Origin of the sequence: Oleiharenicola lentus (assembly GCF_004118375.1) — a bacterium.
GTDB classification, from domain to species: Bacteria; Verrucomicrobiota; Verrucomicrobiia; order Opitutales; family Opitutaceae; genus Lacunisphaera; species Lacunisphaera lenta.
In genome coordinates, this window is the sequence record NZ_SDHX01000002.1 from 57063 (window position 1) to 114379 (window position 57317).

Genomic DNA, 57317 nt, shown 5'->3' on the forward strand with positions numbered 1-57317 from the left:
ATGTCGCGGTCGTGAAAAGCCGCGTGCAACACATGCTCGGCAGTCTGATCAGCGCGGAACGACTGACACCCGGCATTTATCTTACGTTCTTCATCCTCGGTCTGCTTGCGATCCGGCACCGTATTTTCACCGAAGCAGTTAAACACCGCCGTCTCATCCTAGGCTTCATGTTGGCAGGAGCGACCGCTTGGGCGGCTGCATGGTGGCTGCTTCCCCTCCTGCCCGAGCAGGTGATCACGCCGCGGATCGGTTACCGGTTGCACACGGGTCTGGGTTTTATCGACGAGCAGTTCCTGGCCTTTACGTGGATCGGGGGCATTACCTTGCTGCTCGCCACGAGACCGGCCGGAGCCGCGATTTTGGCGCCTCTCGGCTGGGTCGGGCGCATGGCACTGACCAATTACATCCTGCACGCCGTGGTGATCGACTTTGCCTGCGCAACCTACGGGTTGAACCTGCGCCTGAATCCGCCTCTGCTGCTGCTGTTCTCCGCGGCGCTGTTCCTGACTCTGGCAATCGGAAGCAAGGCTTGGTTGACTCATTTCCGCTACGGCCCGGTTGAGTGGATCTGGCGATGCCTGACCTATTGGCATTGGCAGCCGATCAAAAAAGGCTGACGCCACAGTTTCCCGGTGCTGCGTGCCGCGAACCTGGCGCGCAGTTCACGAACATAAAAATGGCACTCCGAGCGGGAGTGCCGATACGATCAAACCGTCTCCGTGCGGGAGACAGACGATGAAAAATTATTTGGTGAGCTTGCGGCGCAGAGCGATGACGGCGAGAAGACCGAGAGCAAGAAACCCGATGGTGCCGCCGGAATCAGGCACCGAAGGCGGCCATTGCACCGCATGGAGCTGATTAACTGCGAGGGATGCCAAGACGAGGACGGCGATAAGACGGTGTTTCATGCACCACGCGTTAGCATACAAAATGCCAGCGTTAGCATTTGTTTTATATTACTGCTGTGCAGGGCAATATACATTTAGCGCGCAAACACCTAACTGACGACTACGCGCATATTGTCAGAATATCCGACAACCATGGCAATGTGCTACAGGAAGCGCAAAAGAATCAAATGCGCCGAAAGCAATCAGGCCACCGTCTTCCTGGCTACCAACTGCTGGGCCAGGGTCCGTTGCACCAAAATGAAAACAAGGAGCAGCACCCCCACCGAAATCCGCACCCACCAGGAACTCAACCGGCCGTCGAACAGGATGGCGGCCTGGATGGTGCCGAAGATAAGGATGCCCAGCAACGTGCCGGCGATGTGCCCGCGACCGCCGGTGAGGAGCGTGCCGCCGATGACCACAATGGCGATCGCATCAAGTTCCAGGCCAATGCCCAGACTGGGGTTACCCGAGCCGGTGTAGAGCGTCGCCACGATGCCGGCCAGCGAGGCACAGAAGCCGTTGAAGGCATACACGGAAATTTTGGTCGCACCGACCGGCAGGCCCATGAGCAGAGCCGACTGCTCGTTGCCGCCGACGGCGAGTAGGTTGCGCCCGAACCGTGTGTGATGGCCGATAAAGTAGCCCAACAACAGCATGCCGAGCAACATCAGGGCACTGGCGCTCAGTCCGGTTTCACTCAAAGGCAGTTCATAGGCGGTGATCCGGTTGTAGAGCTCGTGGTTGATGCCAACGGACTCGGTAGTGATCCAGAACGCCGCGCCGCGCGCGAGAAACATGCCCGCCAGCGTGATGAGAAACGGTGGCAGCCGGAAAAAATGAATCAGGCTACCCATGAACGCGCCAAGTCCGGAACCGGCGAAAAGGCCGAGCGCCCACGCCAGAGGCGGTGCCATGTGTTTCTGCTCGATCAGCGTGGCCGTGAAGATGGCCGTGAAACCGATGACCGCACCCACCGACAGGTCAATGCCGCCGGCGAAGATGACCAGCGTCATGCCGACCGCGGCGATGCCCACAAAGGCGTTGTCGGTCAGCAGACTCGTGATGGTGCGGGCACTGAAAAAGCCCTCATAGGAAAAGGCGGCGACACCAAACAAGGCGGCGAAGATGAAAGCCGTGGTGAGCAGCGGCAACTGACGCTGGAATCGGGTGGCGAGCGAACTCATGCCGCCTCCTTCTTCGGCCAGAGGCCGCGCAACCACCGGCCAACCCGATCCGACTGCAGCAAGGACACCCCGATGATGAGCAGGGCCTTGGGCACCGGAGCCACCGCGGGAGGCACGCCAAGGTTATACATGGTGGTCGTCAGGGTTTGGATCAACAGCGCACCGATCGCCGTGCCGAGGATCAGGAAACGTCCGCCGCTCAGGGCCGTGCCGCCCACCACCACGGCGAAAATGGCGTCCAGCTCCATGTTTTCACCAGCGCGATAGGCATCGGCCGCCCGTATGTTCGACGCGGTCAGGATACCGGCGAGGCCCGCGCAACCGCCGCAGAAAACGTAGGCCAGTGCCTTGATCCGCGCGGCGGCCAGACCGGCGAAGCGGCTGGCCTTCTCATTGTCGCCCACGGCCTCGATGAACAGGCCGACCGCGGTCTGGCGCAAAGCCAGATGTGTCAGGACAAACATTGCACCCACCAGCAGCGGGGAAACCGGCAGCGAGAGGAAAAATCCGTTGGAGAAGTATTCGAAGGTCGGGTTGGCAATAATCACCACTTGGCCGTCCACGATCAGCTGGGCCACACCGCGACCCGCGACCATAAGGATCAGAGTCGCCACGATGGGCTGCAGGCCGAGCCGGGCGATGAGCAATCCGTTGATGCCACCCGCCAGCAATCCCGCGGCCAGCGCCGCGGCCAGCGTGACCGCGAGTCCGTGCCCCCCCACCAGCAGAGTGCCACAAACCGCTCCCGAAATCGCCACCACCGAGCCGACCGACAGATCAATGCCGCCCGTGGCGATGACGAGCGTCATGCCGAGCGCGACCAGCATCGTGCGCGAACCTTGCACCAGGATGTCGATGGGTGTGCCATAAAGATTCCCGTCCAGTACCGTGATCTTTAGGAAAGCCGGATTGAACACGGCGTTGAGCAGCACGAGCGCAGCCAGACCGATGAGGGGCCAACGCACGGGATTGGCGGTGCGGATTGAGTCAGGTTTGCTGCTCATGGGTGCCGGCCATCATGGCCATTAAGTGCCCGGTCGTGATGCCGTCGCCGGTGACTTCGCCGGTGAACCGTCGCTCGCGCATGACCATGACGCGCGAGCAGGTGCGCACCACCTCCTCGATCTCTGAGGATATGAACAGGACGGCCAAGCCGTCAGCCCGCAACTTGGCGATGAGATTTTCAATCTCCTCCTTGGCCCCGATATCGATGCCGCGCGTGGGCTCGTCGAGGATGATCACGGCGGGCTGGGTGGCGAGCCAGCGCGCCAACAGGACCTTCTGCTGGTTGCCCCCCGAGAGATTCTTGATCGGCACCTCGGCATCGGCGGTCTTGATCCGCAGCGCCTTGATGTAGTGTTCGCACAATTTTTCCTGTTCCTCACGCGAGAGGCGGCGGAGCGCGCCGCGTTTGCCCTGCAGCGCCACGATGAGATTCTCGCGCACCGAGAGATTCGGCAGAATGCCTTCGGCCTTTCGGTCCTCCGAACAGAAGGCCAGCCCCAGCCGCACGGCGTCCCGCGGGGAGTCGATCCGGCAAGCGGCCCCCTTGATCGCGATTTCGCCGGAGTCAGCCGCGTCGATGCCAAAGACGAGCCGGACCGTCTCCGTGCGACCGGAGCCGAGCAGACCCGCCAAGCCGATGACTTCGCCGGGATGCAGGGTCAGGTCCAGAGGCGCAACGGAACCTCGCCGGCCCAAATTGCGGGCCGCCAGAACCGGCGCCTGCGCCTGGGTTGCCGCGACCGATGCCATTGCCGGAGCGGTCGCACTGATTTCACGTCCGAGCATCTTGCCCACCAGGGCGAGCCGAGGCAGTTCCGCCGTCGCATATTCGCCCACCAGGGCGCCGTTGCGCAGGACGGTGATGCGGTCGGTCACCGCATAGACCTGATCGAGAAAATGGGTAACGAAGATGATGCCCATGCCCTCATCGCGAAGTTTGCGCATCACCTTGAACAGCTCGGCCACCTCACGCTCGTCGAGACTGGCGGTTGGTTCGTCGAGGATCAGCAGCTTCGCCTGGGTGTCGAGGGCGCGCGCAATGGCGACCATCTGCTGGTGTGCCACCGACAGGGAGCCTAGTTCGGCATCGACGTCACAGGTCATCTCCAGCCGCGCCAGCGCCGTTTCGGCCCGGCGGCGGATGGCCCGCCAGTTCAGTAAACCGGCGCGGCCCGGCTGGCGACCGAGTGTGATGTTCTCAGCCACGGAAAGCGACGAGACCAGGTTGACCTCCTGGTAAACGGTGCTGATGCCAACCTCCTCGGCTTCGCGCGGGGTGTGCGGGGCAATGGACCGGCCTTCGAGGCGGAACTCGCCTGCGTCGGCCGGATGCACCCCGGTGAGAACCTTGATCAGCGTGGATTTGCCGGCGCCGTTCTCGCCGAGCAGGGCGTGGATTTCGCCCCGGCGCACGGTGAAGTCCACCCCGGAGAGGGCCACCACGCCGGGAAAGCGCTTGCCCACGCCACGAAGCTCAAGAAGGGCCGACACCATGAACCGGGCTCAATACTCGCGGGAGGCGATCACCGCCGAGGCGTTGGTGGAGTCGAACAGCTCGTCTTTGTTGAAGGACTTGCGCTCAACCTTTTCGCCGGCGCGCATGCGCGCAATGGTGTCGAAAACCTTGGGACCGAAGAGCGGGTTGCACTCGACGGTGCAGTTGATTTTGCCGTCGATGACGGCCTGGATGGCCTCCTTGATCGCGTCGATAGAGACGATGATGATGTCCTGGCCGGGCTTGAGACCGGCCTGCTCGATCGCCTGGATCGCACCCAGCGCCATGTCGTCGTTGTGGGCATAGACGATGTTGATCGCCTTGCCGTGCTTTTTGAGGAAGGCCTCCATGACCTCCTTGCCGCCGGCGCGACGGAAGTCTCCGCTCTGCGAGTCGATGATCTTCAGGCCGGGGTATTTCGCAATGGCATCGCCGAAGGCACGGCGACGTTCGTTGGCCGGCGCGGAGCCCGGAGTGCCTTGCAGTTCGACTATGCTGCCGGTCCCGTTGACTTTCTTGGCCAGCCAGTCGGCGGCCATGCGGCCTTCTTCGTAGAAGTCCGATCCGATGAAGCAGGCGTAAAGCGACTCATCGGCCGTCTGGATGGTGCGGTCGATCAGCACGACCGGTATGCCCGCACGCTTGGCCTCGCGGAGCACCGGGTCCCAGCCCGTCTCGACGATCGGCGCGAGCACGATGGCGTCAACGCGCTGCGCAATGAAGGAGCGGATGGCGCGGATCTGGTTCTCCTGTTTGCCTTGGCCGTCGGCAAACTTGAAGTCGATGCCTCGTTTGGCCGCCTCGTTCTTCATCGAGTTGGAGTTGGCCGTGCGCCAGGCGCTTTCGGCACCCGTCTGGGCAAAGCCCACTTTCAGGGGCTTGTCGGCGGCGGACAGAACCGAGGCCGTGAGCAGGGCGAACGCGCAGCTGACTGCGCGAAGGAACAAGGAGTGTAGTTTCATGGGGTAAAAGGGCGGTTGAGCTAAGTCTCCGGGACCGAGCCTCGACTGTCAGGCCACAAAACACCCCGAATTTTCGAGGTCAATGCTCCCAGCCGGCTGGTTTCCATGACGGTCAAGGACGCCCACGCGCACCCGGATGTTCCGTCCATCGCGCCGTCCCCAAAGAAAAACCCGAACGGGATGCCGTTCGGGTTTTTAAACTGGCGGGATGGACGGGACTCGAACCCGCGGCCTTCTGCGTGACAGGCAGACGCTCTAACCAACTGAGCTACCACCCCAAAACTTGGGAAAGAGGCCGAACCGTAGGTTTGCGGTATACCCTGTCAAGCGTCGTTTGGAAATTAACTCCCCGCTGATTTGGCGAAGAAGTCCAAGGCCGACCGACGGTCCTTTTCAATCTGCTTGCGAAGCTCGTCCAAGCTGCCGAACTTGCTCTCGGGCCGGAGGAAATGCAGCCAGTTGACGGTCACTTTGTCGCCATAAGCAAGCGGCGAGGCCTCCAACAAATGCACTTCCAGCAACGGCCTGGATGTCTGCGCCACGGTCGGCCTGAGCCCGTAGTTGGCGACCGCCTTAACCGGGCGATTTTGACCGGCCAAAACCTCGACCGCATAGACCCCGAAGCGCGGCGGCAATTCGGGCTCCCACGCCACATTCAGGGTCGGGAAGCCGATCGTCCGTCCGAGCTGGCGGCCGCGCTCCACCACCCCGTCGGTGAAATAGGTATAGCCGAGCATGGCATTCACGGCGGTAATTTCACCCTTGGTGAGCAGTTCGCGGATGCGCGAGCTGCTGATGGCGGCACCATTGTGATTGAGCCTCGGGGCGCTGAAAACCGACAGACCAACTTTTTGCGCCTCCGCCACGAGCAGGGCGACATCACCCGTGCGACCGCGTCCGAAGCGCCAATTTTCGCCGACGTAGATGGCCGCCAAATTCGGCAAATGATTCCGCAGATGCGGCACAAACTCATCCGCGGATACGGCTGAGTAGGCCGGGGTGAAGGGGTGCTCAATGAGCACATCCACGCCCAGCCGAGCCAGCACGGTCCGCTTCATCGCCGGCGGCATGAGCAGGCGCGTGGGGCTTTCGGGCCGCAGCAACACACTGGGATGCGGCGAGAACGTCAGCACGCCGGCCAGTCCGCCGCACCGCCGCGCCGAATGGATCGCCGCTTCAATCACAGATTGATGGCCGAGGTGGAGCCCGTCAAAAATACCGATGGCCAGATGCAGGGGCTTGGCCGGCAGGTGCGCCGCCTCCAAGCCGTCACACTGGAGCAAGCCGCTCACTGGGCCACGCGCGGCGCCGCTTCGTAAACGGGAATCAGCCGCTTTTCTATCTCCGGCAAAGGCAAAGCCTCGATCTCGTCGAGCGTCAGGCACTGGGCGATGCCGAACTTGCCGCTCGCCGTGCGCCGCAGCGCCGAGAGGTGCGCGCCGCAACCGAGCTTCTGGCCGAGATCGTGGGCGACGGTGCGCACGTAGGTGCCCTTGGTGCAGAGCAGGCGGAAGGTCAGTTTGGGCGGGGTGAATGTGAGCAGCTCGAACGCCATCACGCGGATGAAGCGCGGCTCGCGTTCGATCTCCTCGCCCTTGCGCGCCATTTTGTAGAGCGGCACGCCGTCGACCTTGATGGCCGAATGCATGGGCGGAATCTGGTATTGGTCGCCGAGAAATCCCTTCATGACCTCGCGGACCTGCGCCTCGGTGAGCGGCGGCACGGGCACCGTGGTCAGGACCTCGCCCTCGGCGTCCTGCGAATCAGTGACCACCCCGAACGTGGCCTCGCCCTCGTAAGCCTTGTCCACGCTCATCAGGTATTGCGAGATGCGCGTGGCCTTGCCGATGAGCATGATCAGCACGCCGGTCGCCATGGGATCAAGCGTGCCGGCATGCCCGATTTTCTTCATCGAGAGCTTGCGCCGCAGCCGATAAACGACGTCGTGCGAGGTCAGCCCCTGCGGCTTGTCCACGAGGAGAACGCCCTCCATTTCCTTGACGGGAGCGAAGCTCATTGCAGGGCGGCGTCCACCTCGTTGAGGCGCTGGGTGAGGGCGGCGATGAGGCGCGGATAAAATTCGGCGAGCGAGCCGGGCCAGTTGAGTCCGGCGGCGTTGGCGTGACCGCCCCCGCCGAACTGGGCTGCAATGGTGTCCATGCGATAAACGCTCTGCATGCCGCGGAGGCTGGCCTTGATCGTGCCCGTGCGCTCCTCGATAAGCACGCCGATCTCCACGCCCTCGATGCTGCGGGCGTAGTCTACCAAACCTTCGGTGTCCTCCACGCTGGCGCCAATGCTGTCGAAAATGCCCTGCGGCAGCACCCCGATGCAGACCCGGCCGCCACACTCCATCTTCAACGAGCCGAGGAAATGCTGCAGCAGCTTGAGTTTGCCGAAGGATTCGCGTTCATAGAGCTCGGCCCCGGCCAGCGCCGGGTCGGCTCCCCGGGCGACGAGCTCGGCGCAAAGCCGGAAAACCCGCTCGGAGGTCGAGGCAAACCTGAATTGGCCGGTGTCGGTCATGATGCCGGTGTAGAGCGCCTGGGCGGTTACCCGGTCGATCTCCAGATCGGCATCGAGAAAAAGTCCCGTGAGCACCTCAGCGGTGGCGGAGGAAGCGGTGTCCACAAAATCAAAGCGGGCAAATCCTTGGTTTGAAATGTGGTGGTCAAAGCAGGCGATCGGCGCGGGGTACATCTCGCGGACTTTATCCCCCGCCCGGCCATGGTCGGCGCAGTCGGTAAAAACCGCCAAGCGACCCTGCGGAGCGATTTCATCCCGCATGAAAAAGGGCGTATCACCCACCAGAAACTTGATGCGCCGCGGCACCTTGTCGGGATTCACGCACACGGCGTCGACCCCGTTGGTCCGCAAGACCCGGCAGACCGCCACCTGCGAGCCGATACAATCCGCATCCGGACGCTGGTGCCCGATCACGGTCACCTGCTTGCCCCGCAGTTCGGAGACCAGCACGGCGAACCGGGCGGCGAATCGCGGGTAATGGATCACGGCTGCTTCTCCTTGCGATCAATCTCCGACAGCAGCTGCTCGATGCGCAGCGCCCGGGGGGCGGCGTTATCGTGGACGAAAGTCAGCAACGGCACGTGCCGCATGACAACGGACTTGGCGACCATCTCACGGATCTCGCGCAGCTTGCCGCGCAACCACTTGCCCTTGCGCTCGGCCTCCGCCTCATCACCCGCCACGGCGTAGTAAACCTTCGCCTCGCGCAGATCGCCCGTCACATCGACACCGGTGATGGTGACGGCCACGGACTCGCTGGTGTAGCGCTTGCGCAGGTAGGCGCTGATTTCGCGCTTCATCAGCTCATTGACGCGGAGGAGTCGGTTGCTCATGGCGGAACGGAATGGAACCGTGGCCCAGGAAGTCAGGGAGGAATCAGAGCGAAGCCCTGACCTTTTGGATCTCGTAACACTCGATGCGATCGCCCGGCTGATAGCCGTCGTAGCCGTCGAGGCGAATACCGCATTCGAGTCCGGCGCGGACCTCGTTGGCATCGTCCTTGAAGCGGCGGAGCGTGCCGACCTTGCCTTCGAACATGATTTCCTTGCCGCGACGAACGCGCGCGGTGATACCACGGTTGACCTTGCCCTCGGTGACAAGGCAGCCGGCGACAAAACCCTTGGCGACGGGGAAGACCTGACGGACCTCGGCACCACCGAGCTTGTTCTCCTTAAGATCCGGTTCGAGCAGATCGGCCATCATCTCGCGCACACGATCCCCGAGTTCGTAGATGATCTCGAAGCTTTCAATGGTGACACCGTGGTGCTTGGCCAAGGCGGTCACGCCGTTTTCCTGCTTGGTGTTGAAGCCAATGATAGTCGCCTTGGAGGGCGCGGCCATCAGCACGTCATTCTTGGTAATGATGCCGACTTCGGCGGACACAACCTCCAGCGAAACCTTGGCGCTCTTGATGCCTTCGAGCACATTGCGCACAGCCTCCACGGAGCCGTAAACATCCGACTTGAGGACGACCTTGAGCGTCTTGGCCTGCACGGCCGCGATGTTGGCGAACAGTGCATCGAGCGAGGTATCCTTCGGCGCCGCAGCAGCGGAGACAGCCTCCTTTTTCTGGCGGTGCTCCTCTTCCTCGGCCAGATTTTCAGCCTCGCGAGCATTCTTCACGGCCATGAACTTGGAGCCGGAGTCAGGCGAACTGGACCAGCCGATGACGCGAACGGGCATCGACGGCGGGGCTTCCTTTATGTTCTGGCCCTTGTCGTCAAACATCGCACGGACCTTGGCCCAATGCGGACCGCAGACGATGGCATCGCCCACGCGAAGCGTGCCGCGTTGGACGATGACCGTGGCCAGCGGCCCGCGACCAACATCCACCTCGGACTCCACGACCACGCCACTGGCTTCCGCCTTGGGGTTGGCCTTGAGTTCGAGCACGTCAGCCTGCAGGAGGATCATTTCGAGCAGTTCGGTGATGCCCTGCCCCTTGATGGCGGCTACCGGCACCGTGACAATCTCGCCGCCCCAGTCTTCGGGTGTGATTTGGCGTTCCTGCATCTGCTGCTTAACGCGATCAAGGTTGGCGCCCTTCACATCCATCTTGTTGACGGCGACCATAAGCGCGACCTTGGCGTCCTGGGCGTGCTTCAGCGCTTCATCGGTCTGCGGCATGAAGCCGTCGTCCGCCGCGACCACGAGCACCGCGATGTCGGTGACCGAGGCGCCGCGGGCGCGCATCTTGGTGAAAGCCGCGTGACCGGGGGTGTCGAGAAAGGTGATCTTTCGATTGTTGTGCTCGATCTGATATGCGCCGATGTGCTGCGTGATGCCACCGGCCTCGCCGGCGGCAACATTGGCCTTGCGGATGGCATCGAGCAACGAGGTCTTGCCGTGGTCCACGTGCCCCATGATGACGACAACGGGAGGACGCGGAGCGAGATTCTTGAGGTCTTCCTCGCGGGCTTTTTCCTCCTTGGTCTGTTTGACCTTTTCGGGAGTGGGGGCCGGCGCCTGCGTCTCGCCACGGTGCTTGATGTCGAGCAGGAAGCCGTGTTTCTCGGCCAGCTTGTTGGCCACGGCCTCGTCGATGGATTGGTTCATCGACGCAAAGATGCTCATCTCCATCAGCTCAGAGATCAGCTTGAAGGGCTTGAGCCCCAGCGCGACGGCGAAGTCACGAACGATGATCGGCGGCTTGAGATGGATGATTTTGACGCCACCCTCTTCGGTAACCGTCATCGAACTGGCAGCCGGCGCGGTCGGAGAAGGCTGAACAAAAGAAGTGGGCTTCGCCCCGGGAGACGGCGGCGGAACGAACGGACGAGCAGCGGGGACCGGAGGGGGTGCGACCGGAGCTTTGGCCATCGGGGCCGGCGCAACCGGTGGACGCATCATCGGGGCGGGGGCGGGCTTGGCAACCTGAGCGGGCGCGGGCGCGAACCGGGGAGCGCTGACCGGGGGCGGAGGCAGCGGAGCGGACTTCACCATGGGGGCAGGTGCCGGCATCGGCTTCGGCACCACGACCGGCGGAGCCGAGACCACGGTGGCACTGGCCGCAGCTCGAGCCGCGGCGGCGGCCTTAGCCGCCTCGTCCTTCTCGCGCTGGATGTCCTGCGCAGATTTGACGAAAACGCCGGCCGGCAATTTCACCCTGGCCGGTTCCACGACAGCGGCGGGCGCGGCGGGCTCCGGAGTCACTTCGACGGGAGCCGGCTCGGGCTTGGCGAACTGCTTCGCGATCTCGTCGTAGTAGATTTTGCTGACCGTGCTTGAAACCGACTTGGTGTCCGCTGCGACAAAGCCCTGCTGCTTGAGCCAGGAAAGCATCTCCTTGGGCTCAATGTTGTATTGCTTGGCGATCTCGTGGATACGGGCACTCATTCAGGGTTGGTCGCGTGGGTCGGTTGGAGGGTTTGACTTGGTGTTGTTTCAGCTGCCGGAAACCTTGGCAAAAATGCCGGCGGCTTCCTGTTCATTAAAGCCCATGCCGACAAGATCGCCGGCCTCGACGCCTTCGAAGGCGGCGGGAGAATTGATGCCATTGGCCACGAGACGCTCGGCGATGGAGTTCTCGAAACCAAAGGTGCTGACGAGCAACCCGATGGCCTGCGCGCGCGGATCCGCGGCGGTGGTCTTGAACTCCTCGATGTCGAGCCGCCAGCCCACAAGACGGGAGGTCAGTCGGGCATTCTGGCCCTTGCGGCCGATGGCGACGGCGAGGTCGTCGTTCACCACGCGCACGAGGATGCGCTTGTTTTTCTCGTCGAGGTGGATTTCACGCGGGACGGCCGGCTTGAGCGCCTCGATGAGCATTTCCTTCGTGTCAGCGTGATAGGGAATGATGTCGATCTTCTCGCCGCCGAGTTCGCGCACGATGCTCTTCACCCGGGCGCCACGGGCGCCCACGCACGCACCCACCGGGTCCACTTTGGCGTCGGTGCTGGTCACGGCAATCTTGGTGCGATAGCCGGGCTCGCGCGCGAAAGCCTCAATTTTGACGGTGCCGTCGGCGATCTCAGTGACCTCGAGTTCAAACAAGCGGCGAACAAATTTCGGACTCGCGCGGCTGAGGATGATTTCGGGGCCACGGCTGCTGTTCTCAATCTCCAGCAGGAGACAGCGGATGCGTTCGCCGGGGGCATACTCCTCACCGGGAACCTGTTCCTTGCCGGGCATGATGGCCTCGGCCTTGCCGAGGTCGATGTAGAGATCGTTGCGCTCCCGGCGGCGGACGGTGCCGCTCACGATGTCGCCCACGGAGTCCTTGAAGTCGTCATAAATGCGCTCTTTCTCAAAGGCGCGAAGACGCTGCATGATGGCCTGACGGGCGGTCTGGGCTGCAATGCGGCCAAGATAGGAAGGATCGATTTCCTTCTCGATGGTGTCGCCAACGATCACCCCGGCCTTGAAGACCTGGGCTTTCTCCACATGGATCTGGAGCTTGGGATCCGAAACGGAGTCCACAACCTTGAGCAGGGACCAAGCCTTGAGCTGGCCGTTCTTGGGATTGATCTCGATCTTCAGCTCCTGGCCGGAATTCACGCCTTTCAGGGCGGCCGTCTTGATCGCATTGACGATCGTGGAGATCATGTCGGCACGGGGAATGCCTTTCTCCTTCTCCATGTATTCGAGGACGGACAGGATTTCGCTGCTCATGATGTGTTTGGATTAATGGGAAAAAAAAAGCGGACCCGAGGGCCCACTTTTCGGAAAGTGAACTAGTTGTAGGGGGTGAAAACTACCCAACCGCGCAAACTCTTGTCAAGCCCCGGCAAGGGGTTTGCCAGTCAGCCACTTGCAAGAGCATCGCGATCGAGAATCCAACCGAGCAAACCTTGGGCCCAACCGTGACATCGCGGACCGGCATCCGCTCCCGCGAGCCCGAGGGCGACAAGCCCTTGTCGGACCTCCGCCGGCACATCCCCGACAAACCAATTGAACCAGAGCGGCCAAAAGTCGCTCTCGGCCCTGGCCGCCAGCAATGGCAGCAAGCCATCGCATACCAGATTGTCCAACCGGGTGCCCCCCACGGCCTGACCCATCAGTTCCATGGCTATTCGCTCCCGGCAGCGGGCGAGTCCAAGCTTTTTGCGGCACTCGCCCACCCCCGCCAATGCAGAAAACGGGGCTGGATCCGCAAACCCACTGATCAAGCGCTGCGGCCAATCTGGCACCTGCCCGGTCCATGCGGCATATTGCCGCAGGCGCCGCAGCGGATGGTTGGCCGGACGAACACCTTGGGTCTGCCAAGCATCGGGTGTCTCGGCATAAATTTGCTCAGCCGTGAGACCGTGCCGCCAGACCGACAACGGGTGGCGGGTCGCAACCGAAAGCATGGGCGCCCGATTCTGGCGGTAGCCAAGAATTTCGAGCGCGGCGTGATGCGCGGCCTCACTCCAGCCGAGTTTGGCCATACGCACGGAAACAAAGTGCACCTTTTGTTGCCAACGTCCGCGCGCCCGCTTGAGCAAATGTCCGCGCAGTTCCTTCGCCGGCAACTCTGCCAGTTCGGCCAGTTTTTCTGCGGCATCGCGCGCCGTGAGATTTTCCAAGGCGTCATCTGATGCGTATTCCTCCAGTCCGCGGTTGAGCAGCGGCAACAACACCAGCGTGGGCAAGGGTTCACCGCGCCGCGACCGAGCGACAGTCTGGTTATCGGCTGGCGGAAACATCACCACGTGCAGGCGCACGTTGTCGTATGCCGGATCGCCATCATGGCCGTGAGCCCGCCAGTCGCCTGCCCGAAAATGAACTTCCACGTCTCCCGTTAGCTCGCTGCCGTCGATGCGTAGCCGGGCCCCGCGAAAATCCGGACCTGCGAGTAGATTCCACGCACCGGCTCTCAGGATGGACAAAGTCCTCCCATCGATCAGCCGCAGATCATGGGTCGCGAAGTCCTGCCGCAACCAGATTTTCTGCACGACTCGCTCGGCCAGGGTAAAAGGCCCATAGAGCCCCTGCATTTCGTGAACTTGGTCGGAGGTGGTGGCCATGGTGCTTTTGCATGCCGCATGGCCCTGCGACGAAGTTTGCGGACTCGACACAGCGGTAAATTTGCCAAGGCTGCGAGTCGAAACTGTTCGCCTGAAACGACTCCGGAAGGGTGGCAGAGTGGTCTATTGCGGCGGTCTTGAAAACCGCTGAACCGCAAGGTTCCGGGGGTTCGAATCCCTCCCCTTCCGCCAAACAAAAACGCCAGCCCGAAGGCTGGCGTTGAGACACCCAGTAGAGCCCCGGATCATTCCTCGCGCCGGCTGCCCAACAGCATGAGCAAAATGTGCAGCAAGCTGCCGAGGGAGGCCACAAAGGCGGCCACGTAGGTCAACGCGGCGGCATCAAGCGTCTCTCTCACACCGGGCATCTCATCGCGATCGAGGATGCCGAGGTTCACGAGCTGCGCCTTGGCGCGGTTGCTGGCGTCGAACTCCACCGGCAGGGTGACCAGCTGGAAGAAACAGATGACCGTGAGCGCCACGGCGCCCAGCATGAGAAACATGCCACCGAGCTTGGAGGCGCCGAGCAGAATGCCGGCAATAATCAGAAACTGCGAAGCACCGGCCGAAATCTGCGTGGCGGGCACGAGCACCTGACGAACCTTCATCATCGAGTAGCCTACCTTGTGCTGAATGGCGTGGCCGGCCTCGTGGGCGGCAACACCAAGCGCGGCGAGACTGGTACCGTGGTAGTTGTGCTCGGACAGCGCCAGGCGTTTGTTCATGGGATCGTAGTGATCGGTCAGCTGTCCGGGCACCTGCACAATTTCCACGTCGTGAATGCCCGCGCTTTGCATCACGGCAGCGGCGGCCTCTCGGCCGGTGATCCGTCCACGCGATGGAAGACGGACGTTTTTGTTATAGGCGCTGGACACGCGGAACTGCGCATACAGGCCGAACAGCATGGGTATGGCGATGAGTAGGATCCAGAGCATCATGGTTTAAATGGGTTTATGGGCGGAATAGATTATCATCGAGGAGCCGATTTCCAGTGAAATCGACCCCGTTGGAAAACGGCGGGATCCGTTGTAATCGCTGCCACTCAAACCAGCCCGGCACGCAAGAGTAGCGCCTGCAGGTCGGGCGGGCGGCCCATGAAGGCCTTGAATAATTCCATGGGCTCGGCGCTGTTCCCGCGGCTCAGCACATGGTTCACGAAATCGCGGCCCACCGCAGGGTTAAACAAACCCTCGCGCTTAAATCGCGTAAAGGCGTCGGCATCGAGCACCTCGGCCCACTTGTAGGAATAGTAACCAGCTGCGTAACCCACCGGATCGGCGAACAGATGGGTGAAACGGTTTTCCATGGTCGGCGAAGCCGGCTCCGTTGGCGTCAGGTATCCCTGCAGGCGTCCCCGGATCCAGGCCGCCAGATCCGACCCCATCTCCTCGACCGGGTGCAGGTGCAGGTCGAGGTCCATGCGGGCAAATGCGAGCTGGCGCATCGTGAACGACGCGCTGCGGAAGTTCTTAGCCGCGATCATCCGGCGAAACAGTTCCTCCGGGATCGTCGCGCCGGTCTCGTGATGCCGCGCGAAGAGATCCAAACTCTCACGCTCCCAACACCAGTTTTCCATGATCTGCGAGGGTAGTTCGACGAAGTCCCAGGCCACGTTCACGCCGTTGAGCGACTTGATGCCAACCTCACCCAACAGATGATGCAGCAGATGGCCAAACTCGTGGAAAATCGTCTCCACCTCGTTGTGCGTCAACAGGGCGGGCCGGTCGCCCGCGGGCGGCGTGAGGTTGCCGCAAATGAGCCCGAGATGGGGCGCGCGCCGGCCATCGGGCTGCGGCCCGCCGGTGATCAGGTAGTTCATCCACGCCCCACCCCGCTTCGACTCGCGTGGGTGCCAGTCGGCGTAGAACGAACCCACGTGCCGGCCCGCGGCGTCGTGCATGTCGTAGAACTTCACCTCGGGGTGCCAGGTCTCGGCCGCCGCGGCCGGCAGCTCCGTCACCCGCAGACCGAAGACCCGCCGCGCGATCTCAAACATGCCGGCGACCACGCCCGGCAACGGAAAATAGGGCCGCAGCTGCTCCTCGTCGAAATCGTAGCGGGCCTTGCGCAGCTTCTCCGCCCAGAAACCCGTTTCCCAAGGGGCGAGCCGTGATACTGGTTGCCCAGTCTGCTGCGCCTTGAATTCCTCCAGTTCGCGACTCTCCCGGGCAAATGCCGCCTGCACCCGCGAGTGCAAATCCTTGATGAAAGCCAGCGCCTGGGCGCCGTTTCTGGCCATGCGCCGCTCCAATACTAAATCGGCGAAGTGCGGCTGCCCGAGCAAAGCGGCTTTTTCCTGACGAAGCGCCAGAATCTTCCGGACCAGCTCCTGATTGGCATGTGGAACCTGCGTGCCGACCACGACCGCTGCAGTCCAGATTTCACGGCGCAGAGATTCGTCTTCGGCGTAGAGCATGGCCGGCTCCTGCGAGGGCATGTGCAGCGTGAAACGCCACGCCGGGTTCTCTTCGCTGCCCAGGCCCTTCTTAGCGGCGCTCTGACGCGCGGACTCCAAGGCATGCGCCGGCAGCCCGCGCAAGCGCTCGACATCGGTCACTATGAGCTCCCATGCATTGGTGGCATCGAGGACATTTTCAGAATACTTCTGCGTGAGCTGGGCGAGGTGGGCCTGCAGCGCTTCAAGCCGCGCCTTCTTCTCCTTGGGCAGATCGGCTCCTTGCTGACGGAATTCAGCCAGCGTCTCGGCCAGGAAGCGACGGTGTTCGCCCTCCAAGGCCTGCGCCGCAGGACGCAGGGACGCCGCCTTGAGCCGGATCCACAGGGGCTCGTTCAAAGGGATCTTGGCTTGGAACGCCGATACCTTTGGCAGTGCGGCGTTGTGCGCTTCCCGCAGTGCGGGCGAATCTGCCACGCTGGTCAGATGGGTGACCTTCGCCCAGGTTTCATTCAGCAACTCGGTGGCCTGCTCGAGTGCGAGGAATGTGTTGGCGTAGTCCGCCGCCTCGGGGCCTTGCGCCGTGATGGTGGCGATTCTCGATTCGGCATCCGCCAAGGCGGCATCCACGGCGGAGACGACAAGATCAGGCGTAAGTTGCGACCAGCGGATGTGAAACGAGCGCAGGAGAAACGGGTTTTCCATCGGCCCGAACAGACCGGGCGCGTCCCGCCACTGTCAACCGAATTGACCGCGACGGATCACCAGTGCCAAGTGACGCCTCCGGCGAACTGGCGGTGCGCCGCCGGCACAGCCGGCACTTCCTGAAAGTCGTCATCCCAGAGATTGTCCACGCGCAGCGAGATTTCGAGACCGCGCACCGACGCAGGCAACCAATACAATCCGGCCGAAGTCAGAACGGCTTCATCGCCGCCAGCCGTGCGCAGCAGGTTTTCTTCCTGCACACGGTATTCGTTGTCCAATCGCAGCTCGAATCCCCGGCCCAGTCGGGCGACCAGCGCTGCGGTGAGCCGGTGCCGTGGAAAGTTCAGCGCATAGAAACTGGCATCCACGGTGGCCGCTCCGTAATGCGCATCCTTTTTCAGGCAGGCGTAGCTGAGGATCAGGTCGTAGCGCTGCGTGTTGTAGATCGCGACAAGTTCCAGGCCGGTCGTGTCGATGTCCACCGCATTGGCCGTGCGGGCGGTCACGCCTTGGCGAAAGGTCCAGTCCACGAGATCGTCGTCCTGCCGGTGAAAAATCGCCGCCTGCACCGTCCAGCCAGCACGGGCGAACTCCACGCCCGCTTCGAGATTGCGGCTGGATTCGCGCCCGAGGTTTTGGTTGCCGCGGAAGAGTCCGGCGGCGGGATTGGATTTGAGGGCGGTATAAGTCGCGACCTGGCTGCTTTCAGCATATTGCGCATAGTAGCGAACACCGGACGAACCTCGCAGGGCTGCCTCCAATACCGGGGAGAGGGCCGAGTCGTCACGATCGGTGTCATCATAGGCGGCTCCAGCCCGGAGGGTCAGTCGACCATTATCAGTGTCGGTCGCGATCTCCGGCACGACTGAGATTTTGAAGTAGTCGCGGGTGCGATAAGGCCCGAAGGTCAGTGAGGTGGATTCGATGCTGTCGCGCAGGAACTGGACATTGTAAGCAAGCGCCCATCCTGCAAATTCCTGCCGGCCGTCAGCCGCCAGCGCGCGGACCCTGGTGGTGTGGATGAAGGGATTGGACGCACCTGGCACCGCGCGGTTGAACTCATAGTCGTCGTAGTTGCGCCGGTAGTAGGCGCCAACTTGCCAGTAGTTTTCCGGCGAGGTCCAGGCGCGGTGGTTGAATGCGTAGAGCTCGGTCTTCAGAAATTCCGTCTCATTGAAACCGAAGGGCGTGTAGAGATTGGGCCAACCGAAGAACTTTTCCTGCCAACCGGCGAAAAGGTCAGTCTGACTCCCCTCACCCGCCAGCTGCACGCGCCCGGCGATGCGTTTGAACATATGATCGCCGAACGGCACGGAGCCGTCCGACTGGGAGCGGGCAAGGTCCACGTCGGCCGCGAGGGTCCGGCCGGCCACTTTATCCGCCGCCACAAAACCCTGGTAGAAACTCTGGCGGTGCAAATCATCGCTGCCGGCTGCGAGTGAGAGTTCTCCCCGCGCCGAAATCGGGCGCCAACCGTAGGCAACAGACCCGACCTGGGCATTGAAGCCCCCGGCGGCATTGTCGGCCCCAGTCAGCACCCTAGGGGTGGTGAGCATGGCCGGTGCGACCGGAAGCTCGGCAAAGTAATGTCCGGTCTGCGGATCGTGCAGACCGAGCGCGCCGAGTTTGAAACCCGTATTTTCAAAAATTCCGCCACGGATCGCGACGTCGGCCTGGCCTTCGGCCAGGTTACGTGCCTGCACGTCCACGCGTGGCTCGAATTGCAACCCGGAGACCGGCATCGCAAACGTGGCCACTGGGGTCTGGTTGGCGACTTGAACGGAATAGACCGAGAGTTTCGGCAGTTCGTAAGTCTCGTCTGGAATCTGCGCCCAAAGCGGATGAGCGGCCGTCAGCAGGACGGCAACTATGATGCGGAGAATCAAGCCAACCATGTTCATTGAGTTAAAATAAAAATACTAAATGCTTAACCAGCGAGAGAAAACAAAAGCCGCCCCATGGCGGCTTGAAATGAAGGAGCGTGCCGCTCCAAGTTATTGATCGCCGTCGTTGCCGATGGCCTCAACCGGACAGCCTTCGAGGGCTTCCATGCACTGCTGGACCTCTTCCTCGGTCGTGGGCTGATTGTGCACGAAGGAGTAGCCGCCCTCCTCCTGACGTTTGAAGAAAGCCGGAGCCGTCTCACGGCAGAGGTCGCAGTCGATGCACTGCTGGTCCACGTAAAACTTACCTGCGGCGTTGTCTTTCCACTTGTCTGCTTTGTTGGCCATGGTTCGCGTGAATCAAGGGGAATTCGGAGGACTGTCAAGCGGGAGCATGGCAAAACCGCGGGCGGCTCCGTCCTGCGCGCGGGCTTGTATTGCTACCCTTCGCAAGTAAGTTGGCCCCGATGCCCTCCGACCGCTTTTACACGCGCAGCGACTATCCCCGGCCGCGCACGACGGCTTTGGTGTGGATGGTCGCGGCCATGGTCGCGGTCTTCGTGCTTCAATCCCTGCTGTTGCTGCCGTGGTTTGGGGCGAGTCACACGATGCCCGATGCGCTGCGCCTGACCGTGCGCAGCCTGGAACAGGCCCAAGTCTGGACCTTGCTCACGCACGGCCTGCTGCACAGCACCGGATTTCCTCTGCACATCATTTTCAGTCTTTTGATGCTGATTCTTCTGGGACGTGAACTGGAGCCACAACTCGAAGCCCGCCGCTTCGTGCTCCTCTTCGCCGCGGCGTTGGTGGTTGGCGGCATGGCTTGGCTGGCGGTCCACTGGAACCAAGGCGGTACACACATCGGTCCGAGCGCCGGACTCATGGCTCTTCTCGTGGTGCTAGCCCGGCTTTACGAGGATCAGCGTATGAGTTTCATGCCGTTCTTTCTGTTCACCCTGACCGTTCGTCCGATGCAGCTCGTCTATGGCCTGGCCGTGATTGACACGCTGTTGCTGCTGTTTGTCGAACTTCCGGGCTCGGATTTGCTCATGGGCTATGCCGCCTCGGCCCATTTGGGTGGCATGGCCACCGGCTGGCTCTATTTCCGTTTCTTCCACGCCAACAACGGTTGGGATCGAGCCCCGGGGTTTTCACTGCCCGCTTGGATCAAAAACGCCGGCAAAGCCCGGCCGGCCCCGTCCGAACCCGCTGTTTCCCGCCCCGCCCGCGATCCCTATGCCCTCAAGGCCGACGTGGACCGGATCCTCGACAAGATCAACAGCGTGGGCTTTGCCGCTCTCACGGATGAGGAGAAGCAAACGCTCGACGACGCCAAGGATCTGCTGAGCAAAAGATAGGCGTCCGCCCACCCTCCAGAGACCGATCATCACAATTTCCGAAACATTTCCTCCCGCTTCGCTACTAATTTTCAGTCACCGTTCCCCACAAAGCCCGTGAATCCACGCCTTCGCTCCTTTCTGACCAGCACCTTCCTTGTCTTCTCGCTCACCGCCATCCTGTCGGCGGCCCCGGATCGCGAGCTCAAGACCACCCCGCTGATGCGTCTCGAGACCCGCACTCTCGTGCAGATGCTCGAGCATTTTCACTACAACAAGGACGGGGTCAGCCCAACCGAATATGCGGACATCGTGACGCGCTACATGGAGGAACTCGATCCACAGCGACTTTTTTTCCTGCAAACCGACGAGCAGGCCTTCCGCCGTCAATACGGCCCGCGCCTCGAGACCGATCTGGCCTACCTTGGCAATATCGACGCGGCCTTCGACATCTACAAGGTCTATGAACAGCGCGTTCAGGCCCGGATTTCCTGGATCTTCGAGCAGCTGCCCGGAAGCTTCGAGTTCACCGCCGACGAATCCTACACGCCCGACCGCAGCAAGAGCCCTTTCCCGGCCAGCGCCGCTGACGCTGATGACCTGTGGCGCAAGCGCCTGAAATACGAAATGCTCCACGACGTGGTTGCCAAGAAGACCGTGGACGAGGCCAAGACCACCCTGCGCAAGCGCTATGAGCGCATGCTGAAAAACATGGGCGACACCGAGACCTCTGACATTCAGGAGACCTTTCTCACCAGCCTCACGCGGATGTATGATCCGCACTCCGACTATTTCTCTGCCGATACTTACCAGGACTTCAGCATCCAGATGAAGCTCTCGCTCGTCGGCATCGGTGCCGTGCTCGGCATCGAGGAAGACGGCTACTGCATCGTCCGCGAGGTGGTCGCCGGCGGCCCCGCTTTCACCAGCGGCCAGATCAAGGTCAACGACAAGATCGTTGCCGTGCAGCAGGAGGGCGCCGAGCCCATTGAGGTCATCGGCATGAAGCTTCGCCGCATCGTGGACATGATCCGCGGAGCCAAGGGCACCAAAGTTACCCTGACCGTCCTCCCTCGCGATGCATCCGACGCCTCGCAAACCAAGCAGGTCCACATCGTGCGCGACGTGATCAAGCTCAACTCCGCCCGCGCCAGCGCCACCATCTACGAACTGCCCGGCGCCAACACCGGCGAAACCATCCCCGTCGGCGTCATCGCGCTGCACTCGTTTTACGACGGTTCGCCCGAGGACGCTGCGCCCGAGGACGTGCGCAACACCGCCTCGCAGGATGTCGCCGAACTGGTCGCCAAACTGAAGACCGAGGGGATCAAAGCCCTCGTCATCGACCTGCGCCGCAACGGCGGCGGCCTCCTGACCGAGGCGGTCAACCTCACCGGTCTGTTCATCAAGACCGGCCCCGTCGTGCAGGAACGCGACTTCCAGGGACAGGTATCCGTGGACAGCGACACCGACAGCAACATTGCCTACGACGGCCCGCTCGCCGTGCTGACCTCGCGCTTCAGCGCTTCCGCCTCCGAAATCTTCGCCGGCGCACTGCAAAACTACGGCCGTGCCGTCATCATCGGCGACAGCTCCACACACGGCAAGGGCACCGTCCAGGCCGTGCTGGAAATGAAGAATTTCCTGCCCCGCTTGAGCCAGGATGTAGGCAACACCGGCGCAGCGAAGCTGACCGTGCGCAAGTTCTACCTGCCCAACGGCGCCTCCACGCAGAAGAAAGGCGTGACCCCCGACATCACCCTGCCCTCGATCGACGACTTCCTCCCCATCGGCGAAGGCACCCTGCCCCGCGCCCTCGTGTGGGATGAGATCAGCCCGAGCGCCTTTACGGGCAAGGCCCTTGACCAGACCTTTGTGCAGCCCCTGCTCGAGGCCAGCCGCGGCCGCCAGGATTCGCTGGAGGAATTCGTCTACCTCAAGAAGAACATCGACTGGTTCCGCGAGAAGCAGGAACAGAAGACCGTCTCGCTCAACCTCGACCAACGCCTCGCCACCAAGCAGGCCGACGAGGAGTTCAAGAAAGCCATGAAGGCCGAGGCCGAGCGCCTGGCGCAGAACAACTACGTCTCGCGTGAAATCAAACTCGACTCCGTGATCAAGGCCGAGGCCGCCGGTCTCGCGCCCGCACCCAATCTCGACGAGGGCGACACCGACGCAGAGGAAGACGATGCCCGCGCCAAGTTCGACGTGCATCTGCGCGAGACGCTGCGCGTCGTGGGCGATGCCCTGAGGCTGGACAGCGGCTCGCTGATCTCGGCCGAGACGCCTTCGCCGGTTGCCTTACACAAAGGCTAACAGGTAGCGGTCCCGTCCGGTCAGGTCGCGCAACGACTCCGTGCGCGCATAGCCGCACTCCCTCGCCACGGCGGCCAGACGCGCATGCTGTGCGATGCCCGTCTCGCAGGCCAGCAGGCCGCCGGCATTGAGAAAGCCGCGCGCCTGATGGAAAATGCGCTCCAGGTCCGCCCTCCCCTCCTCCGCCGCCACGAGGGCGGCACGCGGCTCATGCTCGCGCACCTCGGGCGTGGCTTCCGCCACTTCGGCATCGGTCAGGTAGGGAGGATTCGCCACAATCAGGTCGAATTTCTCCGCAGCCACCAGGGCGGAAAACCAATCCGAAGCCAGCAGACGCACGCGTGCGGCGAGCCCAAGGGCTTGGGTGTTTTCGCCCGCCAAGGTCAGCGCCTCGGCGCTATTGTCCACGGCCGTGACGCAAGAAGCCGGGTATTTGACCGCCAACGCCAGCGCCAGCGCCCCCGTGCCGGTGCCCAGATCAAGAACCGCCTTGGGCGCTGTAGTCAGTTTTTCACCCACTAACTCGACAAGATACTCCGTCTCCGGTCGCGGAATGAGCGCGCGCCGGTCCACCTTAAGTTTCAGGCCGCAGAACTCCGTCGCGCCGAGAATGTATTGGAGCGGCTCGCGTGCGCCACGCCTTTTCACGAGTGGGCGGATCAGCTCCAGCTCGGCCTCGGTCAGCGGCCGTTCGAACTGCAGGTAAAGCTGCATGCGTTTCAGCCCCAGCGCATGCCCGATGAGCAACTCGGCATTCAGGCGCGCGCTCTCCACACCGCGTTTGTCGAAAAACTCGGTCGTGCGCTTGATGATTTCGAGGACGGACAGCATCGGCTCAGTCGTCATCGCCGCCGGCGCGCACGCGGGAAGGCACGGGGCCGCCCGTGAGTTCGGCCAGCTTTTCCTCGAAGTCGGCCCGCTGCAACGCCTCGATCACCGGATCAAGATTGCCCTCCATCACCGAGGGCAGGCTGTAAAGAGTGAGCCCGATGCGGTGGTCCGTCACGCGGTTCTGCGGAAAATTGTAGGTGCGGATGCGCTCGCTGCGCCCGCCCGTGCCGATCTGGTTGCGGCGCTGCGCGGCATACTTGGCCTGCTCCTCCTCCTCCTTCTGCTTGAGGAGCCGCGAACGCAGCACGGCCATTGCCTGCGCCTTGTTCTTCTGCTGCGAGCGGCCGTCGGCGCAATAGACCATCAGCCCCGTCGGCTTGTGCACGATGCGCACCGCCGAGTCCGTCGTGTTCACCCCCTGGCCGCCGGGTCCGCTGGCCCGCATCACGCTGATCTCGATATCCTGCGGATCGATCTGCACGTCCACCTCCTCGGCCTCCGGCAGCACGGCTACCGTGATCGTGGAGGTGTGGATGCGACCGTTGGCCTCGGTGACGGGAATCCGCTGCACCCGATGCACGCCGCTCTCGTATTTCAGCTGCTTGTAAACCTGCTGGCCGGTGATGAGGAAAATGACCTCCTTCAATCCGCCACGCTCAGACGGGCTCGAACTCATCGGCTGGATTCTCCAGCCGCGTCCTTCGGCGTATTTTGTGTAGAGGCGGTAGAGTTCGGCGGCAAACAAACTGGCTTCATCCCCGCCGGTGCCGGCGCGGATCTCGAAGACCGTATTGCGCGAGTCCGATGGCTCCGGCGGAATCATCGCCAGCAGCACCGCCTGCCGGAGTGCGTCACGCCGGTTCTCCATCTCAGGGATTTCCTGCTCCGCCAGTGCCCGCAGCTCGGGATCAGCCTTGGGGTCCTTGATCAGACGGGCGTGTTCCGCCAAATCCGCCCCCAGCCGCTCATGCGTGCGGTAGTTTTCCACCAACTGCCGCAATGCCTGTTGCTCGCGCGTGATGTCGGCGGCTTTCCGCGAGTTGGTGTAGAAGGTAGGCTCCGCCATCTGCGCATCGAGTTCATCGAGGCGGCGCTGAAACGGAGTGATCGAAGGAAGCTGATCCATGCGGACGAAGGGAGACGGAGGGGAAATTGCGAATTGCACAAGCCGCGAGCGGCGGCTTTATCAACGGCCAATCAAGCCGGCGTAACGCCGGCTAATGGAAAACCTCTTTGATGGCCTCGACCCTCTTCACTCAGAACATCATCGCCTGTGTCTGGGACTTTGACAAGACTTTGATCCCGGCCTACATGCAGGCGCCGCTGTTCCGGCGTTATGGCATAGATGAAGCCACATTCTGGACTGAGACCAATGCGCTCGCGGGCAACTACAAGAAACGCGGCTACAATATCTCGCCCGAAATCAGCTACCTCAACCACCTGTTGACCTACGTGCTGTCTGGCAAGATGGCCGGACTAAACAATCAGGTGCTGCGTGACTGCGGCCGTGAGATTGAGTTCTACCCCGGCCTGCCAAAGTTCTTCGAGTCATCCCGCGCCTGGGTGAAGGCCAAGCCGGAATACGCGAAGCACGAGCTCCAACTCGAGCACTACGTGGTGAGCACCGGCCTCGCCGAGATGATCCGCGGCAGCGCATTGGCGCCCTACATCGACGCCGTGTGGGCCTGCGAATTCATCGAAAATCCGCTGCAACCGGGTTTCCTCAAACAGAAGGAACTCGGCCTCGAGGCTGCCGCCGAGATCGCGCAGATCGGCGTGATGATCGACAATACGACCAAGACGCGCGCCATTTTCGAGATCAACAAGGGTACCAACCGCAATCCCGCGATTGACGTGAACGCCAAGGTCACCCCCGAGGACCGCCGCATTCCGATCCAAAACATGATCTACATCGCGGATGGCCCCAGCGATGTGCCGAGCTTTTCCGTCGTCAAAAAGGGAGGCGGCAAGACCTACGCCGTTTACAATCCCGCCGTTCGCGCCGAATTCGAGCAGAACGACCGTCTGCGCCAAACCGGCCGCATCGACCATTACGGGCCGGCTGACTACTCCGAAAACAGTCCGACCACCCACTGGCTGCATCTCCAGATTGAGAAGATTTGCGAACGCATCGTCGCCGACCGCGAAGCTGCCGTCGCCTCCCGCGTCGCCAAACCGCCACGCCACCTCAGCACGCCGCCGATGCCCGAGGGCGGCAAGGCGCCGAAGCAGACCTCGTTTCTGGAGTAGTGCTGCAAAAGCCAAGACCTTGAAAGCAAAACGCCGCCCCGGAGGGCGGCGTTTTGTCTATGGCGAGCGTTTGTGACGCTCAAAGGCTGAAACGCGGGGTCAGCGTGGCCGCGGTGGTGAAACTGAAGACGTGAACCGGTTCATTGACGGCCACGGCCGCAGGCTCCCGCTCGGTGTAAACCACGGGCACCTCGGGCTCCACTGGCAGCACCAACTCGAATCTCGGAGAATTGTGCGCCACCGCAAAATTGACGGTCGCATTCTCCAGGGAGATCGCCGCCAGCTTGGGCTGCTGCTGTTTAGGAGCCAGGGACGACGCCACGGCCGTATCGGCCCGATGCTTGAAGGTCTGCACCAGATTCGTGACCCGGGTGGCGTAGTCGTAGCTCACCGTCGGCACGCGGCCCTTGAGCACGTTGTTCACGCCGCTGTTCCAAGCCATCGCGATGTTGAAAGGGGAAGCATCCACGCCCGCCCTCTCCAAGTTGCCCTTGATCCACTCGTAGTGTTTCACGGCCACCTCATCCGCCGCCTCGCGTTGAACCGCTTGGCTGAACGGCCGCTTGGTGTGCATGCGCCAAGTGGTAGGACGGAATTGATAGGGTCCGAGTTCACCAAAACGACCGGTTCGCGTATGGTTGGTCGGATTCTCCACCCAGTTGATGGCGCGGAGGGTTTCCCAACGGTCGTCCGCCGCGGCCTTGATTGTAAAACCAAGGACGAAGCCCAGAAGGAGAAGTCGTGTGAAGAGTCGTTTCATGTCGCAGGTGAGCCCGCAAAAAGGCCAACGCCACGACTCCGACAAGTCGCATTTTTCCCTGTAAAAACGACTTTGCGACGGGGTGTCCCGCTTTTGACGACTCGTTTCCCTAAGTCACGAAACAGGTTGGTTTTTACGCGCCTTTCTTGCCCAAGAATTTTTCCACTTGGCTGTAAAAAATGGCCCTGTTTTCAGTTCAGCAAAGCAATCACAATAAGGCTTCGAGACTCTTCCGGCCGGACCGGCTGACCACGAGCACCACATGGTCATTATCGGCCCAAGCCGCCAAGCTGGCGCGACCGTGATCCGTGATCGTTGGGGTCGATCCAGAAGCCAAGCCCGGGAAGTCGCTTTTTCGGACAATGTAGGCGTGAAACCACACCCCGTCGCGCTGGAAGCACAGCTCCAGCACCTCGTGTCCACGGCAGTTCACCGTGCGGCAACCTGTTTCCAGCAGGTTGGCAAACTGGATGGGCAGTTTCTGCCCCAGGCGCGTGGTGGGATCGTTCAGCACCCTCTGCAACTGATTGTTTTCGTGCCCATGGCCACCGTGCATCGCACTGATCCGGGCGTCGGCCAGGGCAAAGTCGGTCAAAGCCTCGGCCCGGTTTGGCCACAGGGCAACGCCCACCGCGAGGAACATGGCCACACTAGCGGCCGCGGCCATCCAGGCCGGATGCCGCCACCAGGGCCGCGCGGCTTGCATAGCAGCGGTGACCGCTCCGCCCGCCAGGATGGAGGCGCGGAGGTCCGCCGGCGGGTCAATCTGCGTGAGTTTGGCCGACACAGCCGCATCAAAGGCCTGCATTTTGGCCAACCATTCGGCCAAGGCCGGATCTTTACGTGCCTGCTCCAAGGCGGCGCTGAAGGTCGCATCACTGGCGTCCGTACCATTCGGCCGGTAACCCTGTAGGATGAATTTTGCCTCCTCGTTGTTCATGAGAGTTTCCTCGCTTCGGGGTTGCTGAACGAGACCACCTTGCCGCGTGTACCCGCATCCTTGCGGGCCAAAGCGGCGCGAAGCTGCGCCTTGCCGCGGGAGAGGCGCGACATGACCGTGCCGATCGGCACTGCCACCAGCTCCGCGATCTCCTTGTAGGAAAGGTCCTGCATGTAGAAAAGTGTCAGCGGCACGCGGTAGGTCTCGTCCACCTCCTGCAAAGCCTCAACCACGAGCCCGGCATCCATGCCCGTGACCACATCGACTTCCGGTGCCGGTGGATCGGCCTCGACCGGTCCGAGATCTTCCAACGCACTCATCCGGCCCGACCGACGGCGCCCGCGCAGGAACTCCCGGTAGAGCGTGGTGAACAGCCAGGACTTCGCCTTGTCCACCTCACGCAACGCATGACCCTGCTTGGCCCAGATGAAAAATGTCTGCTGCGTGAGGTCACCTGCATCCGACGGGCTTTTCGTCAGGCTCAGGGCAAAGCGGTAGAGCGGCGTGTAGTGCGCATCCACCAACTGCGTGAACATCTCGCTGGGCATGTGTGGTGATGGGAGGCGCCAGTCCGCTGATTATTCCCGCAAACAACGCGGCGTTCGCGCGAAGCGGTCCGAGTGACCGCAGGTAAACCCAACTATCCGCCCCTTGGACAGGAAAAACACGGACGGGCTGCGCAGATCGTTCGACACCACCAGCCGCGGCCACCGCTTCAGTTCTGATCACGCCGGCGCCAGATCTCAAACGGGTAGATGGTTTGCTCGAGCTCGTAATGACGCTGCACGGTCTCGTTGAGCGGGTAATTGTTGTAATTCATTCGCGGTGCCGTCGCCCAGTCCGCTTCGGACACATCGATCAGGGCGCGAATCGCATAGCGCGGCAGCGGGCCGGCCTTGAGCTCGTCATTGAGCCGCCCGAGCGTCGCCTCACTCTGGCCCCGCCGCACCGCCCAAGCCAGCCCGTAGGCTGGCCGCGCGTCGAACAGGTAATAGATCAACGGACAGTCGTCGAAAGCCAGCAGGGCGTCACCCGGGCGTAGGCGCGGTGCCAAGGTGCGGTGCAAGGCTTCAATCGCCTGCACCCGTTCCGGCGTGGACCGGATGTGACGGAGCTTAGACAGCGAGAAGACCGCCGTCAACCGAGGCCGCGGCGCATCACGATAGATGGCCAGGCGATGTTCGGAGTAGGCACAGAAGAGCAGAAGCATGGCCGCGACGGACAGCCCGATCGGCAGCACCCCGGGCCACCCTTTGCTTCGCCCGGCCAAGATCGTTAAACCGGCCCCGAAGGCGAACGGCAGACCGAGCAGACCGGACAGCCAGGATCGTTCAAAGGTGTAGAAATAGGTCAGACTCGCATAGGTTATGGCCGCTAGCATCGAAGCGAGGAGCAGTGCCCGGATATTTTCGTGGCCGGCCTCAGCCGGTTCGCGGGGAAAAGCGCAGGCGAACCCGCCGGCCAGTAGTCCCGCGGCCGTGAATCCTAGAGGCAATCCCGCGGTGCCGTAGGCGAACACATAGATCGGGAGCATGAGAATGCCCGTCGCCAACATCACACGTCCACCGCCCATATTCCCGCTTTTCTTCCTCCCCAGCGTGATCACGACTGCACCTGCACCCACCAGCAACAAGCTCCCAACCACCATCCCCAGGCTGTGGCTGAATGGATAAAGCAGCAGGTGGCCGAAGAACTCGCCGGCATTGCCGTGGTCAGGCAGCGGCGCCCGGCTCATCGCCATGCGTTCGCGCCAAGTTTCGAGGGTTCCATCCCACCAGCATGAAACGCCGTATGCCAGCCATGCCGCTGACCACACCAGCAGGCCGAGACCCTGCCCGGTCAACTTCCGGCCGCTGCCTCCTGGGTTGAGCACCTGCCGGCCTGCCTCGTACATGGTCAAGGCACCGGCCACCAGAGCCAGCCCGGGATGAGCCATCGTCGCCACAAACATTGCCAAACCGCCCAGTGCGCCCCAGAGCCGCCCGCCCACTCCCGGTCGGGCGGACAGCCCCCAGCTGGCCAGAGCAACCAGGAGAAAGTCGGCCGACAGATTGTTGTAGGAGGGAGTCGCCAAGCCGAGCATATGGCAGACAAACAACGGCACCGCGGCCAGGAGCAGGCTGCGCAGTGGTGCCCCCGACAGCCGGAACAGCATTTCGGCGAACAGCAGGTATGCCGCGATATGCACGCCCCACCCCAGCAACCGGAATTGGTAGAGGGACATCTCCGGGCTCAACCGATACAACCCGGCGAGATAAACCTCCACGGGCCGGACCAAATTCATGAGCTCCCCGGCGAACGGCTTTTCCCCGAGGTAGATCCGCAGCGGCCATACGAGGTGCGCGCCTTCGTCGGTGAAATCCACGCCAAAGCGGAAGCGATCCAGCCCGTACACTGTCATCGCCATGACGAACAAAACCATCCCTGCCAGAAATATTCCCCTCGGATTGCGCATGCGATAACGACGTTCGGATGCTCCGGTTTCGCCGATTTCAACAGGGAGGCTCATGCCCGAAATGGGCGCAGGCCGGTGGAAGGGGGTTCCAACAGCACGAGCATTTATCCTCCCGCCAGCATCCGCACGCGGCGGTGTTTTTGGGGAAATTGCAGCGTCACAACCGTGCCGACACCCTCCTTGCTTTCGATGCCGACGTGGCCGCCGTGGTCACGCAGGATGCGCTGCACGATCATGAGCCCGAGACCGTGGCCGCTGACCTTGGTGGTGTGGTAGGGCTGGAAGAGTTTGGCGAGATCCTCCGTCTTGATGCCGCTACCGGTATCGGCGAGCGCCACATAGACGGAATCGTCGTCGGCCCGCAGCTTGAGGCTCAGCCGGCCGCCGGGCTGCATTGCCTCCATGGCGTTCTTGATGAGATTGAAGAATACCTGCTTCAACTGATCGCGGTCGGCCATGATCATTGGCGTGCCGGCGGGCATCTCGCCCTCGACTTTGATGCCGCGGTCCGCGAGCTCGCGCGCCTGGAAGTGCAGCACTTCCTCGATCAGATCGGGCAGGTAGAGCTCCGCGAGGTCGGGCGGACGCGGACGGATGGCCTCGAGGAAGTTTTTGATGATGCCGTCGAGGCGTGTGACCTCGTCGCGGCAAACCTTGATCGAATCTTCCAGCGACCGCGTCTCCTTGGAGGCCTTCAGCTTCTTGAGTTTCCGGTCGATCAGCTGGAGGTGAATCGTAAGCGAGTTGAGCGGATTGCCCAGCTCATGCGCCACGCCGGCGGCCAGCAGGAGGATGGAGGAGATTTTCTCGTTCTCGATGAGCTCGGCGGTGGATTTCCGCTCGGCAGTGATGTCGGAGAGGATGATCGCCCGGCGCGGCCCGTGCTCACCGTCGGCGAAGGGCACCATGTAAAGCCGCACCAGCCGCGGCGACGGATAAGCCAGCTCAAACTCGCGCGTGACGAGTGGCGCGTCGCTATCCGCTCCGGCCAGCGAGTCGTGCAAGCCGGGCACGAGCCGCCACAAGCTGCCGCCCGCCGCCGGCTCCTTCAGCCCTATGAGCCGAGCAGCCGCTTCGTTGGCGTAGTCGATCAGTCCGCCGACATCAATCACCAGCACGCCTTCCTGCAGGGTGTTGAACACCGCCTCCAGCATCGCGCGTTCGCGGGCGAGGCGCTGCACAAGGTTGTGCAGGTTGGGCTCGTCGAGCTGGTCGAGCCGGCCGAGCACCTTGTCGAGCGAGCTGTGCTTTTTGACCGCCATGGGGAATTCGAAGGAAGCGGGAAGCCGCGGCGCGTTCAACCAAACAACGTGAGCTGCCCCTCGAGGTCACGCGGCTGGGCGAAGAGCTTGCGCAGGAAACTGTCGCGATGGACCGGGCTGCGCCCGCGCTTGAGGATCGCGTCGCGGTGCTCCTCAGTGCCGTAGCCTTTGTGCTGGGCGAAGCCGTAGCCGGGGTGCTGTCTGTCGAGCTCATCCATCATCCGGTCGCGCGTAACCTTGGCGACGATCGAAGCCATCGCGATGCACAGCGAGCGGGCGTCACCGCTGACCACACCTTCGTGGGGATACGGGAAATTCCGCAACGGCAGCCCGTCGATCAACACGCGGCACAAGACCGTCGGCTGGAACGCCGCCTTCTCCTCCTCGCTGGCAAACAAGTCGGGCTCGGTCTTGAGCTCGAAGGCCGAGGGCGGATAAATGCCACCGAGGGCGCGCCGCATCGCCAGCTTGGTGGCGCCGAGGATATTGACGGTCTCGATCTCGGCCACGGTCGCGACCCCGTAGTTGGCATGGATCTGCCCTTGGGCGACGAGTTCCTCGAACTCGGTCCACAACTCTTCGCGCTCTTTCGCCGTGAGCTGCTTCGAATCGTTGACCCGGCCGGATTTCGACACCGCCCAACGCCCTTCCAGAAATTCCGGTGAGACCAGCACCGCGCCCGCCACCACCGGGCCGGCCAGGGCGCCGCGTCCGGCCTCATCCACCCCGATCAAGCCGGTCACGCCCTGAATCTGCTTCAGGTCGTATCCGCGGAGCTGGCGGCGTTTGGGCATGGGAGGGTTGTAAGGCCGGCCAGTCCGCAGGCAAGCGGGGAGGCGCCAATTCTCCGAACCGCCCAAATCGAAACCCACCAGAGGCTTCCGCCCGTTCCTCAATTGTTACCTGGCAGCGGCTGGCCTCGGTCCGGATCCTCGCTTCATTGTTGTCATGAGCCTCCTCGAAACCCTCGAAATGCTGAGCTATCTCGTGACCATCGTGGGCCTGCCCCTCGCGATCCTCACTTTCGTCTGGGAGCAGCGGAAGGAGCGGCGCAACGAGGAGGAGGAAATCTTTCAGCGCCTGTCCGACGAATACCGGGAATTCCTCAAGCTCGTCCTCGATAACGCCGACCTGCACCTGCTCCGCCGCGAAGGCGCCCAGACGGAGCTGACCGACGAACAGAAGGAGCGGCGCCTCGCTATCTTCGGCATCCTGATCTCCCTCTTCGAGCGCGCCTACCTGCTGGTTTATGAGGACGAAATGGACAAGCAGACCCGCCGCATGTGGCAGTCATGGGAGGACTATATGCGCGAATGGGTCCGCCGCGCCGACTTCCGCGATGCACTCCCCGGCCTGCTGGAGGGCGAGGACGAGGAGTTCACTCACTACATCAGCCAGCTGATGAACGAGGAGCAGAAGGTGCCGTGACCGTGCGACGCGACTTCCCTCACCGCTTCCACTCCGTCTTTTCCTTCGGCATCTTCAGCGGCAGCTCGTCGAGTTTGCCGGCCGCCGATACGACTTCGTAACTTGTGCGGAAGTGCAGCTTGGCGAAGCGTCCGAGCGCCTTGGCGCCGAAACGCTCGATGATCTGCGCCGCCTGCGCCTTGGCGTCGGCCCCGGCGCCAAACCGGAGCTTCTCGCCAAACTCACGCGCGAGTTCGCGCATCTGGCGCACGAACTCCGCGCGGGCCACGACCGATGCCGCGGCCACGACCGGATCGGATTCCGCCTTCGTGCGCATCTCGAGGTTGAACCGCTCCAGCCCGCGCTTCTTCAGCTCGCGCTGCACCAGCGGTTCCTTGGAAAACTGGTCGAGCAGGCCGCGGCCGACCCACTTCTTCTGCAGGGCCGCCTCCAGCGCCCGCGCGTGCTGCCAGGCGAGCAGGCGGTTCAGGTTCGCCTGCGGCTTGAGCATCAGCTCGTTGTATTTCGCCATCCCACAGTAGACCACCTCGACCACCACGCCGGGTGTGTTGCGGATGACCTCGTCGAGCTTCAGGATCTGCGAATCCTCGATGCTCTTGCTGTCGCGCACACCGGCCGCGCGCCAGGCGTCGATGGCGGGCTTCTCGGCGATGACGGTCGCCGCCACAACCGGGCCGAACAAGTCGCCCTTGCCGCTCTCGTCGAGCCCGGCATGCGGCTCGAACCACTCGGGATTGTGCACCTCGTCGTAGCCAAGCTTGGGTGTGCCCGTCACCTCAGCCTCGATGATGTTCTGCACGAAGTCCTCGGTCTCTTTGCCGGCGACTAGCACCTTGCCGCTGGTGTAGGCGGTCACGTTGACCTTGGGCCCCTTGAACGCAAAGCGCGCATACGGCACCTCGACTTCCTCCCAATATTTGGCCGCCACGACGGCGCGCAGTTTCTCCATCTGGGAGTCGTCCAGCTTGATGGTGTAGGTGGTGAGCGCCTTCGGTTTCTCTTCCTCGGCTTCGTCTCTCCGTTTGGGCATAGAACCAGATGGCCACAAAAAGGCCCAAAAACACACAAAAAATTGCCGAGTCTTTCGTTGCCCTGTTTTTCGTGTCTTTTAGTGCCTTTTTGTGGCCCAAACCTCCCCGGCATCCTTGGTCAATTCCCGCGCCGCCTTTCAGTGCGCCCTTCACGGTTGGTATGCCCTGCATCAGCGCAGGCTCCCGTGGCGCGACTCGCCCTCGCTCTACAAAACGGTCGTGTCGGAATTCATGCTGCAACAGACGCAGGTGGTTACTGTTCTGCCCTATTTTGACCGCTGGCTGCGCGCACTGCCCGATTTCGCCGCGCTCGCCGCGGCCCCGGAGGCGAAGGTCATGAAACTCTGGGAAGGCCTCGGCTACTACTCCCGCGCCCGCAACTTGCACAAACTCGCCCAAGCCTGGGTGGCCGCGCCCGCCAAACCCCGCACGCCCGCCGAGTGGCGCGAGCTGCCCGGCATCGGCCCCTACACCGCCGCCGCCATCACGAGCATCAGCTTTGACGAATCCGCCGCCGTCGTGGACGGCAACGTCGTGCGCATCCTCGCCCGCCTCACGAACGAGCATCGCCAGTTCCGCGACGGCACGGAGGCCGTGAAGCACTTTACTCCACTAGCCGACGAACTCATCCCCGGCGCGCATCCCGGCACGCACAACCAGGCCATGATGGAACTCGGCGCGACCGTCTGCTTTCGCCAGAAACCGCTCTGCCTCACCTGCCCCGTTGCCGAATTTTGCGCCGCCCGCCGCTGCGGCGACCCCGAGACCCTGCCCCGACTCAAACCCAAGCAGATCGAGGCAAAGTTCGTAATACGAACTTTCTGCCTGGACCGAGACCGTCTCCTGCTCCGCCGCGGACACGCCTCCGCCAAACTCCTTGTCGGGCTGCACGAACTGCCCGAGGCCTCCGACCTCGGCGTGAAACCTACCGCCGCCACGCTGGTCGCCACCAAGCGCCGCGCGATCACACGCTTCGCCATCACCGAGGCCATCCACGCCGTGAAACCCACCGCAGCGCTGCGCGCCACAATCTCCCGGTCCGACTCGCTGGAATGGATCCCCCTGGATCAGCTCGATCGCATCACCCTCTCCGGCCCTCACCGCCGCTGGATCCAAGAGTTGCTCAAGCGCTAGCTCCAGAGCCGGCGCAAGCCATGCGCTGGCTTCGTCAATAACCGCTGAGCCGCCGGCGCGCTTTGCCGGCATCATAGAGCGGTCGGACTCCGTCCGCCGGCTGCCACGCCATGTCCTCACCCGCCGACCAACAATCGAAGTTCGCCTGGTCGCTGATCAACCGGGCCACTCCGCCCAAACGTCCGGCGGCGGAGCGGATCGCGGATTTCCGCGAGATCTACCGTGAGTTCGACGAGGCGACGGCCCTGGCCCAGGCCGCCCGATGCATCCAGTGTCCGGACGCGCTTTGCATGAAGGGCTGCCCGCTAGCCAACCGCATCCCGGAGTGGCTGGCGCTCACCGCCCAGGGCGCATTCCTTGAGGCTGCGGCCGCGTCGCGGGCGACCAGCAACATGCCCGAAATTTGCTCGCGCGTCTGCCCGCAGGAACGGCTGTGCGAAGGCGCTTGCATCCTCAACACGCGCTCTGAGCCGGTCGCCATTGGCGCCATCGAGCGGTTCATCAACGAATACGCCTTTCAGCGCGGCGATGTGGACTTCGGACGCGCCCCGGCCAACGGCCGCAAGGTCGCCGTCATCGGCTCCGGCCCGGGCGGTCTCGCCTGCGCCGACGAGCTCGCGAAGCTCGGCTACGCGGTCACGGTCTTCGAGGCGCAACCCGTGCCCGGCGGCCTGCTGGTCAATGGCATCCCGGCCTTTAAGCTGGAGAAGTCCGTCGTCGAGCGACGTATCGACGTGCTGGCGCGCCGTGGCGTCGAATTCCGCCTCGGCGTGCGCATCGGCTGGGACGTCTCCCTGGCCGGCCTCCGCGACAAGTTCGACGCCGTCTTTCTCGGCATTGGCGCGCAGAAGCCGAAGCCGCTCGACGTCCCCGGCGCAAACTTCTCGGGCATCGTTGAAGCCCTGTCGTTTCTGATTCAGAAAAATGTGGACTCCCCGCTGATGGCGGGAACGCCCATAGAGGTGACCGGCAAATGCGTGGCCGTGCTCGGGGGCGGCGACACCGCCATGGATTGCTTGCGCACGGCGGTGCGCAGCGGTGCGCGCCGGGCGGTTTGTCTCTATCGCCGCGACCTCGCCAACATGCCCGGCAGCCGCAAGGAATACGCCAACGCCCTCGAGGAAGGCGCGCAGTTCCAGTTCCTCACCAACCCAGTCGAGTTGGTGGGCGACGCAGCCGGCCAGGTGGCCGCCGTGCGTTGCGTGCGCATGGAGCTCGGTGCACCCGACGCCACGGGCCGTCGCTCGCCGCGGCCGGTGGTGGGTTCTGAATTCGAAGTGCCCGCCGACCTCGTGATCGTGGCCTATGGTTTCGACCCGATGCCCTTCCCCGGGGATAGCGATCTGGCGCAGGTCGCCACCGACAAATGGGGCGGCTTCAAGGTGGACGAAAACCAGATGACCAGCTTCCCGGGCGTGTTTGCCGGTGGCGATTCTGTGCGTGGACCGAGTCTCGTCGTGCATGCCGTGTGCGACGCCCGCCGTGCGGCCCAAGGCATTCACCGCTGGCTCGAATCTCGGCAACCCGCCTGACGCCGAACGGCGCTCACGCCGCCGGCTGGCGCAGCAGTTTCGCGTCCACGACGAACGGCCCGGCCGGCAGCAGACTCGCGAGCAGCACGAGACCCGTGCGCTTCCAGTTCCAGCTGTGTTCCAGCGCGGCTTTGATCGCCGCCCAGACGTAGAGCATGAAGAGCAGGCCGTGCGCCATGCCGACCACGCGCACCGCACCGGGCTCGCCCCAGACATATTTCAACGGCATGGCGATGCCGAGGAGCACCAGGAAGGATACCCCTTCCCAGAAGCCGATCACGCGAAGCCGTCCGATGCTGGTCTTGAGCCATGCCATAGGCCGCCCAAGCCATCCACGAAACGACCTTCGTCAAGCGCGGGAACAGTAGGGCCGGTCTTTGACCGGTCTATCGCGATGCCGTAACGTATTCAGCGTCCGGACTCAGACCGGACCTACTTCCCGAACCGTTTCGCCAGCAGTTCCTCGACCCGCGCCTTAGAGGCCAGCACCTGCTCGGTCGTCAAGCGCGGGCTGAACTCCAGCACGAGTGTGTGCTCGGGGCGCCAAAAACTGCTGATCATCTCGAAATCAATCTTGCCCGAGCCGATCGGCTGATGGTCGCGGCCCTCGGCGCTGACGTCGTGCAGGTGGAAGCCGATGAGATTGGTTGCGTTCTTCTCCAGATGCTCGCGGTGGTTGAGCAGCCCCATGTCCTGCTTGATCTGCGCGTGGCCGGCATCGTGCCAGTAGCCGCATGCGTTGGGCTTCGCCAGCGCCGTAATCAAGTCGGGATGGTCGGCGTCGAGCGGCAGTTCGTCGAAGGCCTCGCGGTTCTCGAAGCCCAGCAGCACGCCCTTCTCCTCGGCATAGGGCAGGAGCTGCGTGAGACCAGCCTTGGTGTTCTCCCAATAGGGCGGCATCCGGTCGCGCATTTTCTTCAGGGATTTTGCGAGCAGCTTCTGGTAGGTCGCATCGTTCGTGAGATCGGCCCCTGCCTGCGCCTCAAGGTAGGCGTCGAGTTTTCCGGAGGGATTGAACCAGAAGAACTCCACCGAACCGAGGTGCAGGACGACCTTCCGGGCCTTCACCTGCGCGGCGAAGTCGATGGTCCGCTTGCTCTGGCGCAACCACTGGTCGCGCTCGCGCGCATCGGCCGCCGAAGGCCGGTAGAGATTCGGCGCCGCGTGGTTCACCCCGGCGGGCAGCGGACAAAAGTTGTGGCACGAGGCGACCTTGATCACGCCCTCTTCCACCGCCCGAAGCACCCCGGGCACGAGCGGAATCTTGATCCCGTGGCTCAGCTCAACCCACTCAAAGCCCAGGTCGGCGATCTCCCGCAGCATCGCGTAACCATCCTGATGGCGCTGGGAACACCAGCAGCTGGAGAGGGCGACGATGGGCTTCATGCAGGGGCGCAACCACTAGGACACGGCCCTTCCCCGGAATCAAGCCGCACGCCACCCGACCCCGACAAAAGCAAAACGACCGGCACCCGTTGGGATGCCGGTCGTAGAAAGGCAATCGGACAGGAACTTACTCCGCGTATTTGCGGCGGAGCATGGCGGTGAAGGCCATCACCTTCTCCTTGCGGCGGCGGCGCTCGCAGGGCTTCTCGTTGTAGCGCTTCATGCGCACGTCCTTGATGATGTTCTCACGCTCGAGCTTCTTCTTCATGCGGCGCAGCGCACGGTCGATCGGCTCATTCTTACGCATTTTGATCTCGATGGGCATGGTGAAAGGGAGGGATTTGTCGTTGGAAAAGGTCACAAAGAGCCAGCCGCTTCGCCGACCGTCAACCCCTATTTTTTAGGAATGGAGGCCAGCCAAACAGTCACGCGACCCTGTAGCCACAGGCTGATGCCGCGAGGGCGGACAGCCCAGACGCTCTCTGCGCCCGATTAGTTCTTGCCCGCACCTAACCCGCTGATTCCCATACACGAACCTTGGCTGCGTCCGACTCCAACTTCGTCCATCTCCACGTTCATTCCGACTACTCCCTGCTGGACGGTGCCTGTCGGATCGACCGCCTGATGGACCGGGCCACCGCCCTCGGCATGAAGGCCCTTGCCCTCACCGACCACGGCAATCTCTACGGCGCGATCGATTTCTATAACACCGCCAAGGCCAAGGGCATCAAGCCGCTGGTCGGCTGCGAACTCTACCTCGCCGCCGGCTCCCGGCTCGAACGCACCGGCCGGTCCGACGAGGGCAAGTCCATCTACCACCTCGGCCTGCTCTGCCGCGACCTCACCGGTTACCAGAACCTCCTGAAGCTCGTCTCCGACGCCCATCTCAAGGGTTTCTATTACAAGCCGCGCACCGACCTCGAGACGCTGGCCAAGCACTCAAAGGGTCTCATCGGTTTCACCGGATGTCTGGCCTCGCTCGTGCCGCAACACCTGCTCCACGACAACTACCCCGAGGCGCGCAAGGCCTGCGCGCATTTCGTCGAGATCTTCGGCCGGGAAAACTATTTCGTCGAGATCCAGGACCACGGCATTGCCGAGCAGCGCAAAATCATTCCCGGCCTCCTCAAGCTGGGCGAGGAATTCAACCTGAAGGTCATCTGCTCGAACGACGTTCATTATGTGAACGCGACCGACGCCGGCCCGCACGACACGCTGCTCTGCATCCAGACTGGCGCCAAGATCGCCGAGGAAAACCGGATGAAGTTCGACGGCACGCAATTCTACCTCAAGTCGCGCGAGGAGATGTCCAAGGTCTTCGGCGAGGTGCCCGATTCCCTCACCAACACCCAGCTCGTCGCCGAGATGTGCGACCTCGCCATCCCCTTCCCGAAGGGTTCCGAGCGCTACCCGAAATACCCGCTGCCGCCCGAGGTGAAGAGCAAGCTCTCGCCTTCGGAGTATCTGCACCAGCTCTGCGTCGAGGGGCTGAAGCGCCGCTACGGCGCCGACTTTGAGGTGGTCGCCAAACGCCCGGTCGTCGCCGAGCGTCTCGCGAGGCTCACCAACCTGCCCGCCGGCCAGAAACCCACCGCCCCCGACTACTCCGGCCTCGCGCTCGAGGAGGAACTGGCCGTGCGCATGGGCTTCGAACTCGCGATCATCAACGTCACGGGCTTCATCGACTACTTCCTCGTCGTTTGGGATTTCATCCACTGGGCCAAGCAAAAGGGGATCCCCGTCGGGCCGGGCCGCGGCTCGGGCGCCGGCTGCCTCGTCGCCTACCTGCTCGGCATCACCAACCTCGACCCGATCCGCTTCAAGCTCCTGTTCGAGCGCTTTCTCAACCCCGAGCGCGTGTCGCCGCCCGACTTCGACATCGACTTCTGCATGCGCCGCCGCGGCGAGGTCATCGACTACGTCCGCCAGAAATACGGCAACGACTGCGTCGCCAACATCATCACCTACGGCACCCTCGGCGCCAAGATGGTCGTGCGCGACGTCTCCCGCGTGCACGACCTGCCCTTCGTCGAGGCCGACCGCCTGGCCAAGATGATCCCCGACGAGCTCAACATCGAGCTCAAGGCCGCCATCGAGAAATCCGCGGAACTGCGCAACGAATACGAGAAAAACCCCGTCGCGCGGAAAATCCTCGACCAGGGCCTCGTGCTTGAGGGCATGGTCCGCAACACCGGCAAGCACGCCGCGGGCATCATCATCACCGACAAGCCGCTCGACGAGTTTGTCCCGCTCACCCTGCAGGAAGGCGACGTCACCGTGCAGTTCGACATGAACGCGGTGGGCAAGCTTGGTCTGCTCAAGATGGACTTCCTCGGGCTCAAGACGCTGACGGTCATCGCCGACGCCGTGGACAACGTCCGGCACACCGCCGATCCTAAGTTCGACATCGAGACCATCCCCCTCGACGACCCGAAGACCTACCCCATCCTCAACGCCGGCAAGACCGTTGGTGTGTTCCAGCTGGAATCCGGCGGCATGCAGTCGGCGTGCAAACAGGTCGGCGTGACGGACATCAACGACATCAACGCCATCTGCGCCCTGTACCGCCCGGGTCCGATGCAGTTCATTCCCGACTACGCGCGCGGCAAACGCGACCCCGCCTCCGTCTCCTACCCGCACAAGCTCCTCGAGCAGTCGCTGCAGGAAACCTACGGCATCATCGTTTACCAGGAGCAGGTGATGGAGTGCGCCAAGATCATCGCCGGCTACACGCTGGGCGGCGCCGACATGCTTCGCCGCGCCATGGGCAAGAAGGATGCCGACGCCATGGCCAAGGAGCGCATCAAGTTCGTCGAGGGCGCCAAGCGGGTGAACAACATCCCCGAAAAGCAGGCCAACGAAATCTTCGACCTGCTCAACAAGTTCGCGAACTACGGCTTCAACAAGTCGCACTCCGCCTCCTACGCGCTCGTCAGCTACCAGACCGCCTACCTGAAGGCCAACTACCCCGTGCAGTTCATGGCCGCCGTGCTCACCTCGGAGCTCGGCAACGCCGAAAAGGTCGCCCACTTCATCGCCGAGTGCGAAGCCATGGGCATCACCGTCCTCGGCCCCGACGTGAACGAGTCGCGCGCGAACTTCACCCCTGTCGGCGACAAGATCCGCTTCGGACTCGCCGGCATCAAGGGTGTCGGCGAGCAGGCCGCGCAGAAAATCCTCGAGGAGCGCGAAGCCCACGGCCCGTTCAAGGACTTCGCCGACTTCACCGCCCGCGTGGACGCCCGCGCCCTCAACAAGCGAGTGCTCGAGCATCTGGTGAAGACCGGCGCCTTCGACTTCAGCGGCTCGCCCCGCAAGCCGCTCTTCGACGGCATTGATGCCGCCATCGCCGGCGCCGCCGCCCACGCCCGCGACAAGGCCGCCGGCCAGAACACCTTCCTCGACATGTTCGCCGAGGAGAAGCCCAAGAAAAACGGCGCCGCTGCCCGCTCTCCGAACTCCGATCTCTCCTCACCGTCCGCCGCGGATTTCTCCGCAACGGAACGCCTCCAGTTCGAGAAGGAACTCCTGGGCTTCTACGTCTCCGGCCACCCGCTCAACGCCTACACCGGCCTCGCCGAAGCGCTCTGCACGCACACCGAGGAGACCGTCATGCTCGAGGGCGACCGCGTCGAATACCGCCTCGCCGGCCTGATGAGCGGCATCAACAAGAAGCTCTCGAAAAAGGACAACCGCCCCTGGGCCTTCTTCACGCTCTCCAGCAAACGCGGCACCCTCTCGGTCAACATGTATGCCGACGCCTACGAGACCTACAGCAAGCATCTCGCCGAAAACGCGCCGGTCGTGATCCTTGGCACCGTGATGAAGGGCAACGATGGCACGCGCCTGAACGTCAAGGAACTCTACCCGCTCGACGCCTACCTCCAGAACAACATCCGCAAGGTCACCTGGCTCGTGCAACCGGAGCACCCGCAGCTGCCCGACTTCCTCCGCCTCCTTCGCAAGACCCTCGATGCCGCCGGCGGTGAAACCAAGGTCGAGCTCGCCTTCCTTTTCGAGGGCCGCGTCGCCCCGATCGCCGAGACCTCAACTGCGCTCAAGTGGCGCATCATGCCCGACACCTTCCAGCGCCTCCGCGCCCACCCCGCCTGCGCCGGTATCCTCGCCGAAGCTCGCAGCCTCGAGCTCAAGGAAGTGAAGCGCTGGGGGAAAAAGTTCTAAGTCCCCTGGGCGGACTAATCGCCCGCGCTATCGGAGCGCGCCCGTCGGCCCTCGGAATACCCCGGTTCCGAGCACCCTGCGCGGCCAAATCCGCCCCCGAAATCCCTTAAAGCGAGGCGCTTCGGGGCCGATGACAGGGTGATGAACCAGCGTCAGTCGTGTCCCGATGGCTCCGTCCACGCCCACCGGCCAGGGTGCGCGTCCGCATTTTCCCGTATGGAAAGGTGCACGATCACGGCTCTGCTGATCTCCCGGCTCCAGCCGGCCAGTTCTTCGGCCTCTTGCTCCGCCCGCCGCGGACACATCGGCGAAGCCCCGCTCGGCATCCGATGATTCTCCATCGCCTCGACCTCCGGCTTCGCGAATGGCTCGGCACGAAATCCGTGCGGGAAAAGCTCGGCTTTATCACCATCGCGGCCGTCACCTGCGCGACCCTCGCCGCGTCAGCCACGCTGCTGGTCTGGCGGCTTGTGGAACAACGGGCCACCCACACGGCCGATACGCTCGCCCTCACCCGTATCGTCGCCGAAAACGCCACCGTCTCGGTCAGCTTTCAGGACACGGGATCCGCCGACTCGGTGCTCGAAACCCTCCGCTCCAAACCGAACATCCGCGGCGCCGTCATCGACATTCCCACCCGTCTGAACTTCGCCACCTACGGCGACCCCCCACCCCCGTCGTTCAGGCTCAGCGACGGCCGCACCGTTGCCTACGCCGGCTGGTGGCTGCTCACGTCCGCTCCCATTGAAAACCACGAGGTCCGCATCGGCACCGTCCACCTCTGGACCGATTTGCGGCCCATCCTCTGGTCGGCCCTGGGCGCTGCTTTCGCCGGGCTCGTGCTGGCGCTGGCCCTGGCGCTGATGCTCAGCCTTTTCGTGCTCTCCCGACTGCGCGGCCTGATCCTCAACCCCATCGGCAACCTCCACGCCGCCACCCGGCATGTGACCGAACACCGGGATTACGCGCACCGCGTGCCGGTCATCAGTCATGACGAACTCGGCGAACTCACCACCGCGTTCAACCGCATGCTCGCCCGCATCCAGGCCAACAAGGAGGAACTGCGCGCCGCCAACACGCTTCTCAGCGACGAAATGGAGGAGCGCCGCCGGCTGGAGACCAAGCTCCTCGAAACCTCCCGCCAGGCCGGCATGGCCCAGGTCGCCACCGGCGTGCTGCACAACGTCGGCAACGTCCTCAACAGCGTCAACATCTCGGCCAACATCCTCCGCGAGGCCATCAGCAGCAATCCGCGGCTCAAGCTCCTTAAACAGACCACCGACCTCATGCGCGCGCAGGGCGACAACCTGCCCCGTTTTCTCGCGGAGGACCCGCGGGGCCGCCTCGTGCCCAAGCTCCTCATCGAGGTGGCCGACCAGCTGATCGCCGCCCGCGGCGAAAAGATCCGCGAACTGGAGGAGCTGACCCAGAACGTGGAGCACATCAAACAGATCGTCGCCATGCAGCAAAGCTTTGCCAAGGCCGGCGGCGTCGTGCAGGCGCTCAAGCCCGCCAGCCTTTTCGAGGAAGCCTGCTGCCTCGCCCAGGCCTCGGTCAACCGCCACGGCGTGCGCATCAACACGCACCTGGTCGAAACGCCTCAGATCGAAACCGACCGCCATCAGGTTCTCCAGATTCTCGTCAACTTCATCACCAATGCCGTGCAAGCTGTGAAGGTCCGGCCTGATGGTGATCGTCGCATCGGGCTGCACCTCACCCTTGTCGATCAGCGCATCCGTTTTGCCGTTGAGGACAACGGCATGGGCATCCCGCCGGAAAATCTGCAGAAAATCTTTCAGCACGGCTTCACCACCCGCAAGGACGGCCACGGCTTCGGGCTCCATTCCGGCGCCCTCGCCGCCAGCAACCTCGGCGGCAGCGTCCATGTCCACAGCGACGGCGCGGGGCTCGGCGCTCGCTTCACGCTCGAACTTCCGCTCCGGCTTCCCGCCAACATAGCCCGCGCCGCATGAACTCCCCACGCAACCGACGCATCCTGGTGATCGACGACACCCCCTCGATCCACGACGACTTCCGCAAGATCCTCGCCGCCTCCGCCGCGCCCGCCGGCGCCGCGCAGCTCGACGCTCTCGCCAGCGCCATCTTTGGCGACACCTCTCCGGCCGCTGAAGACCATGCGGGGTTTGATTTGGATTTCGCCACCCAGGGGCAGGATGGTCTCGCCCTGGTGCAGCGGGCTCTCACTGAAGGCCGACCCTACGCGATGGCCTTCGTGGATATGCGCATGCCACCCGGCTGGGACGGCCTCGAAACCATCCAGCGCGTCTGGGCCGCCGACCCGCGCGTGCAGATCGTGATCTGCACCGCCTACTCTGATCACGGCTGGTCCGCCATCAGCGAAAAACTCGGCCGTTCCGACCGGCTCATCATCCTCAAGAAACCCTTCGACCAGATCGAGGCGCTGCAGCTGGCCCACGCCCTCACCGAAAAATGGGAACTCTCCCGCGCTGCACAGCTCCGCGCCGAGGAGCTGGAGGCCATGGTCGCCGCTCGCACCGCCGAACTGCAGGCCGCCAAGGAAGCCGCTGAGCACGCGAACCGCGCCAAGAGCCTGTTTCTCGCCAATATGAGCCACGAGATCCGCACGCCGCTCAACGGCATGCTGGGCATGAACGCGCTCCTGCTCGACTCCGGCCTCACCCCCGAGCAGCGCGACTTCGCCGAAACCATGTCGGGCAGCGGCGAGACCCTTCTCGCCCTGCTGAACGACATTCTCGACATCTCGCGCATCGAGGCCAACCGCCTTGAGATCGAGCAGGCGCCGTTCGTGCTCGACGAGGTGGTGGACGGTGTCGTGCAACTCCTCGCCCCGAAGGCCCACGAGAAAAAACTCGAGCTCGTCGCCGAAGTGGACCCGCAGATCAAGGGCGGGCTCGTCGGCGACCAGGTCCGCCTGCGCCAGATCCTGTTCAACCTGCTCGGCAACGCCGTGAAGTTCACCGCCGCCGGCGAAGTCAGCCTTCAAATCCGCCCGCTGGAACTGAGCGCCGGTGCCATGCGCCTCGAAATCGTCATCCGCGACACCGGGATCGGAATCTCGCCCGAGCATCAGGCGGGCCTTTTCCAGCCCTTCACCCAGGTAGATGCCTCGACCACCCGTGTTTACGGCGGCAGCGGCCTGGGCCTGTCCATCTGCCGCGGCCTGATCGGGCTGATGCACGGCGAGATCACCCTGGAAAGCGAACCGGGCAAAGGCTCGACCTTCCGCCTCGTGATTCCGTTTCAACGCACCAACGCCGTGGCCCAGGTCATCGAGACCGACCCCACGTTGCTCGCCGGCCGCCGCACCCTGATCGTGGACGACAACGCCACCAACCGGAAATTCCTCTCCCGCCTGCTCCAGTCCTGGAACGTGCCGCATGAGCTCGCCGTGGATGCCACCGACACGATTGCCCGCATGGACGCCGCCTGCGCAGAGGGGAAACCCTACCAGGTGGTGTTGCTCGACTACCAGATGCCGCACACCGACGGCCTGCAACTCGCCCGGCTCATCCGCTCCCAGCCGCGCTATGCCTCGCCGGTCATGCTGCTGCTTACCTCGATATGCCTCAACCCGGCCGACAAGGAGCTCGGGACCGCCGGCATCGCTGCCTGCCTCAACAAGCCCCTGCGCAAGGGCCCGCTCCTCCAGCGCATTCTCCAGTGCCTCGCGCTCGCCCCGGCCGCGCCCACTCCCGCGCCCCCCGCTCCCGCCCCCGTGTCCACCGTCCGCGTGCTTGTGGCCGAGGACAATCTCGTCAACCAGAAGGTCATCACCGCCCACCTCAAGCGCCTGGGTATACCCGCCGTCGTCGTGTCCAACGGTCGCGAGGCCCTCGACCTGCTCGCAAAACAGGAATTCGACCTCGTGCTCATGGATTGCCAGATGCCCGAGATGGACGGCCTCGCCGCGACCCGCGCGATCCGGCAGCGGGAAAACTCCTCGGGCGGGCGCCGCATGCCGATCATCGCGCTCACGGCCGGTGTCGCTGACATGAACCAGCAGACCTGCCTCGCCGCCGGCATGGACGACTACATGTCCAAGCCCGTGCGCTGGGAGCACCTGCCGCGCGTCCTTCAAAATCACCTGCCTCCGGGCAGCTTCGCCGCCGCATGAGCTCCCACGCCTCCCGCTTTCGAATCCTCGTCATCGACGACACCCCGGCCATCCACGAGGATTTCCGGAAGATCCTCACGCCGGGCACGAATTCCGCCCCGCAGCTGGAAACGCTCGCCGCCACCATCTTCGGTCAAAGCAGCCCCGCCGCCGCGCCCGTGTGCTTCGAGATGGACACCGCGGTGCAGGGCCAGACCGGCCTCGCGCTGGTGCAGGACGCCGTCGGCGAGGGCCGGCCCTATGCACTCGCCTTCGTGGACATGCGCATGCCGCCCGGCTGGGACGGCCTCGAGACCATCCGCCACCTCTGGGCCGCCGACCCCAACCTGCAGGTCGTGATCTGCACCGCCTACTCGGACCACAGCTGGTCCACGATTACCGAACGGCTCGGACACTCGGACAACCTGCTCATTCTCAAGAAACCCTTCGATCACGTCGAGGTCCTCCAGCTCACCCACGCGCTCACCCGCAAATGGCGGCTCGCCCGCGACGTGGAGGCCAACGTCGCCCAGCTCGACGAACTGCTCCGCCACCGCACCGAAGCCCTCCGCGGCGCCGAGGAGGGTTTTACCGCGGCGTTCGACGCCAGCCCGCACGCGCAGGCCATCGTGACCCTCGACCAGCCCGAGGTGCTGGCCGTGAACAACGCCTTCGAGCGCATCATGGGCCTGCCCCGCTCCGCCGTGCTCGGCCTGACTCCGGAGAACTTCGGCCGTGGCTTCGATCCCGGCCGCTGGCACGCGCTGCTCGGGCGCCTGGGTTCCGGCATGCCGGTGGACGACCACGCCTGCCTCTACCAACCCGACGCCAAGACCCGGCGCGAGCTTCGTTGCTCGGCCCGCCCGCTCACCATCCGCGGCCGGCGCTGCTCCATCTGGGTGCTGCGCGACGTGACCGAGCAGGTAGAAACCGAGCGCCAGCTGCGCCAGGCGCAAAAGATGGAGGCCATCGGCCAGCTCGCGGCCGGCGTGGCCCACGATTTCAACAACCTGCTCACGATCATTCAGGGCTACACATCCGAGGTGCTCGCCCTGCACCCGGCCGGCGAGACGCGCCAGATGCTCGAGCCGGTGCAGGCGGCCGCCATCCGTGCGGCCAATCTCACGCGGCAGCTGCTGATTTTCAGCCGCAAGGAAGTGGTCCAGCCGCAGGAACTCGACCTCGTCGGCGTGCTCGGCGAACTCCGTCCGCTGCTGCGCCGCCTCATCGGCCCGCACATCGTCTTCAAGTGTACCCTCCCCGCCCGCCTCGCTCCCGTGATGGCCGACCCGGCCAATGTCGAGCAGGTGATTGTCAACCTCGTCGTGAACGCCCGCGATGCCATGCCGCAGGGCGGTCGCATTGAGGTCTCCGCGCGCGCGTTGCATCTCGCCCCCGGCTCCGCCCAACTCCAGTCCGGCTCCGCCGCCGGCGACTATATCGAAATCGCCGTGTCCGACACCGGCACCGGCATCAGTCCCGAGGTTTTGCCCCGCATCTTCGAACCGTTCTTCACGACCAAAGAGGCCGGCAAGGGCACCGGGCTTGGCCTCTCCACCGTCTATTCCATCGTGCGTCAGCAGGGTGGTTGGATCCGCGTGGACAGCACGGTCGGCCAGGGCACGACCTTTTTCATCTACCAGCCGGTGGCCGTGGCGCCCGCCGTCCCGGAGGGCTCCGTCGAAACCGTGCCGGGCTGCACCGCCCCCGCCACCGAGGGACCGCGCCATGTGCTCGTGGTCGAGGACGACCCCGCCGTGAAATCGCTGCTCTCCGGCATCCTGCGCCGCCGCGGCATCCCGCACACGCTCGCCGACGACGGCGTCATCGCTCTCCAGATCTGGCGCAGCACGCTCCTGCCCTTCGATTTGGTCGTCTCCGACATCCTCATGCCCAACGGCGTGAACGGCATCGAACTCGCCCGTAAGCTGCGCGAACAGAACCCGCAGCTCAGCATCATCCTCACCTCCGGTTTCAGTGAGCTGCTCGCCGACCCGGCCAACCTGAACCTGCCCGGTGGCCCGCCCAAGGTGCTGCTGAAACCCTTCGCGCCCGAGGAACTGGTGTCCGCCATGCTGGAAGCCTGCGCCACGCCCGTGGCCTGACGCCGCAACGCGTGACTGTTGTAGCGGCGGTCTATGACCGCCGTCGATCATCTCACCATGCCCCACGGTGGTCATAGACCGCCGCTACAGTTTTTCGATTTCCCCGCGAGTGCCTTCGGGCAGAGCCCGCAAATCCCTTCTTCCCCTGCTCCGTGTGTTCCGTGTATTCCGTGGTCACACCATGTCCTCCCCCGTCCTCAACCAGGCCGCTCGCATCCTGAAGCTCGTGCAGGCCGGCACGCCCGCCGACCAGGCGCTGCGCGAGTCGCTCACTCAGGATCGCCACTTCACCGATCCGGCCGGCCGCCGCGCCGTGAGTCGTGCGGTCTTCGTGTACTTCCGTTGGTGGCACTGGCTCAACCCGAAGGACTCGCTCCAAAAACAGACCGAAGCCGCACTGACCTTGCAGGACCGCTTCGACAAAAACCCCGCCAGCATCAAGGCCGAAGCCCTCGCCGCCCGCGCTGTGCCCGACTGGCTGAAGAACGAGATCGTCCTGCCGGTTGAAACCCTGCGCCAGTTCCAGCGCGACCCCGTCCTCTGGATCCGCACCCGCTCCGGCTCCGGCGAATCCGTCGCCCAGCGCCTCGGCCACTGCACGCCGGCAAATCTTCCGGCCTTCAGGTTTCAGGTCTCAGGTTTCAGGTATTCTGGCCTGAAGGACCTCTACCGCACCCCCGAATTCCAAGGCGGTGAGTTCGAGATCCAGGACCTCGCCTCGCAGCTCGTCGGCCACGCCTGCGCCCCCCAGCCCGGCGAAACCTGGTGGGATGCTTGCGCCGGCGAGGGTGGCAAGACGATGCACCTCTCCGATCTCCTGCAGGGCAAGGGCATGATCTGGGCCACCGACCGCTCCGCCCGCCGCCTCGCCAAGCTCAAGGAGCGTGCCGCCCGAGCCAAAGCCTTCAATTACCGCACTGCCGAATGGGATGGCGGCGCCAAGCTCCCCACCAAGTCCAAGTTCGACGGCATCCTCGTGGACGCCCCGTGCAGCGGCGTCGGCACCTGGCAGCGCAACCCGCACGCCCGCTGGACGACCCAGCCGCACGACGTGCAGGAACTCGCCGTTGTGCAGGCCAACCTGCTCAACCATGTTGCCGCCGCCCTCAAGCCCGGCGGGCGCCTGATCTATTCGGTCTGCACCCTCACGCGCGCCGAAACCACCGTCATCGCCGACGCCTTCACGTCCGCCCACCCCGACTTCGAGCCGATTCCGGTTCTGGGCACTCCGCCCTCCGCCCCCAGTGCTCAACTCTGCTTGTGGCCCCACGAGCTGAACGCCAACGGCATGTTCATCGCTGCCTGGCGTTGCCGACGCTGACCGCGATTCATTTTTCCGCCGTGGACACCCGGTGGCGGTTTGCTAGAGCTGAAAACCAGTCGCCCAACCGGGCGGCCCACCCTGTTTTCATCCATGAAATCATCCCTCCTCGCTGTAATCATGGCGTGTCTGGGCGCCACCGCCACCCTGAGCACCGCTGAGACTGCGCCAACCTTTGCTGACTTTGCCCGCTGGCCGGAAATCGGCCGGGTCCGGCTTTCCGAGGACGGCCGGTATGCGGCTTTCCTGACCCCAAGCAAAATCCGCTTCTTCGATCTCAATCTCTACGACCTGCAGACGCGGGAATCCAAAAAGATCGACCTCGGGGGCGACGACCTCGTGGATTTCACCTGGATTGACGGCAACCGGATGATCATCACCACGGAAAACCGTCCGGACTACCGCGGACGCCGGCAGGTCTTCGACGCCCGGCAAAACAAGATCACCGCGAACATCACCTACCAACGCCAGTTTTTCTCGCTCGTGAGTTTTCTGCGGCGCGATCCCAACCTGTTTGTCGCCCGCTTTTATGAAGATGGCCAGGGCTCGGCCGGACTGGCGGTCATCAACACCAAGCTCCGGCCCAAGACCATGGCCGGCCAGAACAACGCCCGTTTCAACGTCCAGTCCTGGGTGGAAATTCCCAAGGGCGAACATCGCGGCACGCTTACCGACCAGGAAGGCGAGGTGCGGTTTGTCTCGGTCTACGCGGACAAGCGCCTGAACTTCTACTATCGTCCGAACGCGGGGGCCGCCTGGATCAGCCTGCCCTTCGACTACGAGAAAACCTCCGTGATCGGCTTCTCCAATGATCCGGACTACCTGTATGTCGCGCACTACACCGACGAGGCCAAAAGCAGCCGCCTCCATCGCTACCGGGTCAGCACAGGGGAGTTTGGTCCGTCGCTGTTTGAGGATCCGGTCTATTCCCTGAGCGAGGCCTCGCTCCTTCAGGTTCGCAAAGCGGATGGCAGCCTGCACTCGCTCGCGCTGGCCTATGACCGTGACATGCCGGTCCAGCTCCCGCTGGATCCCCTCTTCCGGGAGGTGCAGGCGGCGGTGAACGCCAAGCTGCCCGGCCGGCTGAACCTGATCGAGGACTGCGACCAATCGCTCTCCACTTTCGTCGTGGCCTCGATGAGCGGCCGCGAACCCGCCCGCTACGTCATCTATAACCACGGCACCAAGCAATTCCTGCCCCTGCCGGCCCCGACGCCGTGGTTCAATCCCGGGCAGATGAGCGTGCAACGGCCGATAAAGTTCAAGGCCCGTGACGGCCTGGAGCTCGAAGGCTATCTCTCCCTGCCGGCCGCCCGTCCCGATGGCGCCAAGCCGCCGCTCGTGGTCTATGCCCACGGCGGACCCTGGGCCCGCGACACTTGGGGCTACAATCCCGACGTCCAGTTGCTGACCACCCGCGGCTATGCCGTGTTTCAGCCCAACTACCGTGGCTCCACGGGCTATTCCAAGGCGGTCTCGAAGGACGACGACTTTGCCTTCCGCATAATGCACGACGACGTCACCGACGGGGTGAAGCATCTCGTGGCCGGGGGCCTGGTGGATGGCAATCGCCTCGCCATCTACGGCGGCAGTTTTGGCGGCTACCTGGCCGTCGCCGGTGCCGCCTTCGAGCCCGGCCTCTACAAGTGCGCCATCACGTTTGCCGGCGTCTTCGACTGGAAGCAGCTCATCCGCCAATCCTGGGCGCAGAGCGACGACGACCAGTTCAACTACGACCGGCTGCTCCAGCGCATGGGCGACCCCGCCACGCAGCAGGAGCGTTTCGAAAACATCTCCCCCATCACCCAGATCGCCGCGGTGCGCTGCCCGGTGTTCGTGATCCACGGCAAGCTCGATACGACCGTGGACTACCGCCAGTCGACCAAGCTGCTGAGCGAACTCGCGGCCCACGGCGTGCCGCATGAAAAGCTGTTCTTCGAGACCGAATTTCACGGCTTCTCGGAGCGGGCCAACTACCAGCGGCACCTCGAGGCGGTGGCTGCTTTTCTCGCCAAAAACCTGTGAGCGCCCCCGGCAACTCCAAGGTGAGCGGCGACACCGTGCGCGATGACTTCAACGCCATCAGCACGGTCATCCACTACACCAAGGCCGCGCACGACCTCGGGCTGTGGAAGTCGGAACTGGTCCTGATCCGTGAGTATTTCCCCGACAAGGAGGCCCACCTGCTTGAAGCCGGTTGCGGTGCCGGTCGCGTGGCCGTCGGTCTTTGGCAGCACGGCTACCGTCGGATCACGGCCTTTGACTTCGCCGCCGAGCTCGTGGACCAGGCCGTGAGCCTCGCCGAAGAACGCCAAGCCACCGGCCTCACCTTTCTGCAGGCCGACGCCACCCAGCCGCTCCTACCCCTTTTGTATTTCCCAGATCCCAGCCCCCAGGAACAAGACCCCGGGCGCTTGGCGCCCTTCGATGGCGTGCTCTTCATGTTCAACGGCCTGATGCAGATCCCCGGTCGTGAGAACCGGCGGCGGGCCTTGCGCAACCTGCAAGGGGTCAGTCGGCCGGGGGCGCCGTTGCTGTTCACCACCCACGACCGCGACGATCCCAAGGAAGCGAAGGAATGGGCCAAGGAGGCCGAGCGCTGGGCCCGCGGGGAGCAGAACCCCCGGCTGCTCGAGTTTGGCGACCGCTACTTCACCGACGACACGGGCAACACCTTCATGCACCTGCCCGACCGCCGGGAGATTCTCGAGGACCTCGCCGCCACGGGCTGGACTCCTGTCCACGACCGCATGCGGGATGAACTCGCCAGCGAGACACCCCGTGTCCGCAACTTCTCCGACAACTGCCGCTTCTGGGTTGCGCGCCGCGGCTGAACTTCAGCCGTCACACTTTCGCACAAACTATCAAGCCCACGGATCGCCTGCTCTGCTAAGCTGCCGCCGACTCCATGCACTCCGGTTTCCAGCACCTGCAGACTCCCGATCCGGTCTTCGGTGGCTCCATTCCGGCCGTCGTCCAATACCCCACCGACCAGGCCGCCGCGGGCGTGACTGTTGGCCCGTTTCGCTGGGAGGCCTCCCTGAATGCCCCGCTGCCATCCGGCCGCCACCCCCTCGGCTTAATCTCCCACGGCGCAGGTGGCTCGCACCTGCTCTATCGCGAACTGGCCACCCACCTCGCCTGCTCCGGCTGGATCGTGCTCTGTGCCGAGGCACCGCGCGACAATCGCAACGACAACTCCCTCTCCTATACCGACGAATCCGTGACCAACCGATGCCGTCACCTGTCGGCGACGCTCGATCACCTGCTCGCCCACGGGCAGTTTGGGCCGGCGATTGACCATGGCCGGGTGGGCCTCGTCGGACACTCCCTCGGCGGCTGCGCCGCGCTGGCCCTGGCCGGCGCCCAACCGTGGTCGCGCAAGCGCACGCCGATTCCGGTGACACCCGACCCGCGTTTCCGCGCCGCCGTGCTGATGGCTCCGGCGACCGGCTACTACCGCGGACCGGATGCGCTGGCCGGCGTCACCGGCAAATTTCTCGTGCTCGCCGGCGAGAAGGACAACGTTACGCCCGCCGAGGATATCCGGCGCGACCTGCGCGGTCTGCCGCCCGCGGTCGCCAGCGAGTTCGTGGTGATCAAGGACGCCGGACATTTCTCTTTCCTCAGCCCCTTTCCCGAGATGATGCGGACGCCGGATTTTCCACCCGCGCAAGACCCGCCGGGTTTTGATCGCGCGCGCTTCCACCGGGAGCTGCCCGGCATCGTCGAGAGCTTCTTGGCCAAGGCGCTGCCCGCATGACGCACTACCGGCAGGCCGTGTTGCGCAGCCTCGATGTGATCGAGCAGCACCTGAAATGTCCGCTGGCGCTCCACGCGCTCGCGCGGCGGGCGGGCTTTTCCCTCTGGCACTTCCACCGTGTCTTTACTGAACACACGGGCGACACCCTCGGCTGCTATCTTCGCAAGCGCCGCCTCACGGCCGCCGCGGAGGAGCTGGCGCGCACCGACCGCACTGTTCTGGCGATCGCGCTCGACTACCAGTTCGAGTCGCACGAGGCCTTCACCCGCGCCTTCAAGGTCGCCTTCGGCTCCACCCCGCGCGAGTTCCGGCGCACCGGCCAGCTCGCGTGGCTCCGCACCCGGCCCGAGCTCACGCCCGCCCGGCTGCAGGCCCTGCCGGTCCGCACCACCATGAAACCCGCCCTCATCGAACTGCCCGCCCTTCACCTCCTCGGTCTGTCCGTGCGCTTCATGCCGCCGATGTCACCGACGGCCGACAACCTTCAGGTGATCCCGGACCTTTACCACCGCTTCTGTCCTCTGATTCCCACCCTGCCGCCGATGCTGGACAAGTTTATCTACGGCGCCGCCCGCTATCCGGCTGACGGCGACCGTCCGCAACCCGACGAGCGTGAATACCTCGCCTCAATCCGGGTTTCTCCCGGCACCAAGGCAAAGCCCCCGCTGAGCGTTTGGAAAATTCCCGCCGGCACCTACGCCTGCTTCACGCACCGCGGGCCCATGGCCCAGTTCGGCGAGACGATGAACTACGCCTTTGGCACGTGGTTGCCCCGCTCGAAATACACCCACGCCGACACCCCCAACCTCGACCGCCAGGACGAACGCTTCGGCGACGGCGGCAAAGAGTGCGAATTTGACTTCCTGATGCCGGTGCGGCCGAAGTGAGACCGGTACCCGCCGAACCACGCGCGTTTTGCAGGTCGCGGCTTGCGGGGATCTCGCGCGCTAGGTCGGCGCAAGCGCCAACCCTACAACGGAAAATCCGGCCGGTGCGGAGACCGGCCCACGGCGAAATCAATTCTCCCGCGGCCGCACGATCTCCAGCTGGCCGAAATCGGCAAGGCTCACATCCTCGAGCCGGTTGCCCCTCACCAGCGAATCCTCGATCGTGTTGGGGTTGCACGAGCGGTCATTGATGCGGATGCCCTGCGTGCGGTTGCCGGTGACGGTGACCTTGCTGAAGCGGTTGTAGCGGCAGGCCGTGCCGGGCAGTTCACGGGTCTCCGCCATGAAAATCCCCTGCTCCCCGTTGTTGTTCAGGGTGAGGCGCTCGAACACGTTCCAGATCGAGTCACGCATGAAGATGCCCTGGCTGCCGTTGTCGCTGGCGTTGCAGTCGGTGACGCGGTTGCGGTTGAAGCGCCAGTCGAAGGAGAAACCCGCGCTGCGGTTGCGGTGCAGGTTCAGTGCGGTGAACTCGCTGTCCTCGGTCTCGTAGGCGGCCACGCCGTCGAACTCGTTCTCATAGGCCTCGACGCGTGCCAGCCGGATGCGGCGGCAGTGCTTCTCCAGCACGATGCCGCCCGAACGGGCGTGCACCGTCGACACATCTTCCACCAACACATCTTCCGCGCCGCGGATGGTGATGCCGTTGTTGCGGATCGCCGTGCGTCCCTGCTCGTCGCAAGGACCGCCCCAGCATTCGAATTCCTGCTCCGCCCGATTGCCGTCGATGAACAGCAGGCGCACTGTCACGCGCCGCACCAGCCGGTCGGGCCGCGTGCCCTCGCGCCCGATGATCACCACGGGGCAGTTCGCCTTGGGGCCCAGCACGAGCTTGGTCTCCACCCCCTGTCCGCGCAGCTCCACCCCATCCCGGTCGAGAATGATCGGATGCGTGATGCGGAACGTGCCGGCGCCGAGTTCGACGATTCCGCCCTCCGGGGGCAATGCGGCCAAGGCCGCATGAACCGCCGGCTCCCCCTCCGCCGCCATCACGAGCCGGCGAGCCCTTTCCGTCGCGGTAACGTCCAACAGCAGGAGCAGGCAACCGGCGAAGAACCCAAGGAGACGGCGGCACCAGCCCGACGGTAGAAAGGGAAAGCTCATGCGAACACCTTCAGCAAGATGCGACCTGCGCCGGAGCGCCATCCATAAATCACCGGTCCAGTTTAGCCTCGAGCCCCGCCTTGGCCGCCGACCACTCCTCACGGATGAGGCTGAACATCGCGGTGTCACGCTCGTAGCCGTCATGGGGCCGGAGCATCTGCTTGCGCAGGATGCCCTCGAACTTGGCGCCAAGGCGTTCGATGGCCGCGCGCGACTGGGCGTTGTTGGCGTCGGTCTTCAGTTGCACGCGCAGCGCGCCCCACTCCTCGAAGGCGTGGCGGAGCATCAGGTATTTCGCCTCGGTATTGATCGCGGTGCGCTGGGCCGTGGGCGTGAGCCACGTCCAGCCTATCTCCAGCCCCCGGTGCGGGCGGCGGATGTCGATGAACCGCGTCGAACCCACCACCTGGTTGTCCGTGCGCCGCACGGTGGCGTAGGCCACCTCGCTTCCAGCCGCCTGCGCCGCCAGGGCGTCGGCCACGTATTTTTCCGCGTCGGCCACCGCCGCAAAAGGCGCGATGATGAGGTAGCGGAATACCGCCGGGACCGCCGCCGCGAACAAACCGGGCGCATGCGCGAGGGTGAGCGGTTCGAGCCGCACATGGCGGCCCTCAAGGAGGACGGGGCGTGGATCGAAACTCATGCGCCCAGCCTGCATTTTGGCAACAGACACCCAAGCCTGTTCGGGCTGTAGCGGTGGTCGATGACCGCCGTTGTCCCGCAGCCAGCCGGACGCGCGGGACTGATAGGCCCGCCTCCATTCCCTGATAAACGCTCCGAAACATCCGCCGCGCTTGCCCGGCTGCGTCCGTCCTGCCAAGTTGGCGGCATGTTCTCGCTGCCCACCGACCGCGCCTTCCTGTGGCTCGGCGCCCTGCTTTACCTCGCCGGCTTCCTGACCGGCCTGCTGGCGCTGCTCAGACGGTCCGACGCCCAGGGCCCGCGCACCTGGCTCAACATCCTGTTGGTCGCCGGCTGGGCCTGCCAGTGGGGCGGCCTCTACGTGCGCGGCATGGCTGTGGGCGGCTGCCCGTTGGGCAACACCTTTGAGCTGGTGCAGTTCGTCGCGTGGTCCGCGATGGTGGTCTATTTCTTCGTGGGCACGGCGTTTCGCGTCAGTCTGCTGGGCCTCTTCACCGCCGGCTACGCCGCTGCCCTGGCGCTGATCTCCTTGATCATCCCGGTGTGGGACGCCGGGCGTGGACAGAAAATCTTCGGCACCAACCCCTGGATCGAGCTCCACGCCGCGCTGGCGGTCTTCAGCTACGGCGTCTTCGGCCTGCTGGCGCTCACCGCCGTGATGCACCTGCTGCAAAACTGGAGCCTGAAGCACAAGCGCCTCAACGGCCTCTTCTGGTTCCTGCCCTCCGTGGTCCAGCTCGACCAGATCAACACCCGCATGCTGGGCCTGGGCGTGCTGCTGCTGACGTTTTCGCTCGGGGTCGGCGCGGCCTGGTGGACGCGAAACACCGACACCGTGGATCTGGCCAAGCTGCTCGTGACGGTCGCCGTCTGGTTCGCCTACCTGGTGGTGCTGGGATTGCGCTGGCGGGCCCGGCTCGTCTCGGTGCGTTTCTCATGGGTGTGCCTCGTGATGTTCATGCTGGCCCTGATTTCGCTCGGGCCGGTGAACTCCAGCCGCCACCACAAGGTCATTCTCACCCCCACCGAACGCTGAAGATGGAGCCCACGCCGCCTGTCCTCTTCTTCCTCGGTGCCACGCACCACACCGCCCCGCTCGCCGTGCGCGAGAAGCTGGCGCTCGACGAGGCCCGCACCGCGGCCCTCGCGGCCAAGCTCCAGACCACGCCCGGGGTGAAGGAGTTCGCCTTCGTCAACACCTGCAACCGCGTCGAGCTTTACGGCGTGGGCGACGCCGGGGTGTTCACCGGCTTCACCGGCACGCTGGCGGAAGTCACCGGCTGCTCCCACGACGAGATCAGCGCCGTGGTGAAGACCCATACCGGCCACCATGCCATCGAGCACCTCTTCAGCGTGGCCGCCGGCCTCGACTCACAGATTGTCGGCGAAACCGAGATTCTCGGACAGGTGAAGAACGCTTACGACAAGGCGCTCGCCTGCCACTGGACCGGCCCCGTGCTGAATCGCGTCTTCCAGAAAACCTTTCAGGCCGCGAAGCACAT

48 protein-coding genes and 2 tRNA genes (2 of these 50 cut by a window edge) are annotated in these 57317 nt (G+C 63.8%); 19 read left to right on the forward strand and 31 right to left on the reverse strand.

Going from position 1 to position 57317, the window contains the following annotated elements:
• Positions 1-617: the 3' portion of a DUF418 domain-containing protein gene (locus ESB00_RS13945; protein ID WP_129048408.1), read on the forward strand. It extends 580 nt beyond the left edge of the window; only the last 617 of its 1197 coding nucleotides appear in the window; the start codon falls outside the window, past its left edge; its stop codon occupies positions 615-617.
• Positions 618-743: 126 nt separating this feature from the next.
• On the opposite strand, the gene ESB00_RS13950 is transcribed toward ESB00_RS13945, so the two are convergent.
• From ESB00_RS13950 to ESB00_RS14010, 13 genes are all read right to left on the reverse strand, one after another.
• Positions 744-908 carry a VPDSG-CTERM sorting domain-containing protein gene (locus ESB00_RS13950; RefSeq protein WP_129048409.1) on the reverse strand — a complete coding sequence of 55 codons (165 nt, stop codon included), beginning with the start codon at positions 906-908 and terminating at the stop codon, positions 744-746.
• Between the two features lie 182 nt (positions 909-1090).
• Positions 1091-2074: a galactofuranose ABC transporter, permease protein YjfF gene (gene yjfF, locus ESB00_RS13955; protein ID WP_129048410.1), complete on the reverse strand. Its 984-nt coding sequence runs from the start codon at positions 2072-2074 to the stop codon at positions 1091-1093.
• Positions 2071-3078: an ABC transporter permease gene (locus ESB00_RS13960; RefSeq protein WP_218938763.1), complete on the reverse strand. Its 1008-nt coding sequence runs from the start codon at positions 3076-3078 to the stop codon at positions 2071-2073. The genes yjfF and ESB00_RS13960 overlap by 4 nt, the downstream gene beginning before the upstream one ends.
• Entirely contained in the window at positions 3062-4573 is a 1512-nt protein-coding gene (locus ESB00_RS13965; protein WP_129048411.1) for a sugar ABC transporter ATP-binding protein, read from the reverse strand. Before ESB00_RS13965 ends, ESB00_RS13960 begins: the two co-directional genes overlap by 17 nt.
• 9 nt (positions 4574-4582) lie before the next feature.
• Complete coding sequence (locus tag ESB00_RS13970) at positions 4583-5536, reverse strand: ABC transporter substrate-binding protein (protein ID WP_129048412.1); 954 nt, start codon at positions 5534-5536, stop codon at positions 4583-4585.
• A 201-nt stretch (positions 5537-5737) separates the two neighbouring features.
• Positions 5738-5814: transfer RNA gene (locus ESB00_RS13975), tRNA-Asp, on the reverse strand.
• A 63-nt stretch (positions 5815-5877) separates the two neighbouring features.
• Positions 5878-6828, reverse strand: a complete 951-nt coding sequence (gene ribF, locus ESB00_RS13980) for a riboflavin biosynthesis protein RibF (RefSeq protein WP_129049906.1) — start codon at positions 6826-6828, stop codon at positions 5878-5880.
• Positions 6825-7553 (reverse strand): tRNA pseudouridine(55) synthase TruB, encoded by a 729-nt coding sequence (gene truB / locus ESB00_RS13985; RefSeq protein ID WP_129048413.1) that lies wholly within the window; start codon positions 7551-7553, stop codon positions 6825-6827. Before truB ends, ribF begins: the two co-directional genes overlap by 4 nt.
• A complete protein-coding gene (locus ESB00_RS13990) occupies positions 7550-8548 on the reverse strand; it encodes a DHH family phosphoesterase (RefSeq protein ID WP_246026493.1) in 999 nt (332 codons plus the stop codon). The genes truB and ESB00_RS13990 overlap by 4 nt, the downstream gene beginning before the upstream one ends.
• Positions 8545-8895, reverse strand: coding sequence for a 30S ribosome-binding factor RbfA (gene rbfA, locus ESB00_RS13995; RefSeq protein ID WP_164976222.1), 351 nt, complete (start codon positions 8893-8895; stop codon positions 8545-8547). Before rbfA ends, ESB00_RS13990 begins: the two co-directional genes overlap by 4 nt.
• A gap of 43 nt (positions 8896-8938) precedes the next feature.
• Complete coding sequence (gene infB / locus ESB00_RS14000) at positions 8939-11398, reverse strand: translation initiation factor IF-2 (protein ID WP_129048415.1); 2460 nt, start codon at positions 11396-11398, stop codon at positions 8939-8941.
• A 48-nt stretch (positions 11399-11446) separates the two neighbouring features.
• On the reverse strand, positions 11447-12673 hold the full coding sequence (gene nusA / locus ESB00_RS14005; protein ID WP_129048416.1) for a transcription termination factor NusA: 1227 nt from the start codon (positions 12671-12673) through the stop codon (positions 11447-11449).
• Between the two features lie 131 nt (positions 12674-12804).
• Positions 12805-14010 carry a DUF2851 family protein gene (locus ESB00_RS14010; protein ID WP_129048417.1) on the reverse strand — a complete coding sequence of 402 codons (1206 nt, stop codon included), beginning with the start codon at positions 14008-14010 and terminating at the stop codon, positions 12805-12807.
• A gap of 104 nt (positions 14011-14114) precedes the next feature.
• Here ESB00_RS14010 and ESB00_RS14015 point away from each other — a divergent pair.
• Positions 14115-14202, forward strand: a tRNA-Ser gene (locus ESB00_RS14015).
• Positions 14203-14255: 53 nt separating this feature from the next.
• Here ESB00_RS14015 and ESB00_RS14020 read toward each other — a convergent pair.
• From ESB00_RS14020 to ESB00_RS14035, 4 genes are all read right to left on the reverse strand, one after another.
• The gene (locus ESB00_RS14020; protein WP_218938764.1) at positions 14256-14948 is read right to left on the reverse strand and encodes a zinc metallopeptidase; all 693 of its coding nucleotides are present in this window, start codon (positions 14946-14948) and stop codon (positions 14256-14258) included.
• Positions 14949-15052: 104 nt separating this feature from the next.
• Positions 15053-17110: a M3 family metallopeptidase gene (locus tag ESB00_RS14025; protein WP_129048418.1), complete on the reverse strand. Its 2058-nt coding sequence runs from the start codon at positions 17108-17110 to the stop codon at positions 15053-15055.
• A 56-nt stretch (positions 17111-17166) separates the two neighbouring features.
• The gene (locus ESB00_RS14030; RefSeq protein ID WP_129048419.1) at positions 17167-19011 is read right to left on the reverse strand and encodes a TonB-dependent receptor domain-containing protein; all 1845 of its coding nucleotides are present in this window, start codon (positions 19009-19011) and stop codon (positions 17167-17169) included.
• Positions 19012-19104: 93 nt separating this feature from the next.
• Positions 19105-19341: a ferredoxin gene (locus ESB00_RS14035; RefSeq protein ID WP_129048420.1), complete on the reverse strand. Its 237-nt coding sequence runs from the start codon at positions 19339-19341 to the stop codon at positions 19105-19107.
• A gap of 119 nt (positions 19342-19460) precedes the next feature.
• On the opposite strand from ESB00_RS14035, the gene ESB00_RS14040 reads away from it, so the two are divergent.
• A complete protein-coding gene (locus ESB00_RS14040) occupies positions 19461-20351 on the forward strand; it encodes a rhomboid family intramembrane serine protease (RefSeq protein WP_129048421.1) in 891 nt (296 codons plus the stop codon).
• A 96-nt stretch (positions 20352-20447) separates the two neighbouring features.
• A complete protein-coding gene (locus ESB00_RS14045; RefSeq protein WP_129048422.1) occupies positions 20448-22646 on the forward strand; it encodes a carboxy terminal-processing peptidase in 2199 nt (732 codons plus the stop codon).
• On the opposite strand, the gene prmC is transcribed toward ESB00_RS14045, so the two are convergent.
• Both prmC and prfA read right to left on the reverse strand, forming a co-directional pair.
• Complete coding sequence (gene prmC, locus ESB00_RS14050) at positions 22632-23477, reverse strand: peptide chain release factor N(5)-glutamine methyltransferase (protein WP_129048423.1); 846 nt, start codon at positions 23475-23477, stop codon at positions 22632-22634. The two genes, ESB00_RS14045 and prmC, sit on opposite strands and share 15 nt — an antisense overlap.
• Before the next feature lie 4 nt (positions 23478-23481).
• The gene (prfA, locus tag ESB00_RS14055; RefSeq protein WP_129048424.1) at positions 23482-24603 is read right to left on the reverse strand and encodes a peptide chain release factor 1; all 1122 of its coding nucleotides are present in this window, start codon (positions 24601-24603) and stop codon (positions 23482-23484) included.
• A gap of 110 nt (positions 24604-24713) precedes the next feature.
• On the opposite strand from prfA, the gene ESB00_RS14060 reads away from it, so the two are divergent.
• On the forward strand, positions 24714-25727 hold the full coding sequence (locus ESB00_RS14060; protein WP_129048425.1) for a haloacid dehalogenase-like hydrolase: 1014 nt from the start codon (positions 24714-24716) through the stop codon (positions 25725-25727).
• A gap of 79 nt (positions 25728-25806) precedes the next feature.
• On the opposite strand, the gene ESB00_RS14065 is transcribed toward ESB00_RS14060, so the two are convergent.
• From ESB00_RS14065 to ESB00_RS14090, 6 genes are all read right to left on the reverse strand, one after another.
• Complete coding sequence (locus tag ESB00_RS14065) at positions 25807-26487, reverse strand: hypothetical protein (protein WP_129048426.1); 681 nt, start codon at positions 26485-26487, stop codon at positions 25807-25809.
• A gap of 208 nt (positions 26488-26695) precedes the next feature.
• On the reverse strand, positions 26696-27427 hold the full coding sequence (locus ESB00_RS14070) for a DUF3379 family protein (protein WP_129048427.1): 732 nt from the start codon (positions 27425-27427) through the stop codon (positions 26696-26698).
• Positions 27424-27975 (reverse strand): RNA polymerase sigma factor, encoded by a 552-nt coding sequence (locus ESB00_RS14075; protein ID WP_129048428.1) that lies wholly within the window; start codon positions 27973-27975, stop codon positions 27424-27426. Before ESB00_RS14075 ends, ESB00_RS14070 begins: the two co-directional genes overlap by 4 nt.
• A gap of 167 nt (positions 27976-28142) precedes the next feature.
• The gene (locus tag ESB00_RS14080) at positions 28143-29936 is read right to left on the reverse strand and encodes a hypothetical protein (RefSeq protein ID WP_129048429.1); all 1794 of its coding nucleotides are present in this window, start codon (positions 29934-29936) and stop codon (positions 28143-28145) included.
• A gap of 50 nt (positions 29937-29986) precedes the next feature.
• Positions 29987-31144 carry a two-component system sensor histidine kinase NtrB gene (locus ESB00_RS14085; RefSeq protein ID WP_129048430.1) on the reverse strand — a complete coding sequence of 386 codons (1158 nt, stop codon included), beginning with the start codon at positions 31142-31144 and terminating at the stop codon, positions 29987-29989.
• Positions 31145-31179: 35 nt separating this feature from the next.
• Positions 31180-31938, reverse strand: coding sequence for a ribonuclease HII (locus tag ESB00_RS14090; protein WP_129048431.1), 759 nt, complete (start codon positions 31936-31938; stop codon positions 31180-31182).
• Between the two features lie 154 nt (positions 31939-32092).
• Between ESB00_RS14090 and ESB00_RS14095 the strand changes: the two genes are divergently transcribed.
• Entirely contained in the window at positions 32093-32572 is a 480-nt protein-coding gene (locus tag ESB00_RS14095; protein ID WP_129048432.1) for a hypothetical protein, read from the forward strand.
• Between the two features lie 19 nt (positions 32573-32591).
• Here ESB00_RS14095 and rnhC read toward each other — a convergent pair whose 3' ends face one another.
• Positions 32592-33602 (reverse strand): ribonuclease HIII, encoded by a 1011-nt coding sequence (rnhC, locus tag ESB00_RS14100; protein WP_129048433.1) that lies wholly within the window; start codon positions 33600-33602, stop codon positions 32592-32594.
• A 115-nt stretch (positions 33603-33717) separates the two neighbouring features.
• On the opposite strand from rnhC, the gene ESB00_RS14105 reads away from it, so the two are divergent.
• Positions 33718-34737 (forward strand): A/G-specific adenine glycosylase, encoded by a 1020-nt coding sequence (locus tag ESB00_RS14105; RefSeq protein ID WP_246026494.1) that lies wholly within the window; start codon positions 33718-33720, stop codon positions 34735-34737.
• A 110-nt stretch (positions 34738-34847) separates the two neighbouring features.
• Complete coding sequence (locus tag ESB00_RS14110; RefSeq protein ID WP_129048435.1) at positions 34848-36269, forward strand: NAD(P)-dependent oxidoreductase; 1422 nt, start codon at positions 34848-34850, stop codon at positions 36267-36269.
• Between the two features lie 13 nt (positions 36270-36282).
• Here the strand turns inward: ESB00_RS14110 and ESB00_RS14115 are convergent, their stop codons facing one another.
• The 3 genes from ESB00_RS14115 to rpsU form a co-directional block, all read right to left on the reverse strand.
• Positions 36283-36585: a DUF3817 domain-containing protein gene (locus tag ESB00_RS14115; RefSeq protein WP_129048436.1), complete on the reverse strand. Its 303-nt coding sequence runs from the start codon at positions 36583-36585 to the stop codon at positions 36283-36285.
• A gap of 116 nt (positions 36586-36701) precedes the next feature.
• The gene (locus ESB00_RS14120; protein ID WP_246026495.1) at positions 36702-37655 is read right to left on the reverse strand and encodes a sugar phosphate isomerase/epimerase family protein; all 954 of its coding nucleotides are present in this window, start codon (positions 37653-37655) and stop codon (positions 36702-36704) included.
• A gap of 127 nt (positions 37656-37782) precedes the next feature.
• A complete protein-coding gene (rpsU, locus tag ESB00_RS14125) occupies positions 37783-37980 on the reverse strand; it encodes a 30S ribosomal protein S21 (RefSeq protein ID WP_129048437.1) in 198 nt (65 codons plus the stop codon).
• 212 nt (positions 37981-38192) lie between these two features.
• Here rpsU and dnaE point away from each other — a divergent pair, with 212 nt between their 5' ends.
• From dnaE to ESB00_RS14170, 9 genes are all read left to right on the forward strand, one after another.
• Positions 38193-41837, forward strand: a complete 3645-nt coding sequence (gene dnaE, locus ESB00_RS14130) for a DNA polymerase III subunit alpha (RefSeq protein ID WP_129048438.1) — start codon at positions 38193-38195, stop codon at positions 41835-41837.
• A 329-nt stretch (positions 41838-42166) separates the two neighbouring features.
• Complete coding sequence (locus ESB00_RS14135) at positions 42167-43810, forward strand: ATP-binding protein (protein WP_129048439.1); 1644 nt, start codon at positions 42167-42169, stop codon at positions 43808-43810.
• Positions 43807-45954 (forward strand): response regulator, encoded by a 2148-nt coding sequence (locus tag ESB00_RS14140; RefSeq protein WP_129048440.1) that lies wholly within the window; start codon positions 43807-43809, stop codon positions 45952-45954. The genes ESB00_RS14135 and ESB00_RS14140 overlap by 4 nt, the downstream gene beginning before the upstream one ends.
• A complete protein-coding gene (locus ESB00_RS14145) occupies positions 45951-48038 on the forward strand; it encodes a response regulator (RefSeq protein ID WP_129048441.1) in 2088 nt (695 codons plus the stop codon). The genes ESB00_RS14140 and ESB00_RS14145 overlap by 4 nt, the downstream gene beginning before the upstream one ends.
• Before the next feature lie 181 nt (positions 48039-48219).
• Complete coding sequence (locus ESB00_RS14150) at positions 48220-49359, forward strand: RsmB/NOP family class I SAM-dependent RNA methyltransferase (protein WP_129048442.1); 1140 nt, start codon at positions 48220-48222, stop codon at positions 49357-49359.
• Between the two features lie 93 nt (positions 49360-49452).
• Entirely contained in the window at positions 49453-51384 is a 1932-nt protein-coding gene (locus tag ESB00_RS14155; protein ID WP_129048443.1) for an alpha/beta hydrolase family protein, read from the forward strand.
• Positions 51381-52193, forward strand: coding sequence for a class I SAM-dependent methyltransferase (locus ESB00_RS14160; RefSeq protein WP_129048444.1), 813 nt, complete (start codon positions 51381-51383; stop codon positions 52191-52193). The genes ESB00_RS14155 and ESB00_RS14160 overlap by 4 nt, the downstream gene beginning before the upstream one ends.
• Positions 52194-52267: 74 nt before the next feature.
• Positions 52268-53122 (forward strand): alpha/beta hydrolase family protein, encoded by an 855-nt coding sequence (locus ESB00_RS14165; protein WP_129048445.1) that lies wholly within the window; start codon positions 52268-52270, stop codon positions 53120-53122.
• The gene (locus tag ESB00_RS14170; protein ID WP_129048446.1) at positions 53119-54009 is read left to right on the forward strand and encodes a helix-turn-helix domain-containing protein; all 891 of its coding nucleotides are present in this window, start codon (positions 53119-53121) and stop codon (positions 54007-54009) included. Before ESB00_RS14165 ends, ESB00_RS14170 begins: the two co-directional genes overlap by 4 nt.
• A gap of 129 nt (positions 54010-54138) precedes the next feature.
• On the opposite strand, the gene ESB00_RS14175 is transcribed toward ESB00_RS14170, so the two are convergent.
• Both ESB00_RS14175 and ESB00_RS14180 read right to left on the reverse strand, forming a co-directional pair.
• Positions 54139-55173, reverse strand: a complete 1035-nt coding sequence (locus tag ESB00_RS14175) for a right-handed parallel beta-helix repeat-containing protein (protein ID WP_164976223.1) — start codon at positions 55171-55173, stop codon at positions 54139-54141.
• A gap of 49 nt (positions 55174-55222) precedes the next feature.
• Positions 55223-55816, reverse strand: a complete 594-nt coding sequence (locus ESB00_RS14180; RefSeq protein WP_129048448.1) for a GNAT family N-acetyltransferase — start codon at positions 55814-55816, stop codon at positions 55223-55225.
• Positions 55817-56002: 186 nt separating this feature from the next.
• Between ESB00_RS14180 and ESB00_RS14185 the strand changes: the two genes are divergently transcribed.
• Positions 56003-56851 carry a cytochrome C assembly family protein gene (locus ESB00_RS14185; protein ID WP_129048449.1) on the forward strand — a complete coding sequence of 283 codons (849 nt, stop codon included), beginning with the start codon at positions 56003-56005 and terminating at the stop codon, positions 56849-56851.
• Positions 56852-56853: 2 nt separating this feature from the next.
• Positions 56854-57317: the 5' portion of a glutamyl-tRNA reductase gene (hemA, locus tag ESB00_RS14190; protein ID WP_129048450.1), read on the forward strand. Its footprint extends 583 nt past the window's final position; 464 of the gene's 1047 nt are visible here — the first part of the coding sequence; the start codon lies at positions 56854-56856; the stop codon falls past the right edge of the window.

Excerpts from the sequence above, each read along its gene's own strand:
- rbfA (WP_164976222.1), bottom strand. The coding sequence starts at position 8,895 with ATGAGCAACCGACTCCTCCGCGTCAATGAGCTGATGAAGCGCGAAATC.
- ESB00_RS14185 (WP_129048449.1), top strand. The coding sequence starts at position 56,003 with ATGTTCTCGCTGCCCACCGACCGCGCCTTCCTGTGGCTCGGCGCCCTG.
- rpsU (WP_129048437.1), bottom strand. The coding sequence starts at position 37,980 with ATGCCCATCGAGATCAAAATGCGTAAGAATGAGCCGATCGACCGTGCG.
- ESB00_RS14110 (WP_129048435.1), top strand. The coding sequence starts at position 34,848 with ATGTCCTCACCCGCCGACCAACAATCGAAGTTCGCCTGGTCGCTGATC.
- ESB00_RS14140 (WP_129048440.1), top strand. The coding sequence starts at position 43,807 with ATGAACTCCCCACGCAACCGACGCATCCTGGTGATCGACGACACCCCC.
- rnhC (WP_129048433.1), bottom strand. The coding sequence starts at position 33,602 with ATGCCCAAACGGAGAGACGAAGCCGAGGAAGAGAAACCGAAGGCGCTC.
- ESB00_RS14060 (WP_129048425.1), top strand. The coding sequence starts at position 24,714 with ATGGCCTCGACCCTCTTCACTCAGAACATCATCGCCTGTGTCTGGGAC.
- ESB00_RS14115 (WP_129048436.1), bottom strand. The coding sequence starts at position 36,585 with ATGGCATGGCTCAAGACCAGCATCGGACGGCTTCGCGTGATCGGCTTC.
- ESB00_RS13950 (WP_129048409.1), bottom strand. The coding sequence starts at position 908 with ATGAAACACCGTCTTATCGCCGTCCTCGTCTTGGCATCCCTCGCAGTT.
- ESB00_RS14085 (WP_129048430.1), bottom strand. The coding sequence starts at position 31,144 with ATGGCGGTCAAAAAGCACAGCTCGCTCGACAAGGTGCTCGGCCGGCTC.
- ESB00_RS14075 (WP_129048428.1), bottom strand. The coding sequence starts at position 27,975 with ATGCCCAGCGAGATGTTCACGCAGTTGGTGGATGCGCACTACACGCCG.
- ESB00_RS14175 (WP_164976223.1), bottom strand. The coding sequence starts at position 55,173 with ATGAGCTTTCCCTTTCTACCGTCGGGCTGGTGCCGCCGTCTCCTTGGG.
- infB (WP_129048415.1), bottom strand. The coding sequence starts at position 11,398 with ATGAGTGCCCGTATCCACGAGATCGCCAAGCAATACAACATTGAGCCC.
- nusA (WP_129048416.1), bottom strand. The coding sequence starts at position 12,673 with ATGAGCAGCGAAATCCTGTCCGTCCTCGAATACATGGAGAAGGAGAAA.
- ESB00_RS13965 (WP_129048411.1), bottom strand. The coding sequence starts at position 4,573 with ATGGTGTCGGCCCTTCTTGAGCTTCGTGGCGTGGGCAAGCGCTTTCCC.
- ESB00_RS14145 (WP_129048441.1), top strand. The coding sequence starts at position 45,951 with ATGAGCTCCCACGCCTCCCGCTTTCGAATCCTCGTCATCGACGACACC.
- ESB00_RS14040 (WP_129048421.1), top strand. The coding sequence starts at position 19,461 with ATGCCCTCCGACCGCTTTTACACGCGCAGCGACTATCCCCGGCCGCGC.
- ESB00_RS14150 (WP_129048442.1), top strand. The coding sequence starts at position 48,220 with ATGTCCTCCCCCGTCCTCAACCAGGCCGCTCGCATCCTGAAGCTCGTG.
- truB (WP_129048413.1), bottom strand. The coding sequence starts at position 7,553 with ATGAGCTTCGCTCCCGTCAAGGAAATGGAGGGCGTTCTCCTCGTGGAC.
- ESB00_RS14035 (WP_129048420.1), bottom strand. The coding sequence starts at position 19,341 with ATGGCCAACAAAGCAGACAAGTGGAAAGACAACGCCGCAGGTAAGTTT.
- ESB00_RS14170 (WP_129048446.1), top strand. The coding sequence starts at position 53,119 with ATGACGCACTACCGGCAGGCCGTGTTGCGCAGCCTCGATGTGATCGAG.
- ESB00_RS14180 (WP_129048448.1), bottom strand. The coding sequence starts at position 55,816 with ATGAGTTTCGATCCACGCCCCGTCCTCCTTGAGGGCCGCCATGTGCGG.
- ESB00_RS14155 (WP_129048443.1), top strand. The coding sequence starts at position 49,453 with ATGAAATCATCCCTCCTCGCTGTAATCATGGCGTGTCTGGGCGCCACC.
- ESB00_RS14030 (WP_129048419.1), bottom strand. The coding sequence starts at position 19,011 with ATGAACATGGTTGGCTTGATTCTCCGCATCATAGTTGCCGTCCTGCTG.
- yjfF (WP_129048410.1), bottom strand. The coding sequence starts at position 2,074 with ATGAGTTCGCTCGCCACCCGATTCCAGCGTCAGTTGCCGCTGCTCACC.
- ESB00_RS14020 (WP_218938764.1), bottom strand. The coding sequence starts at position 14,948 with ATGATGCTCTGGATCCTACTCATCGCCATACCCATGCTGTTCGGCCTG.
- ESB00_RS14165 (WP_129048445.1), top strand. The coding sequence starts at position 52,268 with ATGCACTCCGGTTTCCAGCACCTGCAGACTCCCGATCCGGTCTTCGGT.
- prfA (WP_129048424.1), bottom strand. The coding sequence starts at position 24,603 with ATGGATCAGCTTCCTTCGATCACTCCGTTTCAGCGCCGCCTCGATGAA.
- ESB00_RS14065 (WP_129048426.1), bottom strand. The coding sequence starts at position 26,487 with ATGAAACGACTCTTCACACGACTTCTCCTTCTGGGCTTCGTCCTTGGT.
- ESB00_RS14080 (WP_129048429.1), bottom strand. The coding sequence starts at position 29,936 with ATGAGCCTCCCTGTTGAAATCGGCGAAACCGGAGCATCCGAACGTCGT.
- ESB00_RS14120 (WP_246026495.1), bottom strand. The coding sequence starts at position 37,655 with ATGAAGCCCATCGTCGCCCTCTCCAGCTGCTGGTGTTCCCAGCGCCAT.
- ESB00_RS14010 (WP_129048417.1), bottom strand. The coding sequence starts at position 14,010 with ATGGCCACCACCTCCGACCAAGTTCACGAAATGCAGGGGCTCTATGGG.
- ESB00_RS13970 (WP_129048412.1), bottom strand. The coding sequence starts at position 5,536 with ATGAAACTACACTCCTTGTTCCTTCGCGCAGTCAGCTGCGCGTTCGCC.
- ESB00_RS14070 (WP_129048427.1), bottom strand. The coding sequence starts at position 27,427 with ATGAACAACGAGGAGGCAAAATTCATCCTACAGGGTTACCGGCCGAAT.
- prmC (WP_129048423.1), bottom strand. The coding sequence starts at position 23,477 with ATGCTGTCCGTCCTCGAAATCATCAAGCGCACGACCGAGTTTTTCGAC.
- ESB00_RS14095 (WP_129048432.1), top strand. The coding sequence starts at position 32,093 with ATGAGCCTCCTCGAAACCCTCGAAATGCTGAGCTATCTCGTGACCATC.
- ESB00_RS14135 (WP_129048439.1), top strand. The coding sequence starts at position 42,167 with ATGATTCTCCATCGCCTCGACCTCCGGCTTCGCGAATGGCTCGGCACG.
- ESB00_RS14025 (WP_129048418.1), bottom strand. The coding sequence starts at position 17,110 with ATGGAAAACCCGTTTCTCCTGCGCTCGTTTCACATCCGCTGGTCGCAA.
- ESB00_RS13960 (WP_218938763.1), bottom strand. The coding sequence starts at position 3,078 with ATGAGCAGCAAACCTGACTCAATCCGCACCGCCAATCCCGTGCGTTGG.
- ESB00_RS14090 (WP_129048431.1), bottom strand. The coding sequence starts at position 31,938 with ATGCCCAAACGCCGCCAGCTCCGCGGATACGACCTGAAGCAGATTCAG.